The sequence below is a fragment of the Streptomyces sp. NPDC055189 genome (genome assembly GCF_053606765.1).
The window spans coordinates 1-54,892 of sequence record NZ_JBSGSG010000062.1 but is presented as its reverse complement, the minus strand read 5'-3'; the positions used below and the strand labels follow the sequence as shown (position 1 = coordinate 54,892).

The window sequence follows — 54,892 nt, the reverse complement described above, 5'->3', positions numbered from 1 at the left end:
CCGTCACTCCGGGCGAGGTGATGGCGACCGTCAAGGTCCGTCTCGACGGCGGTCAGTACGTCACCGCCGCGATCACTCTGGAGGCCGTCAAGGAGCTCGGTCTCGCCGAGGGCTCCGCGGTCAGGGCCCTTGTGAAGTCCACCGAGGTGTCCCTGGCGACGGGCGCGGTCGAGGGTCTGTCCATCCGTAACCAGATCCCCGGCACCATCACCGACGTCGCCACCGGCGGCGCCATGGCTGCCGTGAAGGTCTCCGTCCGTGGTGGTGAACTGACGGCGGCCATCACCAAGGATGCCGTCGCCGACCTGCGGCTGGCCTCCGGCTCCTCCGTGGTCGCCCTGATCAAGTCGACCGAGATCTCGCTGGCCGTCTGACCTTGGTGCGGCACCGGGCCGGGAAGCCGTACCTCGCGGACGCTCCGGCCCGGCCCGGTGCCGGATCGGGCCGCCGCTGCCCGACCCGATAGTCTGCCCGCTCGCCGAGGATCAACAGGGGAGCAACCATCCGCAGGGCTACGGGAATCAGGCACAGGGGAGTGGCGGCCTTCGCCGCGCTGGCCACCGCGCTCACGGCTGCGGGGTGCGGCACGAAGTCGGAGGACTCCGCAGGCAAGGACGAGGGGCCGAAGGGCTCCGCGGGCTCCCTGGCTTGGCAGTTCGAGCACATCGCGGACTTCAGCGGAGAGTTCGCCGATGTCGCCGTGCTTGCCGGGGACGACATCTGGGCGGTCGGCACCGAGAACAACGGCAAGTCCAACGCCCACCTGCTGCACTACGACGGCAAGCAGTGGAAGCGCGAGCCCCTCCCCGAAGCCCTCGGGTCCACCGCCTACCCGCCCAAGCTCGAAGAGATCGGCGAGGAAGAGCTGTGGCTGCGGCCGCAGGGTCCACAGGACCCCGCTGCCGTGAACCGCTGGGCCAAGTGGGACGGCACCCGCTGGTCCACGGTGCAAAACCCCCCGCCGGGCAACCCGGGCGACTTCGAGGCCGCGAGCGCGGACGATGTGTGGGCCAAGACCGCCGAGCGGACCGCCCAGCACTGGGACGGTACCCGCTGGACCGCTACCCGGCTGCCGTACGAAGCCGCCGACCTGGCCGTGGTGGGACCGGACGACGTCTGGGCGGTCGGCAGCCGCTCGACCGGGCCGGGCACCGAAATGGAGGGCGGCGAGAAGTACGGCCAGCCCGCCTCGATGCACTGGGACGGCACATCCTGGAAGGTGGTGGACACGCCGCAGGCCCGCTTCGAGGAGCCGCTGCCGCCCGAGCCGGACGCCGGCCTCGGCCAGGTCTTCGCGCTCGACGACGGTGAGGTGCGCGCCTACGGCACGAATTCCTTCAACCACGGCGAGGTGGAGCCCGAACCCGCGGACGAATTCATCCGGCTGCGCTGGGACGGCTCGAAATGGGCCCGGCAGAAGGAAGCGCCCGGCGGCTGCGCGCTGCGGACCCCGGTGGGCCAGGACGGCAAGGGGCTCTTCCTCGACGGCAACTGGTACCTGACCGACGCCGGCCGGTGCGTGAAGATCAAGCGTGAGCGCCTGCCCGTGTCGAGCGGCGCCCGCAAGGCGTCGAACCAGTCGCTGTGGCTGGAGGAGATCCACCGGGTGCCGGGCACCGACGACTGGCTGGGCGCCGGACACGTCCAGGTCAACCAGTCCGGTGACCCCTTCGGCGCCCCCGTCGTCGTACGCCTGAAGCGCGGCGGCTGACCCCTCGGGCGGCACTGCCGAGGGGGCCCGCCTGCGCCCCGCCTCGTCGCAGGGCTGCCCCCGCCTACACCCCGCCTCCGTACGTCCCGTACCGCGGAAGCCCCGCCGATTCGTAGACATGAATCGCAAGCCCGCCCGGCGTCGTCTCATGGCTCAGGAGCCGCAGCCCGGCGGGCGCGCCGCCGTCCGGGAGCAAGCGGCGTCCCTCGCCCACGACCACGGGGGCGATCGCGAGCCGCAGTTCGTCGATCAGGCCGGCGGCCAGCAGGGACTGGGCCAGCCTGCCGCTGCCGTGGATCTGCAGCTCGCGGCCGGGTTGCCGCTTCAGCTCGGCGACCCGGGCGGGGATGTCGCCGGACAGGATCGTGGTCGGGTCCCAGTCGGCCGTGGTCAGGGTGTGGGAGGCCACGTACTTCGGCAGGCCGTTCAGAATGCCGGCGAAGGGATGCTCGGTCATCTTCGGCCAGTCCCGCGCGAAGTTCAGATACGTACGACGGCCGAACAAGAACGCGTCCGCCTGACCGAGCCAGGTGCCGGCAAGGCGCTCGAACGCTTCGTCCAGATGCGGCACGAACCACCCGCCCCGCTCGAAACCGTCACTGGTGTCCTCGTCCGGCGCACCCGGGCCCTGGTAGACGCCGTCCAGGGACAGGAACTCCTGCAGTACCAACCTCATCGCGCACCTCTTTCCCGGCCGCGGGACGTGCTCGTCCCTCCTGCTCTTCAGACATGGTGGCGCACGAAGACTCATCGGTCCTGGCGCGGCCCATTCCGTGTCCGCTGCCGTGCTCCCTTCCGTGTCCGCGGCGCGGCGCCGGGTACCGGCCGCCCCTGTTTGCCCTGTGATGGCTGGATCGAGCGGCTTGCCATCACTACGCACCGTCCGTCCGCCGGCGTCGTTGAACGTGGGCGGGGTACTCCTTCCCTTGCCAGGTTCACGGTCCATACTGGTCGGGCCCCGACCACTCACAGAACGACTCCATGTCAAAGAAAAACACCTCAACGACCACCGTCCCCGACACCGCGTGGCTGGGGCGCGGGCGCCACATCGGGCCCGAGCCCGAGCAGGACGTGCGGCGCAACCTGATCGCCCTCAAGGCGGCCGGGGTGCTCGACGACTTCCTGGACCTCGACCCCGTCGAGGCGGCCCGCTCCACCGTCCTGCACCCGCGGGACGAGTCCGCCGACCCCGGCCCCTCGGCCCGCCGCCTCTTCGAGGCCCGCTGGCGCGTGGCCGACGACGTCACGGTGCGTGCACAGCTGACCCTGTACGACCCCGAAGCCCGTCGTAAGGAAGGCGAAGGCGTCACCTGGGTCATCGCCGCCGAAGCGGAACAGACGTGGGACGCGCACTGGCCCTCGCCCGCCCTGATGTTCTGGCCCGACAGCGACCGGGTTCCCTGGGACCACGACACGGCGGCGGACGTGCGGCTGCGCACGGTGAACTACCTGCCCAAGGACGACGACGAGCTGCGCCATCTGCTGCGGGACTGCACCCGGCAGAGCTGGTTCATCCATGTCGTGGTGCACGAGGCGATGACGCCGGACGCCAAGGGACAGCAGCCGGTCACGGCGTTCCTGCCGCCGGGGCTGCGGCACCGGGTGATCGAGCACCGGGGCACGCCGGAGCAGGCGCAGATCGCCGACTTCGCCATGAAGCGTGAGCTGAGCGTGCGGATGCCGCGCGGCGGGGCCGTCGTCCTGGCCACGGCGCCGCAGCCTTCGGGCTACGACGCGGAGCGGTTCACGGTGCGCAGTGTCTTCCTGGACGGCTCGGAACCGACCGAACTCCTCGACCGGATCAAGGAGTTCGCCGTACTGCCCCGGCCGCTGCCGGCCGAGGCCGAGCGGGCCCTGACGCAGCTGCGCCAGGGCTGGCACCTGCTCACCGCGGACGAGGAGCTGACCCACGCCCAGTCCATGGTCACCCGGTACGCCGAGGCGCTGGAGGCCATGACGAAATCCCGCGACCTGTATGAGCAGGCGGCCGACGCGGCGCAGGCCGCGCTGGCCGAGGTGACCGGCGGCGACGGCGTGCCACGCCCGTCGGCGGCCGGGGCGGCCAAGGCGGACGGCTCCCCGCTGAGCGCTCTGACGAAGGCGTTCGGCCGCTTCCGGGATCCGGGCAAGTAGGACGCGCGGCGGCGGGTATCTCCGCCGCCTGCGTCACGCTCGCGGCGCCCGCCGCGAGCGCACGGCGCTCGTGCCAGGGAGCGCCTTGCGCGGGCCCGTTAGGATCGCGGGCATGGCGAAGCAAGTGCCGTTCACCGGCGGCGAGAAGGAGAGTCTGCACGTCAGCCTCGACCGGCACCGCGACGCGGTCCTGTGGAAGCTCGAGGGTCTGGACGACGAACAGCTGCGGCGGCCGATGACCCCGTCGGGGACGAGCCTGCTGGGCCTGGTCAAGCATCTGGCCGTTGTCGAATACGGATGGTTCTGCGAGACCTTCGGACGCGAGATGGAGCCGTTCCCGTTCGACCCGGAGGACGAGGGCGCGGACCTGCGGGTGGAGGCGCACGAGACTACCGCCGACATCGTGGCCTACTACGGACGGGCCCGGGCCGCGGCCGACGAGGTGATCGGCAAGACCGGGATCGAGGACCTCGGCACGGCGCGGTTGGGTGCGAGCATGACGATGCGCTGGGTGCTCATTCACCTGATCGAGGAGACCGCACGGCACGCGGGCCACATGGACATCATGCGCGAGCTCATCGACGGTGCCGGCGGCGACCACCCGGTGGACTGATCCCGAAGCCCGGATGGAGTCGGCAGCGTTTCGGACAGAACTGCGCCTTGGTCTATACCAGCCACGTCTGCCCCCGTATCCTCAGCCGTGGCCAGTAGCACACCATCCCCCCACCCAGGTTGCGTGCTGGCGCGGGCTACCCCCAATCTCTGCCCCCAGCAGCCGGGTGACCTCCCCCTTCGCCGCCTCCAGGAGGATCACGGTGAACGTTCGCACCAGAAGCACGGCGATCATCGGCACCCTGTGCCTCGTCGCTTCCCTCGCCCTGACCACCGCGTCCGCCGACGAGCCCGCCGCCTCACGCAAGGCCCCCGAGGTCGCGCTCACGAAAGTGACGACGGCCGCGAACCCCACCGCCGGCGCCGCAGGCCCCGGCGGCACGGTCTGGATAGCCGAACGCGCAGGCACCGTAAGGGTGTTGAACAGCCAGGGGCTCGGTGAGCCCGTCCTCGACATCTCCAAGGAGACCACCACCGACGGTGAACGCGGCCTCCTGGGCATCGCGTTCGACAAGAAGTTCGCGCACTTCTACATCTCGTTCACGAACCTCGAAGGCACCAGCACCGTCGACGAGTTCGCCGTGAGCAAGGGCAAGATCCGGCCCGGGACCCGGCGCACCGTCATCACCCAGACGCAGCCGTACGCGAACCACAACGGCGGCGACATCAAGTTCGGCCCCGACGGTTACCTCTACATCGCGCTGGGCGACGGCGGCTCGGGCGGTGACCCGCACGGCAACGGGCAGAACCTCGACACGCTGCTCGGAAAGCTGCTGCGGATCGACCCGCGCGGCGCCAAGCCGTACGCGATCCCGGCGGACAACCCCTTCGTGGGCGACCCGAAGGCGAAGGACGAGATCTGGGCCTACGGGCTGCGCAACCCGTGGCGGTTCTCCTTCGACTCGGGCACCGGCGACCTGCTGATCGGTGACGTCGGCCAGAGCGCCTGGGAGGAGATCGACCGGGCCCCGGCAAGCAGCAAGGGCGGCGAGAACTACGGCTGGTCGCAGATGGAGGGCACCCATCCCTTCCGGGAGGGCACCGAGCCCGCCAACCACGTCCCGCCGGTCTACGAGTACGACCGCACCGGTCTTGGCTGCTCGGTGACCGGCGGCTACGTCTACCGCGGCAAGGCGATCCCGGACCTCAGGGGCCAGTACGTCTTCAGCGACTACTGCGACGGCACCATCCGTGCCCTGCAGATGAAGGACGGCAAGGTGACCGGCGCCGGCGACCTCGGGGTCAACGGCGGCGAGGTCATCTCGTTCGTGCAGGGCGGCAAGGGCGAGCTGTACGTGCTCGACATCGGCGGCAGCGTCTACCGCATCGACCCGGCGTGACGAGCACCGGTATCGGATGACGAAGCCCCACGGCCCGTGCCCGCCTCCTGTGCAGGGAGGCGGGCACGGTCTTTGTGTATGCGGATGTGCGCGGCTCAGTTGCGCGACTCGGTGACGAGCTCCGGCGCGGCTGCGGGTGCGGGCTCGGGGGCAGGGCCGCCCTCGCTGAGACCGAAGCGCCCGTGGAACCTGCGCAGGAAGCCGGGTGCGTACCAGGCCGAGCGGCCCAGCAGACGCATCGCGGCGGGTACGAGGACGCCGCGGACGGCGACGGCGTCGATGAGGATGGCCAGGCCGCTGCCCAGGCCGAACATCTGCATGAAGCTGAGCTCGGCGGTACCGAAGGCGAAGAAGCTCACCGCCAGCAGGCAGGCCGCCGCGGTGACGATGCGTCCCGTGTGGCCAAGGCCGTTGGTCACGGCGGACACGTTGTCCTCGCCCCGGTCGTGGAGTTCCTTGATACGGCTGGTGACGAACACCTCGTAGTCCATCGAGAGGCCGAAGGCGATGCAGAACATCAGCACGGTCATGGACACCTCCATGGGCTGCGCCGTGAAGCCGAGCAGGGACGAGAGGTGGCCGTCCTGGAAGATCCAGGTCATGACGCCGAGGGTCGCTCCCAGGCTGACCATGTTGAGGAGCAGCGCACGCAGCGGCTGCACGATACTGCCGGTGAACAGGAACAGCAGGAGGAAGGTGGTGACGGCGACCAGGGCCAGGGCGATCGGCAGCCGGTTGCCGATGGAGGCCTTGGAGTCGACCAACTCGGCGTCCACTCCGCCCACCAGGGGGTGGGTCCCGGCGGGCGGGGCGACCTCCCTGACCTCCTTGACCAGGCTCTGGGCCGCGTCCGACTTCGGCGACAAGGAGCTCACCACGCTGATCTGCTGTGCGTCGGGGCGCCCGAGTGCCTTGTTGCCGGGGTCGGCTTTCTTAGGCCGTCCGTCGGTGTAGGTTCCGGCGCTGGTCTCGACGCGGACGACGCCTTCGAGCCCGGACAGGTCGGCCGCGTACGTCGTCAGCGGGGCCTCGCTCAGGGGGCCGTCGATGACGACGTGCAGGGCCGCGTCGTCGTTGCCGTTGAATTTCTCCCGCAGGACCGAGGAGACCTGGCGGCTCTGGGCGTCCTCGGGAAGTACGCGCTCGTCCGGCGTGCCGAAGGTGATGCCCAGGAGCGGGCCGGCCGCAAGGAGCAGGACCGCGAGCACGGGCAGCGCGGTGAGCGCGGGGCGCCGCATGACGGTGCCGGCCAGACGTCCCCAGAAGGGGGCCCTGGCGGCGGTGCGCCCGTGCTGCTTGGCCCACGGCAGACGTCCGCTGTTGACCCGGTGCCCCAGGACGACGAACAGGGCCGGCATGACGAAGAGGGTGCTGACGGCCGCGATGGCGACGACGCCGACCCCGGCATAGCCGAACGAGCGCAGGAAGTACTGCGGGAACACCAGGAGGGCCGCGAGTGCGGCCGCCACCGTCGCGGCGGAGAACGCGACCGTGCGCCCCGCGGTGCTCACCGTCCGGCGCACGGCGTCCTCCACGCCGGCCCCGGAGGCGAGTTGCTCCCGGAAGCGGCTGACCATGAGCAGGGCGTAGTCGATGCCGAGGCCGAGCCCCAGCGCGGTGGTCAGGTTGACGGCGAAGACGGAGACATCGGTGATGCTGCCGAGGACGAAGAGCTCGGCGAAGGTGCCCGCGATGGCGATGATGCCGATCGCCAGCGGCAGCAGGGCGGCGACCAGGCTGCCGAAGACGAGCAGGAGCAGTACGAGGGTCAGCGGCACGGCGATGGCCTCGGCCAGGACGAGGTCCTTGCCCGACTGTGTGCCCATCTCGCTGGTCACCGCGGCTCCGCCGCCGGACCGGACGGTCAGTGCGCCCTCGTACGGTCCGGTGTAGGCGTCGATGACGCTCTTGGTGTTCTCGTCGCGTTCCAGGCCGTCGCCCCGGACGTGGGCGAGCACCATGGCTTCGCGGCCGTCCTTGGAGCGGAGGTCGGGGCTGGACGTGTCCCAGTACGAGATCACGTTCTCCAGGTGTTTCTCCTTCTTGAGGTCGGCCGCCAGCGCCTGGCCGCTGTGCCGGGCGGCCGGGGCGTCGATGCCGCCTCCGGGGGCGCGGACCAGCAGGACCAGGTTGGTCTCCCCGCCGAACTTCTCGTCGATGACCTTTCCGGCCCGGGTGGACGGGGAGGCCGGATCGTCGTAACCGCCGCCCAGCAACTTGCCGAACGCGCCCGCTCCCAGGGCGCCCATCAGGGCCACCGCCACGACGGCGACGACGAGTATCAGCCGGGCTCGGCGGATGGCCAGTTCGGCTATGCGTTCAAACACGCACGCTCTCCTTTGGTGTCCATGCGGTGAAAGCGGCGCGAAGCAGCCGGAGTTCAACACTGAGGGGCCGGTCGTGGCCTCTGCGGAGTCCCTGTCACTCCGTCAGAACAGGTGCGGTGTCGCACTCTTCGTCGCCGTGAACGACGCTAGTGAGGCGGCGCGAAATTTGGCAGTGTTAGATTTTCTTCACGCCCTGCAGCCGAAACGCTTGCCGCAGAAGAAGCCGAGGAACCCGCAATGACTCCGCCCACCCTCCGCGAGCGACGCCGGACCGCCGCCACGCAGGAGATTCTGGACGCCGCCGAGCGCCACATCACCGAACACGGACCCGTGGCCCTGTCCCTGCGAGCGGTCGCCCGCGACCTCCAGATGACCGTGCAGGCGCTCTACCACTACTTCCCGAGCCGGGACGCCCTGGTCACGGCGCTCGTCACCAAGGCGTACGACGACCTGGCCGACGCGGTGCAGACGGCCATGGGCGGCGCGGCGGACACCCCCGGCCTGCCGCGCCTGGTGGTCGCGGCCGAGGGCTACCGCGGGTGGGCCCTAGCCCATCCCGAGCGCTTCCAGCTCCTGTACGGAACGCCGCTGCGGGACTACGCGGCACCCGCCGAGGGCCCGACAACCCGGGCATCACGCCGGATGAGCGTGATCTTCGAGCGCGAGCTGTTCGGCGGGTTCACCACGGCTCAACTCGCCGCGGCCGACGGCCCCGTGCTCTCGTCCTCGCTCCACGCGTACCTGGAACAGCTGCCGCATTTCGGGCTCGGGCATCTGCCGCCGCCGGCGACCGCCCTCTTCCTGAGCGCATGGGGGCACCTGCACGGCCTCGTGACCTTGGAGGTGTTCGGGCACACCGCGTTTCTCGACGGCCACCAGGACGAGTTGTTCCGCAGGGCCATAGGGAACCTGCTGGAGGACATCCACCGCCGGATCCCCGCAGAGGTGACTTCCGGCTGAAGCGGGCGAGCCCCTGAGCTCCATGGTCACCATCTGGTTCCCCAGTCACCGCAAAGTGCGTTCTTCCACGTCAGCGGCGGCTCTCCTACGGTTTCCGAGTAACCCCCGACGAGCCCGTGCGGGCTCCCATGGCAAGGAGACGGACCACATGGCCATCACCCTGGTGAATCCCGACGGGTTGCCGAAGGTCGACGCCTATCGGCAGGTGTCCGTGGCGACGGGGTCCAAGCTGGTGTTCGTCGCCGGGCAGGTCGCCTGGGACGCCGAGGGGGTCACGGTCGGCGAAGGCGACCTCGCCGCCCAGGTCGAGCAGTGCTACCTCAACGTCGCCACCGCCCTGGCGGCAGCCGGCGGCTCCTTCGCCGACGTGGCGAAACTGACCGTGTACGTCGTCGACTGGACCCCCGACAAGATGGCTCTCTTCGGAGAGGGAGTCGCCCGGGCGGCCGCCGAGCTGGGGGACACTCCCGTGCCGCCGGGCACGCTGGTGGGGGTGGCGGCGCTGGACGTGCCCGAGCATCTGGTGGAGGTCGAGGCCACCGCGGTGATCGACTGATCCGCCCGAATGTAGTGGCCGCATGAAGAACGTGGCATCCTTCGACGCCGCAGATCTGGCGCGCTAGACCGCAACGTGGCCGAGGAGAAGAGCTGTTGACGACATTCCGACTGCATATGGGGCAGGCGGTCCTGCGTGCCCTGGCCGAGTTCCCCGTGGAGCTGGCTTCCGAGATCTACGCGGTCACCTTCCGCATCGACAGCGTCGACCAGGACCCGCGATTCCCGTACCTGGCGATCGGCTACAACACCGAGACCGAGGTGGCCCGGGCGCTCGCGCAGGGAGGAGGGACGGAGCCGTGGGAGTCCCGCTGGCATTACGCCTACTTCCCCGATTCGGGCCTGGGGGGCATCCGCGTCATCGGCCACGACCCCGGACACGATCCGGTCGGTGCCGAGCTGCACAGGCAAGAGACGATGACCCAAGGCCTCTGGTACGAGGCCGAGGACGAAGACGGTGAAGGGGACGCGGCCAGCGGCCTCTCCGAGCAGGAGCAGGACGAGCGCGGTGAACAACTCGCCGATCAGTTCAGCGAGCTCTGCGTCGACCTCGCCCGCCAACTCCATACGGATGGCCATCTCGTCAGCATCTTCGGGCGGCCCCTGCCCGTGATCCTCTACGACATGTTCGACCCCGACGCGATGTTCGCGCTGACCCGGGCCGCCAACCCGCCCGAACTGGTCACGGAGTTCCTCAGCGAGGATCCGGACGGGCAGCCGCTGGGCTGAGCGCGCTCACGTCATGCCGGTGGCACCGCACCTCACGGCACCGCACCTCACGGCACCGCACCTCACGGCGCAGTGTCCACGTCCAGGTCCACCTCAAGATCGTCCGCTTCCGTCCAGAAGCCCTCGTCCGCGTCCTGCAGGCGGGACGCGGCGTGCTTCATGTGGCGGCGTACGGCGCTGCGGGCCGCGCCCGCGTCGCCCGCCTCGATGGCTGCCAGGATCGCGTGGTGCTCCACCCGCACCGCCTCGATGAAGTCGTCGCGCCGTGCCTCGTTGGCCCGCGTGACGCGGATGCCGCTGCGCATGACTTCACCCAGGTAGCGCACGGTCGAGACCATCACCGCGTTCCCCGTCGACTCGGCGATCGACTGATGGAACGCCAGGTCCTCGTCCACGCCGTCACCGCCGGCCGCCACCGCCTCGTCGATCGCGGCCAGGGCCTGCCGCATCCGGGCGACGTCGTCCGGGGTGGCGCGGGTGGCCGCCAGCGAGGCCGCCTCGCCCTCCATGGCGCGGCGGACCTCGACGATCTGCAGCACCTTGAGCTTGGTGCCGGAGGCCTCGGCCTCCAAATCGAGCGGCCGGGTGCGCCGGGGCATGACGAACACGCCCCGGCCCTGGCGCGGTTCGACCAGGCCCGCGCTGCGCAGCCGGGAGACCGCCTCGCGGATCACGGTGCGGCTGACGCCCAGTTGCTTGACCAACTCGACCTCGGTCGGCAGCTTGTCGCCCGCCGCCAGACGTCCGGACTCGATCTCCTCCGAGAGGATCGCGGCGACCCGGTCCGCGAGCCGTATGGGGCCACTCACCTTGGAGAACATGCTCGTCAGTCTATCCGTCAGGGCTTGATCGCCCCGGTGGCGGGCAGGGGGGTGGCCGTGACGGCTTCGGGGTGGTCCTCCATGTATGCCCGGATGACCGACTCGAAGCTCTCGTCGGGTCGCAGGCCGAGCGCCGTGGCGCGGGCATTGTCGAAGGCGGCGGGCCAGGACCCGACGATGGCCTCGATGGCGGGGTCGGGAGCGAGCGTCACCAGGTCGGCGACGGCGTCGCCGGCCACCTTGCGCAGCGTGGCCAGCATCTCGGCGACCGTGATCGTCAGCGCCGGCAGATTGACCGGAAGCCCGCCATCGAGCCCGCCGGGGCCGCGCCGGGCCTCGGTGATGCGCAGGATGCCCTCGACGGTGCGCCGCGGCGAGGCCAGGGCGACCTGCAGGCCGGGGCTGACCGGGCAGGTGGCCGGCAGTCCCGCGAGGGGTTCGCGGACGATGCCGGACAGGAAGCTTGAGGCGGCGGCGTTGGGCTTGCCCGGCCGCACCGAGACGGTCATCAGGCGGGCCACGCGTCCGTCGACGAAGCCGCGGCGCGTGTACTCGGCGACCAGCTGCTCGCAGATGCGCTTCTGCGTGCCGTAGCTGGACTGCGGGGTGGGCAGCGTCGACTCGCTGACCACGGGCGGCAGCGGCAGCGCGGCGTCGGAGCCGTAGACCGCGACGCTGCTGGAGAAGACCACGCGGGGCGTGGGGCCGCCTGCGGCCGACTGGGCGCGGGCGGCTTCGAGCAGCGCGCGGGTGGTGTCCAGGTTGGCGCTCATGCCCAGGTCGAAGTCGGCCTCGCACTCGGAGGAGACGGCCGCTGCCAGGTGGATCAGGACGTCCACCGGCTGCGCGAAGATCTCGTCGAGGTGCTCGCCGAGGTCGCCCCGGACGACGTCGACCAGCGGGTCGGCCGCCACAGGCGCTCCGTCCGGCACGAACCGGTCGGCGAGGACCAGCCGGTCGATGGGTGCTCCGCACAGGGTCCGCCGCTTCAGCAGGGCGTCGGCGACCTTCCGGCCCAGGAAGCCGAAGCCTCCGGTGACGACGATCCTCATGCGCGTTCTCCTCGGTAGTTCTTGAGCCAGCCGAGCCCCTCGCTCGTACCGGCACGGGGGATGTACTCGCAGCCGATCCACCCCTCGAAGCCCAGCTCGTCGACGACGTCGAACAGGTGGCGGATGTCGAGTTCGCCCCGGTCGGGTTCGTGGCGGTCGGGCACACCGGCGATCTGCAGATGGGCGACGCGTCCGGTGGGCAGGTCGCGGCGCAGGGTCGTGGTGAGGTCGCCTTCCACGATCTGGCAGTGGTACAGGTCGAGTTGCACCTTGAGATTGGGGGCGCCGACCTCCTGGACGATGGCGTGCGCCTCGGCCTGCCGGTGCAGGAAGTAGCCCGGCATGTCGCGGCCGTTGATCGGCTCGATCAGGAGGTCGACGTTCGCGGCTGCGGCCCGCTCGGCGGCCCAGGCCAGGTTGGTCAGATAGGTGGCGCGGTGTCCGGCCTGCTCGGCGGGCGTCGCCCCCGGTGGCAGGAGGCCGGCCATCACGTGCACCTGGCCGCAGCCGAGCGCGGCGGCGTACTCCAGGGCCTGCTCGATTGCGGAGCGGTGCTCGGCCTCGCGGCCGGGCAGCGAGGCGATGCCCCGCTCGCCGGCTTCCCAGCCGCCGGGAGGAGCGTTGAACAGCACCTGCCGCAGGCCGTGGTCGTCCAGGCGGCGGCGCAGCTCACCGGCGTCGTAGGCGTAGGGGAAGAGGTACTCGACGGCGTCGAAGCCGTCCGCCGATGCCGCGGCGAAGCGGTCGGGGAAGTCGTGCTCGGTGTACATCATGGACAGGTTCGCGGCGAACCTCGGCATGGTTGCTCCCGGGGCGGTGACGGGTGGTGACGGGCGGGGACCCGGTCACCGGTTGACGACGTTCTTCTTGGTGGTCAATACGGCGCCCGCGCCGATGACCAGGCTCAGGGCCAGGACGTACATGGGGATGGCGGTCGATCCCGTCGCGTCCTTGAGCCCGCCGATCATGTACGGGCTGACGAAGCCGGCCAGGTTGCCCACCGAGTTGATCAGGGCGAGACCGGCCGCCGCGGCGGTGCCGCCCAGGAACGCGGTGGGCAGCGACCAGAACAGCGGGGCGCAGGTCAGCACGCCGGCCGCGGCGAAGGACAGGGCGATCAGGGACAGCACGGTCGATCCGCTCCAGCCGGCGGCCAGGGAGAAGCCGACGGCGCCCATGAGGCTGGGGACGACCAGGTGCCAGCGGCGCTCGCGGCGCTTGTCCGCGGAGCGTCCGAACAGGTTCATCGCGATCAGCGCGGCCAGGAACGGCACGGCGCTGAGCACGCCGATGGTGAGGTTGTCGTCGATGCCGGTGGACTTGACGAAGGTGGGCATCCAGAAGGTCAGTGCGTACTGGCCCATCACGAAGCAGAAGTAGATCAGGCACATCAGCCACACCTTGGGGTCGCGGAAACTGTCCCAGACCCGGCCGTGCTTCTGGTGAGCGGTGTCCTTGGCGATCGCCGCCTCGACGATGTCCTTCTCCTCCTCGGAGAGCCACTTGGCGCTGCGTACTCCATTGTCGAGGTAGAGCATCGTGGCGACACCGATGAGGAGTGCGGGAATCGCCTCGAGGAGGAACATCCACTGCCAGCCGTGCCATCCGCTGACCCCGTCGAAGCTGTCCATGATCCAGCCGGAGAGCGGGTTGCCGAAGATGCCGGCCACGGGGATCGCCGACATGAACATCGCGATGACGCGGGCCCGGCGGTGGGAGGGGAACCAGTAGGTGCAGTAGAGGATCACACCCGGGTAGAAGCCGGCCTCCGCGGCGCCGAGCAGGAAGCGCAGCACGTAGAACGTCGTCTCGTTGGTGACGAACGCGAAGGCGCCCGAGACCAGACCCCACGTGATCATGATGCGGGCGATCCAGGTGCGCGCGCCCACGCGCTGCAGCATCAGGTTCGAGGGGACTTCGAAGATGAAGTAGCCGATGAAGAACAGTCCGGCGCCGAGGCCGTACGCCGCCTCGCTCAGGCCCAGGTCGTCGGACATCTGCAGCTTCGCGAAGCCGACGTTGACGCGGTCCAGGTAGGAGAAGACGTAACAGAGGATCAGGAAGGGGACGATGCGGAGAACGACCTTGCGGAACACGGCGTTCTCACGGGCGAGGCCGGGGGTCTCGGCCGTCTCGGTGGACGTGGGCATGCGGAATCCTTACTGCGGCTCAGGGGATTCTCCGACGGGCGGCGTGCGGTCACCAAGAGGCGCCGAACACGGCCTTGAGTTCGTCGAGAGCGGGGGAGGGGAGCGGCTCGGGGCGACGGTCGGTCAGGAGCCAGAGGCGTGCCGTTTCCTCGAGTTCTTCGAGGACGGCGAGAGCGGATGCGGCGTCCGGGCCCCAGACCACCGGGCCCAGACGATCGAGCAGGACGGCCCTGATGGGGGTGCGGCCGGCGGCCCGGTCGGCGATGCGGGCGGTCACCAGGTCGGCCACGCGGGGATCGCCGGGCCGGTGGTAGGGGATGAGCGGGACGTGCCCGACCTTCATGACGTAGTACGGGGTGAGGGGCGGAAGTACGTCGTCCTGGCTCCACACGCCGGCCAGGGTGAGCGCGACCAGATGCGTGGAGTGGGTGTGGATGACGAACCGTGCCGTGGGGTCGGCGGCATAGATACGGCGGTGCAGGGTGAGGGTCTTGCTGGCGCGGTCGCCGGCGATCTGCTCGCCCCCGGCGTCGACCAGTGCCAGGCGCCCGGCGTCCAGGAAGCCCAGGGCGGCGTCGGTGGGCGTGATCAGGTGGGAGGTGCCGATCCGTGCGCTGATGTTGCCGGCGCTGGCGTGGACGTAGCCCCGGTCGAACAGGCTGGTGCCCACGCGGACTATCTCGGCGCGCGCCGCGTCCACCGTCGGGTCCGGAGTGGTCGTCATGCGCGCTCCCCGTCGAGGCGGTCGAAGGACGTGGTGAAGAAGCCGGGGCCGCCGAAGTTGCCGGACTTCAGGGTGAGGTGCAGCGTGTCCCCGTCGGGCAGCGCCGCCGCGCACCAGGGCACACCGGGGTCGATCTGCGGTCCGATGCGCAGGCCAGTGACGCCCAGCGCCCGGACGACCGCGCCGGAGGTCTCGCCGCCGGCGACGACGAGTTGGCGCACGCCCAGCTCCATGAGCCCCCGGGCGACGCGGGCCAGGGTCTGCTCGACCAGTTCACCGGCCTCGGCCGCGCCCAGGCGGCCCTGGACGTCCTTGACCGCGTCGGGCGTCTCGGTGGAGTAGACGAGCACCGGCCCCTCGGCCAGGTGCGCGGCGGCGAAGGCCAGAGCCTGCGCGGCCACGTCCTCGCCGGCCGCGATCCGCAGCGGATCCACGCTGAACGCGGGCCTGCCGCCGCGTACGAACTCCCGGACCTGACCGTTGGTGGCGCTGGAGACCGACCCGGAGATGACGGCCCGATGGCCGGTGGGCGCGGGCAGCCGGGCGGCGGCGGGCGATGGCTCGAAGCCCCAGTTCGCGGGCAGGCCGATCGCCAGGCCCGACCCGGCGGTCACCAGCGGCAGCCCCTTGACCGCCGCACCCAGCCGCAGGAGATCGTCGTTGGACACGGCGTCGACGATCGCGGCGCCCACACCCTCCTCGCGCAGTGCCTCGACGCGCTGCCCGATCTCCGCGGCCCCGGCGGCGACCACGGTGTGGTCGATGAGGCCCACCGGCCGCTTGGTCTGCGCGCCGAGCACGGACACCAGGTTGGAGTCGGTCATCGGCGTCAGCGGGTGATGGCGCATCCCGCTCTCGCTCAACAGGACGTCGCCGACGAAGAGATGGCCCTTGAAGACGGTGCGCCCGTTGTCGGGAAAGGCCGGGGTCGCGATGGTGAAGTCGGTGCCGAGCGCGTCCATCAGGGCCTCGGTGACCGGCCCGATGTTCCCCGCGCGCGTCGAATCGAAGGTCGAGCAGTACTTGAAGTAGATCTGTTCCGCGCCCGCGGACCGCAGCCACTCCAGGGCCCGCAGTGAGGCCGCGACGGCGTCGGAGGCCGGGGTGGTCCGCGACTTGAGCGCGATGACCACGGCGTCCGCGTCAAGCGGCTGCTCGGCGCCGCCCTGCGGTACGTCGATCAGCTGGATCACGCGCATGCCCGCGCGCACCAGGTTGTTGGCCAGGTCCGTGGCGCCGGTGAAGTCATCGGCGATGCAGCCGAGTCGGATTGCCATGTCAGAGTGCCCCCTGCTTGCTCTGTCCGGGCAGGTCGATGCCCGGGAAGATCTTGATCACCGCGCTGTCGTCCTCGCCGCCCAGACCGGAGGCCGAGGCCTGCAGGAACAACTGATGGGCGGTGGCCGCCAGGGGCAGGGGGAACTTCTCCGGCCGGGCCGCGTCGAGCACGAGACCCAGGTCCTTGACGAAGATGTCGACCGCGGACAGCGGCGTGTAGTCCCCGGCGAGGACGTGCGCCATGCGGTTCTCGAACATCCACGAATTGCCGGCGCTGTGCGTGATGACCTCATAGAGCGCCTCGGCGGGCACGCCCGCCTTGATGCCCAGCGCCATCGCCTCGGCCGCCGCGGCGATGTGCACGCCCGCGAGTAGCTGGTTGACGACCTTGACCTTGGAGCCGTTACCGGCCTCGTGGCCCAGGCGGTAGACCGTGCTGCTCATGGCCTCCAGGACCGGATCGGCGACCGCGTACGCGGTGGGGGCACCCGAGGTCATCATGGTGAGCTCGCCGCAGGCGGCCCGCGCGGCGCCACCGGAGATGGGCGCGTCAAGGTAGAGCACGCCGCGCTCGGCCAGGCGCCGTTCGAGCCCGGCGGACCAGGCGGGGTCGGCCGTGGAGCACATGACGTAGACGGCGCCCGGATGCAGGCGCCCGGCGGCGCCGTCGGTGCCGTCGGCGCCGAAGAGGACCGACTCGACCTGCGCCGCGTTGACCACGACACCCACCAGGACGTCAACGGAGGCCGCCAGCTCTCCGGCGGTCGCGAAGGCGGTGCCGCCGTCCGCGGCGAAGGCCGCGGCTACGTCCGGGCGCAGATCGTGGACACCCACGTCGAAGCCCGCGTCCCGCAGGCTGCGTGCCATGCCGAGGCCCATGGCCCCAAGACCCACCACGCCTACGCGCGGCTGCACCGGCCTGTCCCGGTCGTTCATGCCCATCCTCGTCTCGCTGTGCTGTGCCGTCCGGGGTGCCGGGACGGATCTGTGGCGACCCGGCTCCGGCCCCGACCGGTCTGAATCCGTGCGGCGATCGGGTCATATGATGACCTGAGGATGTGGGATAGCGCACTGTGATGCCGGTCACGCCCGATGGTGGTGATCGGGGTGAGGATGGCGGCCTGCCGACGCGTGGGAGGCCGGGTCGGGCGCTGCCGGGCGCTGTCGGGCGGCGAGTGCCGAAGTGCCCGTATCCGGGCGGCTGTTGACGCCTCGTCGCGTCGGGCGCGGCTGTCATGCGCCGGATACGGGTGACCCTCCGGCGGGCGTCACCGCTGCGAGGCCGGTGGGCACCCGCGACGCCCGCCGGGGAAGGCTCAGAACGGCGACTGCCCCATGCCGGCGAACCACCGGGCCGCCACGGAGGCGACCTCGTCCAGCGCCCCCGGCTCCTCGAACAAATGTGTGGCGTCGGGGATCACGCGCAGGCGGCTGAGGACACGCAGTCGATTGGCCGTTTCCCGATTGAGTCGCAGTATCTCCGTGTCGAGTCCTCCCACGAGGAGCAGGACCGGGGCGTGCACATGGCCGAGCACATGGTCGCCGGCGAGATCGGGGCGGCCGTCGGGGCAGACCACCGTGTCCACGAGGCCGGGCCTGGCGGCAGCGGCGCCGAGCGCGGCCGCCGCTCCCGTGCTCGCGCCCACCAGGCCGACCGGCAGGTCGGAGACCTGAGGGGCGAGCCAGTCGACGGATGCGGTCAGCCGGTGCGTCAGGAGCTCGACGTCGCGGTGCTGGCGCCCGGTGGCCCGGTCGGCGGCCGCTTCGTCGGCGGTGAGCAGGTCGATCAGGAGCGTCCCGAGTGCGGCTTCGTGCAGTGTGCCGGCCAGGGCCCGGCTGCGGGGGTTGTACAGGGAACTGCCGCTGCTGCGGGCGAGTACCGCGACGCCGAACACCGTGTCCGGCACGGTCAGTTCACCGATGAGTGCCCCCTCGCCGTTGGGCACGGTGACAGTCTCGGACAGCATGGGGACCTCCGAATTCCGGGTACGGGTATCGCGCCGGGTACCCCGCGCGGCTTTCACTACGCGACAGTGCCACTTGGCGCGCTCGACCCCCACCTGTATCTGGCCAACGCGCACGGGCTCGGGATGCGCGCCGGGGAAATGGCCGCGGAAATCGCCGGGGGGATGTCAGCCCGTTGCCTCGCGCCGTTGCGCCGTGCGGCAGGCGTGATGGCGCAGGATCGATTCCCGGGCCGGTGTATTCGGGGTCATGAAGAGTGGCACTCCCGGGCACCCGGATTTCACGGATGCCGCAGGCGCCGAGCGAACGCGACAGATCGGGAGAGAAGATGGCCGACCGAAGCAGCCGGGAGCCCGCCACACAGTTGGCGGAACGCCACGGTGTGGCGGACATCGGTGCGTCGCGGGGCGCGCCGGAACGCGAGCCCGGGCCGGGCGGCACCCGTCGCGGGCACCGGCCGGCCTCACCTGGCGACGACTCGCTGGCGTCGGTGTGACGGGCAAGAGCGGCCAGGGCGGACGCAAGCGGACCACGCGCGCCCTCGTCCGCGCACTGCTGGAGACCCACGGGCACACCTATGCCGAGGAGGCCGGGATCCGGCTGCGGGACACCCCGCAGCCGCTCTACCAACTCCTCGTGCTCTCCGACCTGTTGAGCGCACGCATCCGCAGCGCCATCGCCGTGGCCGCGGCGCGCGAGCTCTTCGACGCCGGGCTGCGCAATCCGCGCCACATGGCCAGGGCCTCGTGGCAGACGAGGGTCGACGCGCTCGGCCGCGGCGGCTACCGGCGCTACGACGAGCGCACCAGTACCCAGCTCGGGGAGGGCGCCGAGCTCATCCAACGGGACTACGGGGGCGACCTGCGGCGCCTGCGCGACGAAGCCGACGGCAACGAGGCGGCGCTGCGCCGGAGCCTGCGCAAGGTGCCGGGGCTCGGGCCCGTGGGCGCCGACATCTTCCTGCGCGAGGTGCAGCGGGTATGGCCACAGGTCGAGCCCTGCTTTGGTGACAAGGCCATGCAGGGAGCACGCAGGCTCGGCCTGCCGGAGGACCCGAAGAAGCTGGCGCGGCTCGCCGGCGACGCGGATCCCGCGGCCCTGGCGGCGGCGCTCATCCGGGTCGCCCTGGACAAGCGAGCGGCGGAGGAGCTCCTTGCGACGTAAGGGCCTCTGCCCGCGCACCAGAAGCCGCAGACCGGGCCTGCGGACAGTACGGCCATGACGCTGAAAATCCGCCACACACCACGAATGGAGTCCCCGTGACGCGCGCCGCCCTGTTCGACGTCGACGGAACGCTCGTCGACACCAACTACCTTCACGTCACCGCATGGTGGGAGGCATTGCGGCAGGCCGGCCACCGGGTGCCCATGCGCGCCGTGCACCACGCGATCGGCCTGGGCGGCACGGACCTGATCAAGCATGTCCTGGGCGATGAACGCGATCCGGACCAGGACGCCACCATCAGCGCCGCGCACAAGACGCTCTATGCCACCCACTTCGACCGGCTCGAAGCCTTCGAGGACGCCGGACAACTGCTGCGTTCCCTGGCGGGGGAGGGGTGGACCATCGTCCTTGCCACGTCCGCGGGCGGCGGCGAACTGGACGCTCTGAGAGCCGCCGTCGGCGCGGACGAGGTCATCACCGCGACGGCCAGCGCCGACGACGTGGAGGAGGGCAAGCCCGCGGCGGAGCCCGTCGCCCACGCCCTCGAACTGGCCGGTGCGAGCGCGCAGGGCAGTGTGTTCGTCGGTGACTCGGTTTGGGACATGCAGGCCGCACGCCGCGCGGGCGTCACGCCGCTGGCCGTGCTCAGCGGCGGCATCCCCCGCGAAGACCTCGCCCGGGCCGGGGCGGCGGAGATCTACGACGATACCGCCCACCTGCTGTCCTCACTCAAGAGCAGCGCGTTCGCCCGCTAGCCGTCCGTGCTCGTCCGCCCGGTGTTTTCGGCCTTCGGCCCGGGCGGCAGCGTGGGTTGCTTCTGATCCGCGGGCCCGCGGATCAGAGCGCGGCCGAGGCGTCGCCGATTGCCTGGTCCATGATCGACAGGCCCAGTGAAAGCTCCTCCTCGGTGGCGGTCAGCGGGGGTGCCATGCGCAGGACGCCGCCCATGCCGGGGAGCTGGACGATGTTCATGTGCAGGCCCAGTTCGAGGCAGCGGCGGGTGACCTGCGCCCCCAGTTCGTTCGAGTGCTGCTTCGTCTCGCGGTCGGCGACGAGTTCGAGGCCGGCCAGCAGGCCCCGGCCCCGGATGTCGCCGACCACATCGTGCCGCGTGGCGAGGTCCGTGAGGCCTTGGTGGAGGAACGCGCCGAGCGAGCGAGCACGCTCGTCGAGCTTGTCGCCGATCAGGACGTCCAGGACGGTGTTGCCTACCGCCGCCACCAGCGGGTCGGCGACGTGCGTGGTGAAGAACAGATAGCCGCGCTCGTACGCCTCCTGCTCGATCTCGGCGCTGGTCACCACGGCCGCCAGGGGCAGTCCCGCACCCAGGGTCTTGGACAGCGTGAGGATGTCGGGGACGACGCCGTCGCGCTCGAACGCGTACCAGGTCCCGGTGCGGCACAGGCCGGTCTGGGCCTCGTCGAGGATGAGGAGCATGCCGCGTTCGTGGCACTTGGCCTGCAGGGCCGCGAAATATCCGGCCGGGGGTTCGATGATGCCGCCCGAGCTGAGGATCGGCTCCACCAGGCACGCGGCCAGGCTGCCGGTCGACTGGGCGTCGATCAGGTCGAACGCGCAGTCCAGCTGGCGGCGCCAGTCCAGCGAGCCGTCGTCCGCGGTGAAGTCGGGCCGGTAGGAGTTCGGCACGGGGATGGCGAAGTTGCCGGGCGCACCCGGACCGTAGCCCTTGCGTCCCGCGCTGTAGGTGGCCGACGCGGCGGCCTGCGTCATGCCGTGCCAGGACCGGGCGAACGAGACGATCTCGTGCCCGCCGGTGACGAGCTTGGCCATCCGGATGGCGGCCTCGTTGGACTCGGCGCCCGTCGTCAGGAGCAGGGCCTTCTCCAGCGGCGCGGGCAGCGTCTCGGCCAGGCGCCGCGCGAGGTCGACCACCGGGCGGCTGAGCATGCCGCTGAAGAGGTGGTCGAGGGAGGCGACCTGCCGCTGGACGGTCGCGACGATCTCCGGGTGGGAGTGGCCCAGGATCGCGCTCATCTGGCCGGAGGTGAAGTCCAGGATCTTCCGGCCGTCCGCGGTGAACACGAAGCTACCGGCGGCACGCTCGATGATCTCCGGGGTGAACTCGGGTCCGTAGCGTACGAGATGCCTCTCGGCGTCGGACCAGAAGGCTTCGGCGGACGGTGAAGCGGCAGTGGATGCGGCAAGGGAAGCGCCAGTGGACGCGGCGGTGGAAGCGGTCATGCCGCCGACCGTAGGGGGCCGTCGAGCGACACGTCCATCTCACGATTCCGGCTTTCCTGTTCGGAAATTCCGCACAACAATGGGGGTGTGATGAACCCCTGGAGGCTGCGCCTGCTCAGCCAGCTGGACACGCTCGGCACGGTGCGGGCGGTGGCCCAGGCCGCCAACCTGAGCCCGTCGAGCGTCTCCCAGCAGCTGGCGGTGCTGGAGACCGAAACGCACACCCAACTGCTCGAGCGGACGGGCCGCAGAGTGCGGCTGACCCCGGCCGGGCTGATTCTCGCGCGCCGGGCACGGGCGATCCTCGACCACATGAACAGCGTGGAGACGGAGCTGCGCGGCTTCGGCGAGGAACCGGCCGGACTGGTGCGTCTGGGTGCGTTTCAGAGCGCGATCCACACCATGGCCGTCCCGGCGGTGAGCCGTCTGGCACGCGAGCATCCGCACCTCGACGTCGAACTGCTCGAACTGGAACCGCACGCGAGCATGCCCGCGCTGCGGGGCGGCGACGCGGACATCATCATCACGACCACGGACTTCGACGAGCTGCCGCTGGGGCCCGACCTCGACCTCGTGCCGCTGGCCATGGACCCGGTCCTGCTGGTGGTCCCGCCCGATCACCCCGCGGTCGGCCGTGGCGTGGTGGACCTGGCTGCCTACGCCGACGAGCCGTGGGCCTTCGACGTTCCGCAGTCGTACATGGCCAACCTCGCGTTGCGACTGTGCCGTCAGTCGGGCTTCGAGCCGCGAGTGGTATGCCGGTTCAGCAATTACATGATGAGTCTGCAGCACGTGGAGGCCGGCCTTTCGATCGCGCTGCTGCCCGGCCTCGCGGTCGACCGCCGCTACCGCGTCGCCACCAGGGAACTGGCCACTCCGGTGACCCGCACCATCACGGCGGCCATCCGCCGCGGCTCCCCGCCCCGCGCGGCCATCCGCGCCGTACTGGAGGCACTGCGGCACCACCCGGAACTTCCGTTGCCCCCTCAGGACGGTGAGTGAGGATCGGGCACGCACCCAGTCGCGCGGCGGCTGTCCGCAGGGCAGGCCGGATTGTCAGTGGCGGCTGAGAGTGTGGGTGCATGGACAGGGACGAGGAGTTGTTGCGCGGCAGGGTCTACGGCCAGGACCATGACGACCCCCGCCGGGGCCCGCAGCCGGGACGGGACTACGCCGAACTGGTCGGCGGGCCGCTGGACGGTCTGCTGCTCGACATCACCGGCTGGACGAAGGGCGAGATAGACACCGGCGTCGCGCTGCCCACGGAGTTGGGGCACTTCGGCGCCGGGGGCCGGGCGCTGTACGACCCGCGCCCCGGCGAGCGGCGGCGCTGGGACTGGGCCGGTGACACGCCCTGATGGCCGACGGGCTGAAGCCCTCGCGCCGCATGGCACCAACGGGGGCGACTCGACGGCCCCGCGCGCACGGGTGTGGCGCCCGGCCCGCTGGCAATGGCGATGGCGAGCCTGGCCTACGACTTCGGCTTCCCCGTCGCCCTGTCGCACCCGTATCTGCCCACGCGTCTGCCGCCCACGTCTCTCCTCGACCGCGAACGGATCGAGGAGATGCCCGCCTGAGCTCCCGCCCGCCCGGGGGCAGTCGGGCCGGCCGGCGTCTTGGCTAACCTGCACGGGTGACCACCGACCTGACCCTGCTGCCGCGTGTCGCCTATCGCGGGCAGGAGGTCACCGCGCCCCGGCTGCGCGGCCTTCTCGCGCTGCTCGCGGGCGAGGTGCGCACGGGCTGCAGCAGCGAGCGTCTGGTGGCGGGGCTGTGGCCGGACGCGTTGCCGGAGCGTCCGGCCAAGGCGTTGCAGGTTCTCGTCTCCAGGGCGCGGGCGCAGCTGGGCGCCGACGTCATCGCGAGCACCCCCACCGGCTACCGTCTCGCTCTGGCCGAGGAACAGATCGACAGCTCCGCCCTGCTGCTGCACGCCGCCGCGAGCGTGGGACGGGCCAGGGCCGGGGACCACACGGGAGCACTGGCCGCGGCCGAGGCCGGGCTCGCACTGTGGGAGGGCACCCGTAACGAGGGCGGCGACAGCGAGGACCTCGTAGCCGCGCTGCGCACCGAACGCGCTCCCGTGCGCGGCGCGCTCATACGCGCGCAGGCGCTCGCGCTCGCCCGCTTGGGACGGCACGCGGAGGCGGCAGGCCCGCTGGCGGTGGCCGCCGCGGAGCACCCGCGCGACGAGGAGGTACTGGCCGGGCTGTTGCGCGGCGAGGCGGCCACAGCGGGCCCCTCCGCCGCGCTGACCCGCTACGACGCCTACCGCCGCGAGCTGCGCCAGGCGCTCGGCACGGAGCCGGGCGCCGGACTCAAGGCCCTCCAGCAGGAGTTGCTGCGCGGCGAGGCACCCGTGCTCAGGCACGGCGTGCCGCACGAGCCGAACCCGCTGCTCGGCCGGGAAGAGGACATCGCCGCGGTGGAACGGCTGTTGCGCGCCTCGCGCGCCGTCACCGTCATCGGCCCGGGCGGTCTCGGCAAGACGCGTCTCGCGCACGCCGTCAGCCGCCGGGCCCAGCAGCGCGTGGTGCATTTCGTGCCGCTGGCCGCCGTCACCGCGGACCGGGACGTGGCCACGGAGGTGGCCTCCGCGCTCGGCGCGGGCGAGGGGCGACATGCCGTCGTGAGCGGACAGGGGCCGGCCGACCCGGTGGCCGCCATCCTGGGCGCGCTCGGCTCCGGACCCGCCCTGCTGGTCCTCGACAACTGCGAGCAGGTCATCCGGGGCACCGCCGGCCTCGTACAGGACCTGGTCGCCGCCTCGAAGGAGCTGCGGGTGCTCGCCACCGGCCGGGCCCCTCTCGACCTCACGTCGGAGGCCGTGTACGCGCTGCCGGAGCTGGGTCTTGCCACCTCGGTCGAGCTGTTCACGCAGCGGGCCCGGGCCGCAAGGAGCGGCGTGGAGCTGGCGCCGGATGCGGTGGAGGGGCTGTGCCGCCATCTCGACGGACTGCCGCTCGCCGTGGAGCTGGCCGCGGCCCGGGTGCGCGTCCTTTCGGTACCGGAGATCGCCCGCCGCCTCGCCGACCGGTTCGCGCTGCTGCGCGGCGGGGCACGGGACGCGCCGGAGCGCCACCGCACGCTGCACGCGGTCGTGGAGTGGAGCTGGAACCTCCTCGCGCAGGACGCCAGGGCGGCGCTGCGCATGCTGTCCGTCTTTCCCGGCGGCTTCTCCGGCGAAGCCGCCGAGCAGGTCCTCGGCGGGGAAGCACTGTTCCTCCTGGAGCAGTTGGCCGGCCAGTCGCTGCTCACCGTCGCCGATACCCCCGCCGGTGTGCGCTTCGGGATGCTGGAGACCGTACGGGAGTTCAGCGCGGCCCGCCGTGCGGAGGCCGGAGAGGAGGACGAGGCCATCGCCCAGTTCCTGTGCTGGGCACGGGACTTCGGGGTCTCCCACCACGACGTGCTCATGGGACCGAAGCCGCTGGTCGCCCGCGAGCGGATCAGGGCCGAGCAGGACAACCTCGTGGCGGCCCTGCGGCACGCCCTGGCCCGCACGGACGGCCCAGCCACCGCCGCCCTGACCGCCGTCCTCGCCGCGCTGTGGTCCACCGACTCCAACTACCCCCGCCTCGCGGCCCTCGCCACCGACACCGGACCGCTCCTTTCGCACTACCGCCCCGCCCCCGCATACGTCGAAGTCGCCCGCGCTGCAGCTGTGCTGTGTGCGGCGGGCCAATTCATGAACCTGGGCCCGCACGCCGTACGCCAACTCGTCACCCTGCGCCGGCTGCCACCGGCCCCGCCCGACACGCTGCCGCGCGCGATCGCCGTCGTACTCAGCGCCCTGCCCGCGATGCGGCCTCCGGGCTACGCCATGCTGCACACGCTGTGCGAGAGCGCGGAGCCGCTGGTCGCGGGCATCGCCGAATGCGTGGCCACCTACGTCTGGGAGTACGAGCACGACATCGACCGCGCGCTCGTCTCGGCCCGCAGGATGATCACCGCACTGGCCCCGACCGGCAATCCGTCCCTGCAGCTCATGGGCCATTCCCGGCTGAGCGAACTGAGCCTGCGCACGGGCCGGGGCCAGGACGCCTACGACAACCTCAGGGCGGCTCTGCAGACGCTGCCGCGCCTCGGCGACGAGCACGACTACATCGGTATCCGTTCGGCCCTCGTGCTGGCCTGTCTGCAGCGCGGCGACCCCGACGAGGCCGAGTCCTGGCTGCGGGAGGCCGAGGGAGACAACACCCCGCGGGACGACGCCTTCTACAGCCCCGATCTCGGCGCTCGCGCCGAGATCGCGCTCGCCCGCGGGCAGACGGAGACCGGCCTTCGCCTGTGGCGCGTTGCCCTGGAGCAGATGCCCGAGACCGGCTCGCTGCACCGCGGCGATCCCTGGCTCGACCCGTGGGCTCTCCAGGTCCAGTCGGCGGCCGTGACGGCGCACGCACACGCCGGCCGCCTCGAACTCGTCGCGGACCCGGTCGACCGGCTCCGCCGGCGGCTACGGACCCTGCTCGCCGACCCGCCTCGCTCACCCGTGGAGCTCCCGGTGTTCGGAACGGTGCTGCACGCACTCGGCATGGCGGCACTCGCCTCCGGCGACGCCACCGGCGTACGGATGATCGCGCTGGCCGAACGGCTGCGGGTGCTGCGCGAGTTCCAGCCGACGATGTCGGCGGACCGCGCCCGCCAGGCGGCGGAGCACGCCGACCGGCCGGCGTACGCCGCCGCGGTGTCGCAGTACGCCGCCCTGAAGCGGGACGAGTTGTGGAAGGGCCACATCGTCGGCCGGGGATGCTGGCCCTCGAACGCGCGGTGGGTGTCCGATCGTTGACCCGAGTCGTCGCCGGGGCGGTCGGAGGTGGCGGCGGCGCCCGTGCCCGGGAGTCCGAGCACGATTGCTGACCGGGGTTCGCGGTTACGTGCCCTCGGGCGGGAAGGGTGTGGCCTGGTGGTAGTACATCTGCCAAGCCGCGTTCGGCCCCTGCTTGCGCCACAGGGAACTGCGCCGGGCCCGGCTTTCGCCCAACGTGGTCTCGTAGGTGAGATGTACAAGGCCGGGTGCCAGCAGGACACCGGCGATGGCCGAGATCTCATAGCGCGGACCACCTTCTTGCGCACCGTCCATCTCCGGCAGCGCGGCGAGTATCTCCTCACGGGTCCACCGCCGACCCGAAGCGCCGACCTCCACGAACTCCGGATCCAGCAGCTGCCCGGCGAGCGAGCGCGAGGTACGCACCCCGGGGTCCGTCAGCCGCAGTTCGCCTGCGATCGCTTCGCGTACCGCGTCTGTCTCTTGGCTCATGCAGGCATCTTCGCCCGGGTGGCCGGCCCCTTCGCAACCGAGTTGCCACCCGCGCGGCACGGTCTGGCGATCATCTATTTCGGGTCGCGGTTGAACAACGACGTCGACCAGCGGTAGCCGAGCGCGGCCAGGCCCAGACACCAGGCGATGGTGAGCCATCCGCTGTTGCCGATCTCGGTGCCGAGGAGGAGGCCGCGCAAGGTCTCGATGGCCGGAGTGAAGGGCTGGTACTCGGCGATCGGCCGGAACCAGCCCGGCATCGCGTCGACCGGCACGAACGCGCTGGAGATGAGCGGCAGGATCATCAGCGGCAGGGCGTTGTTGCTCGCCGCCTCGGGATTCGGGCTGGAGATGCCCATCCCGACTGCGATCCAGGTGAATGCAAGGGCGACCAGCGCGAGCAGTCCGAATGCCGCAAGCCATTCCAGGACCGTGGCGCCGGTGGAGCGGAAACCGATGGCCACGGCGACGGCGCCGACGACGAGCACACTGAGGATCGCCTGCAGCACGCTTCCGATGACATGCCCGATCAGCACGGAGCCGCGGTGGATGGCCATCGTACGGAAGCGGGCGATGATGCCCTCGGTCATGTCCATGGACACGGATACCGCGGTCCCGGCCGGGGTGGCGCCGATGGTCATCAGCAGAATGCCGGGGACGAGGTAGGCGATGTAGTCGGAGCGATCGGCCGCGCCGCCTCCGATACCCGCGCTCATCACGTCGCCGAAGACGTAGACGAACAACAGCAGCAAGACGATCGGCGTCAGCAGGATGTTGAGCGTGAGGGAGGGGTAGCGGCGCGCGTGCAGGAGGTTGCGGCGCAGCATGGTGGAGGAGTCGCGTACGGCGAGGGGGGAGCGAGCTCATCGGACGGTCTCCTTGGGCTGGTCGGCGGACTGCTCGGCGGGACGGTCGGTGCCGCCGGTCAGGGCGAAGAACACGTCGTCGAGGTCGGGGGTGTGCAGGGTCAGTTCGTCGGCCTCGATGCCCGCGGAGTCCAGCCAGTCGAGGATGGCGCGCAGTTCGCGCTGGCTGCCGTTGCTGGGGATCTTCAGGGAGAGGGATTCGTCGTCGCTGGTGACCTCGCGCAGGGCCATGGTGGCCGACTGATAGGCGGCCGGGTCGGCGAAGCGCAGCCGCACGTGCCCGCCCGGGATGAGTCGCTTGAGCTCCTCGGCCGTGCCTTCGGCGGCGATCTTGCCGTCGTTCAGTACGGCGATGCGGTCGGCGAGTTCGTCGGCCTCTTCGAGGTACTGGGTGGTGAGGAAGACGGTGACGCCGCCGGTGACGAGTTCGCGGATGATGTCCCACATGTTGTGGCGGGAGCGGGGGTCGAGGCCCGTGGTGGGCTCGTCGAGGAAGATGATGCGCGGGCTGCCGACCAGGGTCATGGCAAGGTCCAGGCGGCGCTTCATGCCGCCGGAGTAGGTGACGGCGGGCTTCTTCGCGGCCTCGGTGAGGTCGAAACGCTCCAGCAAATCGGCTGCCACGCGGCGGCCTGTACGGCGGGGGAGGTGGTGCAGGTCGGCCATGAGGAGCATGTTCTCCTCGCCGGTGATCAGACCGTCGACGGCGGAGAACTGTCCGGTCACACCGATGGCGGCGCGTACGGATTGCGGGTCGGTGCCCGGGTCGTAGCCGCCGACGCGCAGGTCACCGGCGTCGGCGGCGATGAGGGTGGAGAGGATCTTTACGGCGGTGGTCTTGCCGGCGCCGTTCGGGCCGAGCAGAGCGAAGATCGAACCGGCCGGGATGTGCAGATCGATGCCGTCGAGGACTGCCCTGTCCCCGAAGGTCTTGCGCAGCCCTGTGGCCGTGATGGCGAGCGAGGGGGCGGTGGTTGTCGTCATGCCGCACAGGTTGCGGCAGCGCGCATTCAGCGGGGTTTCACGGTGGTTTCAGCACCCTGGAACCGGGCGGGGTGCGGGGGGTACGGGGGATGTGTGGGGAGGTTCGCGGCCGTTTGCCGACTGCGGACCTCATCAGGTGCCGAGCGGGAGTACCAGACGGCCCCGCTCAGATCACGCGGAAGAGGTCGGCGGCGGCGTGCACGTCGGTGAGGTCCTCGATGGAGCGCAGGTTGTCGCACAGGGCCTCCAGGACCGAGCCGGTGTCGGCGGCGCGCGGGGCGCCGATGGCCACGCCGAAGACCCGGAAGCCGGGCAGGCGCTTGTTGTCGTTCCAGCCGCGCTTCCATTCCTCGGTGACGTCGCATTCGTCGTCGGTGAGCATCACGATGTCGCCGCGCGTGCGGGCTGCGTCGTTGAACTCCTCCTTCAGCAGCTCGCCGGCCGCCGTCAGCGGCCGCTGGTAGCTGGTGCCGCCGCCGAGGAAGGTCTCGGCGAAGTCGAGGGTCCGGGTGATGCCGGCGGGCTCGTCGGCGGGGAAGCGGAAGACCTGGAGCTTGTCGGCGGCCGAGAAGAGGATGCCGACGAAGTCACGCTTGGCCTGGCGGGCCTGGTCGAGCAGCGCAAGGGCGCACGCCTTGGCCCACGCCTCGCGGGTGATCCCGCCGGGCCCTGCCACGTACATGGAATGCGAGGTGTCCACGCAGGCGATGATGGCGCCCTTGCCGGTGCTCTGCTCTCCCTGGATGTCGTAGAGCATCAGTTCCCCGGCGGCGTACCGCGCGGCGAACACCGCACGCAGCTCGGGCAGTCCGAGGTTGGCCAGCTCGGAGGGGATGACGCGGGAGAGGTCATTGCCCAGTGTGACCCCGACCAGCTCGCCGGTGGCGTTTTCCACCTTGCGGGCGCGCTCACCGACTGCCATCTGCCGGAAGCGGCCAATCAGTTCGGCCCACTGGGCGAGGCGGCCGGTGCGCAGCCGCTCGGCGAGCCGGGCCCGCTGGTCGAAGGGCATCCGCTCCAGTTCGCCGGGCCCCACGCCCCACGCCTTCATGAGCGCGGCCTCCTCGCGCACGGCCTCGGCAGCCTCGGCCGCCGCCTTCCGTGCGCCGGTACGGATGGTGGGGGCGGCGGCGGAAAGCGCCTGCGCCGCTGCCCGGGCGGCCTGCCGCGCCGCCGCCTCGCCGGATTCGGCGGCGGTGATCGCGCGGTGTACGGCGTCGGTGGCCGCGGCCGGGACAGTGCCGTCCTCACCGGCTGCGTCGGCGGCCTGCCGGAGCGCCTCGCCCACGGCGGCCGCCGCGCCTTCGGCGCCCTGCCGGACCTGCTCTGCCTGCTCGGCCCGGTCCCGGACGTCGCGCAAGCGCTCCAGCATCTCGCGCAGCGCGGTGGCCTGGGCGAGCACGGCCATGGCGGCGGCATAGGGGTCCCCGGCGGTCTCCCGGCGCAGCTCGGCGAACGCCGGTGACTCCACGAGCGCGGTGATGACCCGGTGGTTGAGCAGATGGGAGGGGGCCATGTCCGCGTGTTCGCGCAGCTGCGGGCTGACTTTGTAAGCGGCCAGGAACACGTCGGTCAGAAGCTCGCTGGCGCGGGGGTGGTGTGTGCTCAACTCCTCGGCCAGTTCGCGCAGTCCGGCCGATTGCGCGTAGGTGTCGCGCCAGGCGATGTGCTCGAACTGGTCGGCGACCACTGCCGCGGTGTGCCGCTCGGAATCGGCAGCGGACAGGCCCAGCCACTTCCCGCCCCGGCCCGCCAGCTCCTCGAGCCTGCTCGGTGATGTCTCGCCCATGGTCCTGATCCCTCGATGTTCAGAGCTGGGTCTGCACCATGCTCGCGTCCAGACCGAGAGCCTCGGTGAGCACGCGGGCGCGGACGGCACGCTGGCGTCCGGTGACACGGTCGATGGCAGCGGTGGAGCGGCCGGCCCCCGCCGCCTCCTCGCGCAGCTTCTCCAGCCGCTTGCCCGCCATGGCGAGCTTGTTGTGGGCCTGCTTGATGACCCAGTCGCTCAGCGCCTCACGGGACTGCCCCGCCATCGCGTCGAGCTGGGCCTCCAACTCCTCGATGGTGTCGGCCAGATCGAGCGCCTCCTTGGCGTCCGGATTGACCAGCTGCAGCACCTCGCGCTCCACGGTCGGACGTTCGGCGGGGGAGTCCCACAGCACATGGGTCAGCACCGACAGGTCGGTCTCCGCGACCGCCGGGCGGCCGTCGAGGTACGCGGAGGCCTGGAGCAGGCCCACCGCCTGTCGCCAGCGGCGGTCGGAGGCGACCAGTTCCTTGCGGCGCAGGGCGGCCCGCAGCGTGCACACCGCATCCACGATCACGTCGGGAACCTCCACGGCCGGGACGGCTTCGCCCACGGCGTGCTGCAGCGCGGCCAGTTCGACGGTGGTCCGGGCCGCCGGCGCCGGGCGCCCGACGGCCGAGCGGACCAGCGCGGCGAAGTTCGAGGGGTCTTCCAGGTAGCCGACCTCGATACGTACGAGGAGCCGGTCGTAGATCGCGGCCGCGTCCTCCTCGCTGGGCAGTTCATTGCTCGCCGTGATGGCCCCGATCAGCGGGCAGCGAATCGGCTCACCGCCGCTCTCGGGGTGGTAGATCCGCTCGTTGAGGTAGCCCAGGGTCTCGTTCAGCGCGGCCGTGGAGCACTTGAAGATCTCGTCGATGAACGCGACATGCGCGGTCGTGGCACGGCCGTCATAGACCTGGCGGTACTCACCGCGGGCCAGCGCGGCGACATCGATGGGGCCGAACATCTTGGTCGGCGCGGTGAACTTCGACAGGAGGATCTCCCAGTACGACGCCCCCTCGACCCTGCCCGTGAGCTCCCGGGCCATCTCGGACTTCGCGGTCCCTGGCGGGCCGAGCACCAACGAGTGCTGTCCGGCCAGCAGCGTCACCACCAACGTGCGCACCACGTCGGCCCGCTCATAGAAACGGTCCGCCAACTCGCCGCTGATCGCCCGCAGCCGCTCGGCCGTTTCCTGCGCGTCCTGTGTGGCCTGTGCGCCCATCGTCATCTTCAACTCCTCGAAACAGCCTTCGCCCGAGCAAGATAACTTGAAGACCGGGACGCCCGTCCGGGGTCTTGCTCGGAGCCGGCGAACGACGCCGTCATCCTGCGGGCCGGCGCGACCCCGTAGGCGCGTGGCTCACGAACCGGTGTGTGTCGAAATCGCGGGCCATCGAGTACGGGTGGTACGGATCGATAAGGATGCGGCAGACGAACTCCGCGGCCCGGCAGTCGAAGGCGGCATCCTCACCGTCGAAGGAGCGGACCACGACAGGCCACCGGTCCGGGTCGGCCCCGTCGGCCTTCCAGCAGTACAGATCCTCGTGCTCCGTGCCCGCCCAGACGAGCAGACCTTCCTCCATGAGACCCGCCCACGGTTCCTGGTATAGGTCCAGGTATCCGTCGAAGGCGCCCTCGCCGAACGTCTCGACCACGCGCTTGTAGTCACTGGGCAGCGCGGTACTCAGGCGCGCTGCCACCTCCGCCCAGTCCGCGTCCGGCCGCTGGGCGGGCTGCGTCCAGCCGGTGATCTGCCGCAGCCGCTCCACCCAGTCGACGTCCTCGTCCGGAGCGATCGCCAAGGAGGCCGGCAACCTCCTGCGAGCGACCGCCGGCACCGGACGCACGGCCCCCTCGGCGTCTCGCGCCGTACCCGCGCCGATCCACTGATCCCGGAACGCCCACGCCCGAATCGTCACGGCCCGGTCGGCGAAAGGGGCGAGGAGGGACGCGCCGCCGGACTCGTCGACCGTCGGATCGGTGAAGCCTTTGAGGACGAGGGTGCGTCCGGTGCCGTACCTGGCGGCGAGCAGGTCGGTCACGTCCTGCGGGTCTGCATCGCCGGGCAGGTACATGTAGACGTTCGCCGGGCCGAGTTGGGCCAGCAGATCGTCGACGGTCTCCTGCGTGAACTTCATGACGGACAGCAAAGCTCACTGCACTGACAAGGGATGCGCTCACAGATGCATCTGACGCCGATCTGTGAGGCTGTGAGGCTTTTGCGCCCGGGTTCAACGGTTGGGGCCGCCGCGACAGCTTTCGTGTCCACGCCGCGGAGATACCGGCACATCCGAGGGAACGTATGCCGCGGTCGCCGCCTCTGGTGGGTGTCGATTCCTAACGCAGGAGGCCCCATGTCCGACCGTACGGCCCAGCGAGCCGCCGCAGTGCTCGCCTCGGTGCTCACCGTGGACGCGCTGTTGCACCTCTACTGGGCGACCGGTTCCACCTGGCCGGCTGATGACGAGGCGAGGCTGTCGTACGCGGTCCTGGGCACCGATGCGCCCTTCACCCCGCCCGTCGTCCTGCCGCTCGCCGTGCTCCTGCTGACGGCTGCCGGCCTCGTCGTCGCGCAGTCCCGGCGCCCGCACCGCCTGCTCCGGCTCGGCACGCTCGCCGTAGCGGGCGGGCTGTGCCTGCGCACGCTGGCAGGCCTCTACTGGATCTTCGCGCAGGACACCGGATCCGCCTTCTACTTGCTCAACCTGGCGCTCTACACCCCGCTGTGCGCGCTGCTGTGCGCAGCCGCTCTGAGAGTTGCCCGCCACAAGGTTCCCGGCCTCCACCAGGGCACCGCCCGCACTGGGGACGCCGTGCATTGCGAAGATGCCGTACGTGTCCGATGAGGAAACGGCGCGCCGAGTGCGCGCGGCGCAGCGCGGCGACACGCTGGCCATGGCCGAGCTGATGGACGAACTCGCCCCCTATGTAGGCCGCATCTGCGGTCCCATCGCCCTGGACCAGGGCCCGGACGCCGCGCAGGAGGCGCTGGTGGCGGTGTTCCGTTCCCTGCGCAGCCTCAAGGAGCCGGCGGCCCTGCACGGCTGGGTCCGTGCCATCGCGGTGCGCGAGGCGGTCCGCCTGGCCCGGCGCTCCGCCCGCGCGATGCCCGCCGACCTGAGCGCGCTGCCCGCACGGGGAGACCCCCAACTCGCCGCCGACATCAGGGATGTATTGGAGCGGCTGTCTCCCGAGCACCGGGCGGTACTCGTCCTGCGTGACGTGGAGGGCCTGGACGAGCGGACCGCGGCCCAGCTGCTCGACATCCGCGTCGGCACCGTCAAGTCCCGGCTGCACCGGGCGCGCGACACCTTCCGGAAGGCGTGGACCTCATGAGCGGACCTGACACGACCGGCGGCTGGCCCGCCGCTGACCTGGACCCGGTGCGGCGACTGCACGTGCTTGCCGCCGCCATCCCCGGCGCATATGTCACGGAGGGCTTCGTGGCCGCACCGTGCGACCGCGTAAGGGACGTGCTGGACGATCTGGAGGGCGAGTTCGGTCGCGTCGCCCCCGACATGCGAGGGCTCAGGGTCGTACGGCGGCAGGGCACACAGGTGGAGGCGCTGGCCCGCAGCAAGTACGGGATGCGGGCCCGGTTGTACGGGCAACAGCGGCCCGGCTGGTGCTGGCTGCAGAGCCGATTCCTGCTGCTCGGCGCAGCCGCGACGCCGGACGGCGACGGCACCAGGGTGGCGTTCACCGGCGGGGTGCGGGTGCCCGGGCGTGCCGCATTGGTACCGCTGGGCGTACGACGGGAGGGGGAGCGAAGCCTGCGGCGCTTGAAAGAGGTGTTGTGACGCCGCTTGCGCAAATGGCGTTTTCTGCGGAGTAGCGCTCGATGGGGGTAGAAAGATGGCATGCGTCGATGAGAGGAGACGGTGTGGCGTCGGACGACAAGGACGCGGAGGGTTTGCTCGACGGGCTGTCGGTGGACGAGGCCCGGCCGGAGCGTCCGGTGCTGCTCGACGGGCAGGGCGAGCCGCTGCGGACCTGGCGGGAGAATTACCCCTATGCCGAGAAGCTGCGGCGCAAGGCCTATGAGCGCCGGAAGCGGATCCTGCAGATCGAGCTCCTGAAGCTGCAGAAATCGGTGCGCGATCAGGGCCAGCGCGTCGTGGTCGTGTGCGAGGGGCGGGACGCCGCAGGCAAGGGCGGCACCATCAAACGCTTCACCGAGCGGCTCAACCCCCGAGGGGCCCGCATCGTGGCGCTGGACAAGCCGACCGAGCGGGAAGCGGGCCAGTGGTACTTCCAGCGCTACGTCGCCCAGCTGCCGTCCGCGGGGGAGATCGTCTTCTTCGACCGCTCCTGGTACAACCGTGCCGGTGTCGAGCCCGTCATGGGCTTCTGTACCCCGCGGCAGCGCGAAGAGTTCCTCGAGCAGGCGCCGCTGTTCGAGAAGATGATCACCGATGACGGCATCGTGCTGGTCAAGTTCTGGTTCTCGGTGTCCCGCGCGGAGCAGCGCACGCGCTTCGCGATCCGCCAGGTGGATCCCGTACGCCAGTGGAAGCTCTCGCCCACGGACCTTGCCTCGCTCGATCTGTGGGACGCGTACACCCACGCCAAGGTGGAGATGTTCCGCGCCACGGACACCGTCCACGCCCCGTGGTCGGTGATCAAGTTCAACGACAAGCGCCGCGGGCGCCTCGAAGCCATGCGGCATCTGCTGCTGCGTGTCGACTACGAGGCCATGGACAAGGACGCGGTGGGCCAGGCGGACCCACTCATCATCGGCCCGGCCGACACGCTCCTCGAAGCGGACGAGGATCCGACGGACCTGTCACCCAGCAGGCTCGCAGGGAATGACCGGGGCCCTGGTCAGCACCCGTGACCGCGGTGGGCCGCGACGTCACTCGGCGGTGAACCTGCCGCTCTCGCGCCCGCCCCGCCCGGACCGCACGGAGCGGGGGACACATCGATCAGTCACCGGGCTATCGGACCGACATCGTCAACGACTTCGGCCAAGGCCCGAATCTGGTCGGTCTCGCCGCTCGTGAGCCAGCTCAGTGCCCAGTGGCCGAGCGGGGCGTCGTGGATGGGGACGTAGGCGATGTCAGGGCGTCTGTAGTAGCGCAGGGCGTGCGCGTGCACGGGACACACCGCTTCTCCGCTGGCAACGATGGCGAGCAGTTGCGTGCCGTCGAAGGCAGCCGGGCCTTCGGGGATCGGCCGACCGCTGGGGGTGCAGGCGGGGATCAGCGCCTCTCGCCAGTATGCGGGCGCGGCGCCGGTCAGGACGGTTTCGTCGGCGAGGTCCTCGTAGGAGACGGCGTCTCGCCTCGCAAGAGGGTGGGCGGAGGATACGCACAGCACGACGGGTTCGGTGTAGGCAACCGGGCCCACCGTGAGGTCAGGTTCGCTGATGGGCAGCCAGGCGAGCAGGACGTCGATCGTGCCCCGGCGCAGTGCGGCGAAGGGGTCGTTGTAGCCCACGGCGCGGATCTGCACCAGGCAGGCGGGATGACGTGCCGAGAACTCGGCGAGGATGGGTCGCAGGTCCTCGCTGTTGCTGGACGTCATGCCCAGACGCAGCACCGTGGTCTCATTCTGCGCGGACAGCGCGGCTCGCTCCAGGCTCCGTTGAAGACCGCGGTGGACCGGGAGCAGGTCGTCGTACAACTGCCGGCCGAGCGAAGTAAGGCTGACGTGACGGCTGGTGCGCTCGAAGAGTGCGCCGCCGATCTGCCGTTCCTGTTTCTTGATGGCCTGGCTGACGCGCGCCGCAGTCACATGCAGCCGCTCGGCGGTCCGGCCAAAGTGCAGTTCCTCTGCGAGTACCAAGAAGATCTCGATGTCCCTGATCTCCACGCGGCCCCCATCAGTCTCGTTAACCGCCAGGTTAACGCGCCTTGCGGGAAAGATCGTTGCCGGGGAACTCCGCCGACGGCAGGCTGGGGTGAGGGCCGGGGCTGGGCCCGAAGCCCCTGACTTCCCGACCTGCACCGGGCACCCGCATGTGGACGCGGGTGCGCACCGGCGAACGCATACTGACCACCCGCGCCCGATGAGGAATCCTCCTGTGCCCGTGCCTGCCGACCCGACCGTCCTCCACCCGATGCCCGGACAGCCGCGAGTGGTGCTGCTCAAGCCGCTGGTGAAGTCCCCGCTGATCGAGGTGGGCGAGTACTCCTACTACGACGACCCGGACGACGCGACCGCGTTCGAGACGCGCAATGTGCTCTACCACTACGGGCCGGAGAAGCTGATCATCGGCAAGTTCTGCGCGCTGGGGACGGGCGTGCGGTTCATCATGAACGGTGCCAACCACCGTATGGACGGCCCCTCGACCTTCCCCTTCCCCACGATGGGCGGCTCGTGGTCCGACCACTTCGACCTGCTCACCGACCTTCCCGGCCGGGGGGACACCGTCGTCGGCAACGACGTCTGGTTCGGCCACAGCGCGACGGTCATGCCCGGCGTACGGATCGGGCACGGCGCGATCATCGGCGCCGGTGCCGTGGTCACCGGCGACGTGCCCGACTACGCAATCGTCGGCGGCAACCCGGCCCGCCTCATCCGCACCCGCTACAACGACCAGGACATCGCAGGCCTGTTGGCGGTCGCCTGGTGGGACTGGCCCGCCGAGCACCTCACCGAACATGTCCGCACGGTCATGTCGGGCAGCGTCGACGCGCTGCGGGACGCAGCGCCCGCACTCCCGCACCAGTGATCCACCCCGGGGCCCACACCCCCGGCATCCTCCTCGCGAAAGAGCCGCAAGCATGCCTGCCGCAACCGACCCCACGCCGTTCGCCGACTGGCTCCACAGCCACGCCATCGCGCTCAGCCACCTCGACCCGGCAGCGCCCCTGGACGACCTGGAGCCGCTGCGCGACCTCCTCGACGGTGTCCGCGTGGTCGCCCTCGGCGAACACTCCCACTTCATCGCCGAGTTCGCCCAGATGCGCCAGCGCATCCTGCAGTTCCTGGTGGAGCGCTGCGGGTTCACCGTCCTGGCCTTCGAGTACGGCTTCAGCGAAGGCTTCCCCCTCGACGCCTGGGCCCACGGCCGGGGAACGGACGACGACCTCGCCGCCCACCTCAAGGGAACGGTCCCCATCGGACTCCAGGAGCCACTGCGCTTCCTGCGCCGACACAACCGCACCGCCACATCACCGGTCCGCTTCGCGGGAGTCGACATCCCTGCGGCCGGCGGATCGCTGCTCCCCGCCCTGGTCCCGCTGGCCGACTACCTACGTGAGATCGACCCCGAAACGCTGCCGACCCTCCAGGCCGCGATGACGATCGCCGAATCCTTCGCCGGTGACTCCGCAGCCGTGGCCGCACCCGCGTGGGCCCGCCTGCCCACCGCCGAGCAGGACACCCTCAGCGCACTTCTGGCACGCCTGCTCATCCGATTCCGTTCCCTGGAACCGCTGTACCTCTCCCGCGGGGACCGGCACGGCTACGACGTCGCCCTGCGACGCCTGGAAGGCGCCTGGCACGGCGACTACACCTTCCGCGCCATGGCCGCTCTCTTCACCGGAGAGGGCCTGACCGCCGACACCTCGGCCCGCGACCTCTACATGGCCGAATCCCTCCTGTGGCACCTGAACCGGCTCGAACCCACGGACCGTGTCGTACTGGCGGCCCACAACGCCCACATCCAGAAGACACCGATCGCCTTCGACGGCCGTCTCACCGGGCTCCCCATGGGACAGCACCTGCACAACGCCCTCGGCGACGCCTACTTCGCCCTCGGACTGACCAGCCCTACGGGACACACGGCCGAGATGAACCGCGACGAGCAGGCCCCTTTCGGATTCACCGTCGACGACACCCCGCTGGCGCCGCCCGAGCCCGGAAGCATCGAAGCGGACTTCGCCGCCACCGGTCCGGAACTCGGCATCGCCGACCTCCGTGGGGCCCGCACCCGGAACCTCAGCGGCCCCGACCGCATCCGGCTGCAGAGCGTGTACGTGCACACCCCTGTCCTCGACGCGTTCGACGGCATCCTCAGCACTCCGGCCTCCACCGTCGCCGACCTCGTCCAGAGCACGGGCCACGACGGGCGTGAGTGACCCGGCCCGGCGCAAGTACGAACGCCGGGCCGGGACATGACGGCCAGCTGTGGGATCCCTAGCGTGCCGCGAGGGTCGCAAGGACTTGCGCGGCCGGCTTCGGGTGGACCAGCCAGCGCAGATGGCTTCCTTCGAGGGTTTCGACGTCGAAGGGGTTGTCGGGGGTGAGCGTGTCGGCCTCGCGGATCATGCGGTCCTGCATGGCGAGGGGGATGCTGGTGTCGTCGGCAAGACGTACGTAGGTCTTGGGGATGCGGCCCCATGTCGCGGCCTGTGCGCGGTCGGCGGACGTGCCGGCATCGAGATTCTCGTCCGGCTGGAAGATGTTGAGGAAGTTCCGGAACTCGTCGTCGGTGAGATCGGCGGCGAAGGCCTGCTTCATCCCGGCGAGCGGCTCCGGCGCGGCGGTGCGGAAGTTGACCCGCAGCAGGCCGAGTTCGGCCGGGTTCCCGACGAGCGCCGCAGCGAAGGAACCCGGGTCCACGCTCGCCATCTCCGGCTCCGCGTAATAGTCGCCCAAGCTCAGGTCGACGGGACACCAGGCAGAAACGTAAGCGATCCGGTCGATCAGGTCGGGGCGGGCGTTGCCGGCCGCCGTGATGGTGGCGCCGCCCCTGCTGTGGCCGACGAGAATGGTCGGGCCGTTCTGCTTCGCCCGCTCGAGGACGTCGATCACGCGGGCGGCATTGTCGGCCAGAGTGACCCCCTTGATGCCGCCCGGCTCGGCGGCGAGCGCCTCGAGATCCTGAGGAGCCTGATAGGCCGCGGCGTAGGTTGCCTCGAAGCCGTGTCCCGGAAGGTCGATCGCGATGGAGCGGTGTCCGAGCAGGCCGAGTTCGGCCTGCAGCGGCGCGAACGAGAACGAGTTCGCGAAGGCACCATGAACAAATACGAATGTCGGCTGATTTGGCATGCCCGTAGCCTCCAACGGAACGATCTTCGGGACAAGCGCAAATGGGATACTTGTGTGCCACAGTCCCGGCGCGCCCGCGCATGCTCGTTGGGACCCCGGGCGGCCTCCGGCGTGCTTAGCATGGGCGTCATGACCGTAGATCTGTTCGCGGGCATTCCCGTCCGCGACTACAACACGGCGGTGGCCTGGTACGGGCGACTCCTCGGCACGCCGCCGTCCTTCCTGCCCAACGACACCGAGGCGGTGTGGGAGCTCGACGAACACCGCTACGTCTTCATCGAGGTGCGCCCCCAGCAGGCCGGGCACGCCTTTCACACCGTCTTCGTCAGCGACTTCGACTCCCGCCTCTCGCAGATCGCCGAGCGGGGCCTGAAACCGGAAACCCGCGAGACCTACGCCAACGGCGTCCGCAAGGCCACTTTCCGCGACCCGGACGGCAACGAAATCGGGTTCGGCGGCGGAGCGGTGGACTGACCGGGAGGCCGCAGTTCGAGCAGCGCCGAGCGGAACGCGACCTCAGTCCTGCGAACTCCCCGCCGACGCCTTGGCGCAGAGGTACGGACGCGCCAGGAGCAGGCCGATGGTGGTCAGGATGATGCCGAAGTACACCGGCGCGAGGTGGATGAGATCGGTGTAGTGGATGGAGCCGTGCACCACGACAGCAGGCAGGAAACCGGCCGCCGCCGCGGCGGCCAGGGTCCAGAACACCCAGGCCTCGCCCCGCCGCCAACCCCACGCGCTGAGCAGCACGATGGCCACCGCGGCGGACATCAGGGCGCCGCCGAAGCCCGCGCGGTCGTGGGCGATGAACGATACGAGCCGGGGATTTATGGCTTGAAGGGACTGCGCGTCGGTGGCGAGGAAGGTCAGGTCGGTCGGGACGAAGACATCGGTCAGGCCGACCACGGAGATCACCGCGCCGCCGGCGAACAGTCCCGCTCCCGTGAGGATCATCAGCAGCTGGCCGACCAGCGCCCGTCGGCGCTCCGGCTCCGGGCCTTCGGGCGCCAGACGCCACCGCGGCCGGTGCGGGGTGCGGCGCACCCCCATCAGGAACATCGGGAACAGCACGAGAGCGGCCGCCGTGTGCAGGGGCTCCACGAAGCCGATGACCAGGAAGTAGAACAGGGTGGGAAAGCCGATCGCCCCCGAAAGCAGGAACACCTCGCGGGCCCAGGGCCAGCCGCGTCTGATCCCGCCCACGGCCAGGCCGGTGTACAGGGCGCCGATCGACACCATCGTGCCGGCCATGGTGATCCGGTCGTGCTGGAGGAAATGCACCAGGTGGTGGTTGGCGGCGTGCAGGTCGTGCAGCGTCATGCCCAGGTAGTCGTGGTCGTACCAGAGCAGAACAGGACCGAGCGTGATCGCCGCGGCGCCGAGTCCGGCGACCGTCATGCCGAGCCCGACGAGCAGCGCCCACCACCAGGCGGGCCAGCGGAGGGGAAACAGGCCGACGTCCCGCAGTGCCGGAGCGGGTTTGGTGGGTGTGGCGGCCTCGGCGACTCGCGCGAACCAGCCGGGTCCGGCGGCCACCAGGACCTCCGGGCGGGCGAGTACGACGGTGCCCGGCTCCCCGAGTGCGGTCGCCGCGGAGGTGACCGACGGGTCGGACACCCGGACGACGTGCGGATCGTCGCTGCCGGTGAACCCGTCGACATGAGGCTTGAGCGCGTCCTCGGCCTCCGGGTCGCAGGCGCGGACGACCACCGGAATCGAGCGCCCGGCAGCGGCCTCGCGCACGGTCTGCGCGTCGGCGGCCGAGACCGGCGCCACCTCGACGACCCCTGCGCCCAGCGGGGCCAGGGCACGGATCGTGTCGCGAGCGAGCGAAGGCGGGACGGTTATGCCGAGGCGGACGCACACGGGCACCCCGGCGATCTCACCGGCGAGCAGCTCAGGCGGATGCCGGTGGCCGAATCCCCGGGCGATCAGACGCGCGCCGGCGGGACGGGAGCCGACCGAGGCCAGCAACCGCAGGGCAGTGTGCTGCGAACGGCGCAGACCGAGTACGGCAGCGGCCGCGCCGCGCAGCGGGTGGTACGTCCAGTCCGGCATCAGCGTCTCTCGTTCCCCGTCGCGGTCACCCGGTCACCCGGCGCGGTCCAGCCGAGCACCGGGGTCATCGAACGCAGCGTCGCCCGCATCGGCATCAGCCGGGCGGCCGCGTCGCGCAGCAGAGCGGCGGGCGGCCACGACAGCTGGCCGACCGCGCCGAGCCGGGCGGAGCGGCGCGTGATCATCCGGGTCCGCGGGCGGCGCAGCAGGTCGTAGGAGCGGAGCGCGGCCGGCACGTCCGTGGTGGCGTCGAGGCAGTGGGCCAGGGTGACCGCGTCCTCCAACGCCTGGCACGCGCCCTGGCCCAGGTTCGGGGTCATGGCATGGGCCGCGTCGCCGAGCAGCGCGACCCGGCCGTGCGCGAAGGAGGGCAGCGGCGGCAGCTCGTACAGGTCGTGCCGGAGCACTGTGTCCCCGGGTACGGAGGCCAGCAGGGCGGGGACGGGGTCCGGCCAGTCGCCGAACCGGCGCAGCAGTTCGGCGTACTCGGGGGAGCCGTCGGCCGATGGCCGGGCGGCCGTCCCCGCCGGCAGGGAGGCGGTCGCGAAGCAGTACATGCGTCCGCCCGGCAGTGCCGTGTAACCGAACCGCTCCCCGCGCCCCCAGGTCGCCGCGCCCTCGGAGGGCGGTTCGGCGAGCGGTTCGGTGATCATGCGCCAGCCGGTGTACCCGGCATACCGGGGGCCGGCCGCGTCGGGCCACAGCGCACGGCGGACCGCACTGCGCAGCCCGTCGGCGCCGACCACGAGATCGGGCCGGGACTCGCCTCCGGCGTACTCGACGACCGGGCCGTCGCTGTCGTCGCCGTCGTGGCGGACCGAGGACACCGCACTGCCCGAGCGCAGACTGTCGGCGGGCAGCGCCTCGGTGAGCACCCGCAACAGGTCCGCGCGGTGCAGGACCACCAGCGGGTGGCCGAAGCGGCGGGTGAGTTCCGCATTGTCCGTACGGGACAGCCAGCGGCCCCGCCGGTCGCGTACGCCGCCGGTGGCCTCGACGGCGCCGAGCTCCCTGACCGCGTCGGCCAGACCGAGTGCCTCCAGTGCCCGCAGCGCGTTCGGCCACAGGGAGATGCCGGCGCCGATCTCGGTGAACTCCGGTGCGCGTTCGAGCACTTCGACGTGCCACCCCCGGCGGTGCAGGGCGATGGCAGCCGCGAGACCGCCGATCCCGCCGCCGACGATGGTCGCGGCGCGCTGCGGCATGGTTCCTCGCTCTGCTTCGGGGGCGCCACCCCCGGTCAAGTGGCTGTCGATCCGGTGCCCGACGGCATGCGACGTGCGCAGGTCCGGCTGAGCAGCGCCTTATAGCAACATGTCGACAGAGACCTGTCAATGTCGGCAGAACCGGCCCGGACCGGCCCTCGTTCTGGGGTCCGCCCGCGGATCTCTACAGCGAGACCTTCCGTTCTTCGGCCGTGAGGCCGCGGAGTGTCCAGAGTCCGTACAGAGCCAGCAGCGGTTTACCGATCAGCCACTCGCCAGGGCGGTAGTCGTCCGCTCGCACGAGCCTCTCGGCGAGGTCAGGGCGCTGTCGCCGCAAGTACGCACGGGCCTTGAGCGCGTGAGCCGGTTGGGAGGCAATCTTGATGCGGTCGGCATCCTCGAGCAGAGGGATCACGTTCGTCACGTTCTCCCATGTCGTCGCGCTGTGCTCTTCGAGAAGGACCGTGCCGTCGAACTCGAGCACCGACTTCGCGTGGTCAGCCATCAGCTGGGCCTCAGTGGTGCAGTTGGCGGTAGCGCCACCGCTGAAGATCACGCGGGTGTTGGGCACGCTGCCGGCACCAACGGAGCGGATTCCAGCACGGACGCGCCAGCGGTTGATGAAGTTCGCCGTTGTTTGTGGGTTCCGGTAGCCCAGCACGACCACTGCTTCCGACGCGCCCCCGCTGCTCCCCACGAGCGCTCGGGACCAGCGCCAGTTCAACCACTCGCCCCAGGCCAGGGCGGCAGCCCCGGCTATTGCCGCTCCTGTCCTTCGTCGCATGCGGCGACCCTAGGGCACCCGCTGCCGCGCAGCGAAGATGCCGGCCGCGTCGCAGGACTTCTCAAGCGGAGGCGAGCCCGCTGGCGTCGGCGTTGACCTGTGTGGCCACCGAGAAGGATGTCTCGCAGTCGGGGCAGGTCGCGTGGCCGAAGAGGTGGGTCAACGCTCGGGCCACCGACTGTTGTTCGTCGCCGCAGGCGAGGTCATGCAGACGTCGGCCGATACCCTCCAGGTCGGCTGGGTCCGCCGGGCGCAAGGGCCTGGTCTCGACAGCGGTGTTGTCCTCGGACAGTGCGTAGTCCCCGGTGCACGAGAAGAAGCCAGGCTCTCCGAGCACGAGGAACAGGCCCGCTGCGCACTGCGGGCAGGTGACCTCGTACTCCTCGTTCATCAGCCCCCGGGCGAGGTTTTCCCTCCAGCCCGCCACACCCTCGAAACTCAGCACGGCTTCCAGGAGGTAGGCGTACTCGGCGGGGTCCTCGGTCGTCCGGAGATGCGCGTTGGCCAGTGATGCCAGCGCCGCGATGTCGGCCGCGTGCTCGGCACGTACATCACCGGCCCCGTGCGGCTGGTCGACGCCTGCCATGACCGCGCCGGCCAGAGCCAGCGCGTTGACGGCCTCCTCGCGGTCTTGCCCGCCGGCCACACCGGCCAGCCAGGGAAGTGCCGCGAAGCTGGCCGGGTAGACGCTGCCCTGATGGCACAGCGCCGACCACAAGGCGTTCCAGCTCTCGGGGGTGGGAGCCGATGCCAGCCGCTCCAGCTGCCCGGGGATATCTCCCGCGGGGCCGTAAGCGTGGCTGAGTCGCGACCAGTCCGTCATGCGGAAATCCAATCAGATCGAGGGCGGTGAGCAGCGGCCCGTATGCGGCCGCGGTCGAGGGTGAGGATGTGGTCGGCTGCGGTGAGGCCCGCGGGGTTGTGGGTGATCAGGAGGGTCGTGCGGCCGTGGGTGGCGCGCAGGATGTCTGTGAGGACGACTGTCGCGGTGTCGGGGTCGAGTCCCTCGGTGGGTTCGTCCAGGACGAGGACGGGCGGATCGGCGAGCAGGGCCCGGGCCAGGAGAAGGCGTTGGCGCTGGCCGCCGGACATGGCGGAGCCGTTCTCGCCGAGGAAGGTGTGCCAGCGTTCGGGCAGGGACTCGATCCAGTCGAGGAGTTGAGCCCGGCGGGCTGCCTCGCGCAGGTCGGCGTCGGTGGCGTCGGGGCGGGCCAGCAGGAGGTTGGCGCGGAAGGTGGTGTGGAAGACGTGGGCGTCCTGCGTCATGCCGGTGATCGCGCGGCGGGCGTCGTCGCCCGCGTAGTCGCGCAGTTCGTGTCCGCCCATCCGGATGCTGCCGGCCTCGTAGGGGATGAACCGCATGAGCGCGGCTATGAGTGTCGACTTGCCGGAGCCGCTGGCGCCCAGGAGCACAGTCCGGCGCCCGGGCGGCAGGTGCAGGCTCAGCCCGTCCAGAGCCGGGGGACCGTCGGGGTGGTGGCGTACGCGCAGGTCGGTGATGTCCACGCCGAGTGGTGCGTGCGGGGCGAGTGCGGCCGGTGTGCGTGGCTCGGTGACGGGCGGCGGTGTGTCGAGGAGGTCGGCCAGGCGGCCCGCGCTGACCCGTACGTCGGCGAGATGGCGGGCGGCGGCAGGAAGCGGAGTCAGCGCCTCGAAGGAGACCAGGGCGAGGACCGCGAGGACGGTGAGGCACACGCCGGGCAGGTCCCCCGACGCGTGGGCGCTGAGCCCGAGCCAGGTGACGCCGACCGTTGCCGCGGCCTGGAGGAGCAGAACCGTGGTGGAGGCGAGCGAGGTGGTCCAGGCCGCCCTGCGCTCCAGCGCGGCAATCCGTGCCGAGGCGCGGCGGGTCTCTTCGTGGGCGCGTCCCCGTGCCCCGCACGCGGCGAGATCCGCCGCGCCCCGGGTCAAGTCCAAGGTGAGGGAGGCGAGTTCGGTACGCGCGGCCTTTTCCGCGAGGCTCGTACGGCGGGACAGCGTGAGGACCAGGGCCGGTACGAGGAGTGCCGCCACGATCAGGAGCAGCCCGAGCAGGAGACCTGCCTGCGGCAGCAGCATTGCGGCCATGATGGTGGCGCCGGCGGCGACCGCGCAGGCCGCCGCGGCCGGAATCAGCACTCGCAGCAGGAGGTTCTGCGCGGCGTCGACGTCGTCGACGAGCCGGGCGAGCAGATCGCCGCTGCGAAAGGCGGGCGTGCCCGCGGGAGCGAGGGGCACGAGCGCCTCGTACACGCGGGTGCGGAAGCCCGTGACGGCTCGCAGTACGCCGTCATGGCCGAGCAGCCGGTCGGCGTAGCGCAGTGCTCCGCGTCCCAGTGCCAGAGCGCGCACGGCGACGATCGCCAGGCTCACCGAGGCGAGCGGGGGCTGCTCGGCGGCGCGGGTGATCAGCCAGGCGGCGGTGGCCATCAGCGCGGCGGCGGCGAGTTCACTGCCGGCCGAGGCGAGCACGGCGGGCAGCAGTCGGCGCCAGTACGGCAGGAGGTGGCGCAGGATACGGAGGGTGGGGCGCGGCCCGCGTGCCGCCGGGGTGCTTGTGGTGGCGTCGGCGTGGAGGGTCATGGGGCCACCGGTCTTTCTGGGCGGGCTGGTTGGGGCAGGGGGCGGTGGTCTGCTCGCGGAAGAGGGGCAGAGGTGGCATGGGGGCAGCGGCTCGGGCGCGGGGCACGGGAACACGCGGGGGCGGGGACGCCGACCTCGCCGGGGTCGGCAGTGGCACAGCCGCAGTTGTGGCCTGCGCATCCGGCCGCGAAGGCACCTGACCTGTCCTGAACGGCTGCCCTCCGTATGGTCACGGGACCACCAGTCCTTCAGCGGGGGCAAGCGCCGTCGGCGTCGGCGAAGCCGTGGCGATGCTGCCCGCTTCGAGGGTGATGATCCGGTCGGCGTGCGGCAGCAGGCTGGTGCGGTGGGCGACCACGATCGAGGTCTTGCCGCGCATGAGGCGGACCGTGGCGCGGGTGACCGCTGCCTCGCTGTGCGGGTCGAGGTGGGCGGTCGGTTCGTCCAGGAGCAGTACGGGGGCGTCCTTGAGGAAGGCGCGGGCCAGGGCGATCCGCTGGCGCTGGCCCGCGGAGAGTCCGGCGCCGTGCTCGCCGAGCAGCGTCTCGTACGCCCGCGGCAGTTCCTCGATGAAGGAGTCGGCGAAGGCGGCGCGGGCCGCCCGGCGGACCTCCGCGTCGCTCGCGTCGGGGCGTGCGAGGCGGATGTTGTCCGCGACGGTGGCGGCGAACAGGTGCGGGCGCTGGGGCACCCATGCCACCCGGGTGCGCCATTGGTCAGGGTCGAGGCGGGCCAGATCGCTGCCGTCCACCGTGACCCGGCCCGATGCGGGGGCCGTGAAGCCGAGGAACAGTGCAAGGAGCGTGGACTTGCCCGCGCCGCTCGGGCCGACCAGGGCGACGTGTTCGCCGGGGCGCAGGGAGAGGGAGACGTTTCGGAGGGCGGGCGCGGCACGGTCCGGGTAGTGGACCGTGACGCTGTCCAGACGCAGGTGTGCCGCGCGGGCGTCGGACTTCGGGGTGGGGCAGGCAGCGCGCTCCGCAGTCGCGGCCCGGCCGTCCCCCGCGGCCCGGCCGTCCCCCTCGGCGGTGTCGGCGGGCTCGTCGAGAATGGCGAACACCCGATCCGCCACGGCGATGCCCTCGGCGCTGTCGTGAAAGGCCGCACCAGCCGCACGCAGCGGGAGGTAGGCCTCGGGGGCCAGGAACAGCACGACCAGCGCCGTACGAAGGTCCAACTCGCCGCCCAGCAGCCGCAGCCCGACCGGAACGGCCACCAGCGCGACGGAGAGAGTGGCGACGGTTTCCAGGACGAAGGAGGAGAGGAACGCCACCCGCAGCGTGCGCATCGTGGCCCGCCGGTGGGTGTCGGCCATCTCGCCCACCACCCTGGCCTGGTGCCGCTCGCGGCCGAAGGCGCGCAGGGTCGGCAGTCCCGCCACCACGTCCAGGAAGTGCCCGCCCAGGCGGGACAGCAACTGCCATTGCCGGGCGGTGCGCCGGGCGGTGTGGGCGCCGACCAGCGCACCGAACACCGGGATCAGCGGCAGCGTCACGACGACGATCACTGCCGAGGTCCAGTCGGTCCACGCCAGCCAGGCGACCACCGTCAGGGGGACCACCGCGGTGGCCGCCATGGTGGGCAGGTAGCCGACGACGTACGCGTCCAGGGCGTCGAGCCCGCGGGTGAGCAGCGTGACCGTCTCGCCGTGGCGCCGGGCCGTGAGCCGCAGAGGGTCGGTGTCCCGCAGCCGGCCGGTGATCCTCTCGCGCAGCGTGTGTTTGGTGTCCGCCGCCGTGCGCTGCGCGAGCACTTCGCGGGCCCAGGCCAGCAGCGCCCGCAGCGTCATGACGGCGGCCAGCGCTCCCAGGGGTGTGCTGCGGAACGGGCGTCCGGCAAAGCCGTCCGCCAGGACCGTCGCGAGCAGGACCGCCTGAGCGACGACGAGTCCGGCGGCAAGAAGCGCAAGCACCGCGGAGTACGTCATGTGGCGGCGCAGCAAAGGCAGTTCACGCAGCAGGCGCCGTTCGACGGGCTTCATACAGGCATACCTCTCGTTCCTCTCGTCCGTCTCGTCGCGGTGCGTGGCTCAGAAGTAGCTGGGGTGGCGTCGGCCCGTCCGGCCGCGGAAGGCCCACCAACTCCAGGACTGGTACGCGAGGATCACCGGGATCACCAGGACCCCGAACGCGCTCAGGATCTTCAACGTGGCGCCGTCCGTGACGGCGTGGCCGACGGTCAGTCCCGTTCCCGCCGAGCTGATCAGGAGGTAGGGGTAGTGACCGGCCCCCACGAGCAGTACGGGCAGCGCCGTCGCGCAGCAAGTAGCCGCGAACGCACCGACGTTGTGTCCCCGGGACAAGCACCACCAGGCGCCGGTGAGCGCTGCCGCGAACAGGGCGGCGATGACCGCCGAGGTCGCGCGGTTCGTCATCGAGGCGCCCGCACCGAAGAGCGTGAGGAGCAGCGCGAGGGCACCTGCGGCAGCCGCCCCGCGCAGCAGGAGATCACCCAAGCGCCTTGCCCTGACGGCTAGTTCGTGCCCCGAGCGCAGGGCCACGAACGCCGTGCCGTGTGCCGCGAAGAGCAGCGCGGTGGTGACGGCGCAGGCCAGGGTGAACGGCGAGAGCACGTCGCCGGGCCCGATGTGGAAGCTGCCGTCGGCCCGGCGGGGCACCCCGTGGAGCAGCAGGCCCACGACGAGCCCCCAGCACACGGCGGGCAACGCGCCGCCGCACACGATCAGGACGTCCCACCGGCGCCGTCCGCGTGCGGTGCGGGCGCGGCGGCGCAGCTGGATCGCGGCATTGCCCGGGACCAGGCCGACGAGGATCGCCACGATCAGCGGGTACAGGCCCGACAGGAGGGCGCCTTCCAGATGCGGGAAGGCACCGAACAGGACGCCGGCGAAGGCGACCAGCCAGACCTCGTTGCCCAGGAAGAACGGTGCGATCGCGTCGAGGGCGGCGTTCCGGCCGCCACCCTCAGCATCTTCGCCCGTGTCCTTTCCCTCCCGGCCGTCTCGGCTACCGAGAAAGGGATGGATCATCTGTACGCCGTAGTCGTAGCCGCCGAGCACGAAGTACCCCGCGAGCAGCAGGCCGAGGAGGGCCAGCCAGGCGGTCTCCAGACTCATCTCGCTCAACTCAACTTTCCGTAATCGAAGGGAAGTAGCACTGGCTATAAGGCAGGCACGGGCTGTTTCTCGCCGGAGCCGCCGCCCGGACCCCCGGGCAGGTCGTCGGGGAGTGGTTCGGTGGTGCCGAGCTGCGTGGCGTCCGGTCCCCGCAGGGCGAAGCGGGTGATCAGGGTCCAGTTCGTCACCGCGAGGGCGAGGAAGACGGCGATGAACACGGTGCAGGACACGGCAAGCGCGGCCGTGCTGACGTGGGACAGGGCGTTCTCGACGGTCAACTCGCCGTAGACGAGCCAGGGCTGGCGCCCGACCTCGCGGACGACCCAGCCGCCCGCGGAGGCGATGAAGGGGAAGGGGACCGTGGCGACAAGGACCCACAACAGGGGGCGCCAGCGCATCAGCCGGTTCTTCCACAGCAGGATGACGGCGATGAAGGTGATGGTGGAGACGGTGTTGCCGATGATCGTCATCACGTCCATCGAGATGCGCATCGTGTCCTGCCAGGGCACGTAGTTGCCGGGCCCGTGTTCCTTCACGAGCTGTGCCTGGATCTCGGCGACGCCGCTGTTCTCCAGGACCGCGTCCTTCATGGGCTGGGTCCGTTCGATCACGGGGCGCTGCATCTCGCCGACGATGACGACGAAGAAGGAGGTGACCATGGCCGCCCACAGGCCCAGGCGCAGGGAGCCGCGGAACAGCTCGGTCTCCCTCGTACGCCGCAAGAAGTGACAGGCGCTGACCCCGGCGATGAACACGCCGCCCGTCGTCAGTGCCGCCAGGGCGATGTGGAAGAGCGCGACCAGCGCGCTGGAGTTGGTCAGCAGTGCGCCGAAGTCGGTCAAGTAGGCGGCGCCGTCGCGCACTTCATAGCCGACAGGGTGCTGCATGAAGCCGTTGGCAATCATGATCCAGTACCCGGAGGCGTACGCGGTCAGGGCGACCAGCCAGATGAGCGTGACGTGCACGCCCCTGCGCATACGGCCCCAGCCGAAGATCCACATACCGAGGAAGGTGGACTCGGCGAAGAAGGCGATGAGGGTTTCCAGGGCCAGCGGGGCGCCGAAGACGTTGCCCGCGAACTTGCTCAGGCCGCTCCAGCTGAGCCCGAACTGGAACTCCATGACCAGGCCGGTGACGATGCCGACCGCGTAATTGATGACGTAGAGCTGGCCCCAGAAGCGGGTCATGCGCTCCCGGACGGCCTTCTTGGCGGGATCACGGGTGAACGCGGCGCGGGTATGCATGATCGCCACGAGGGGGACGAGCCCCATGGTGAGGATCACGAACAGCCAGTGGATGCCGGTCGTGGCCGCGAACTGGAGTCGGGCCAGATCCGCAGCGCTCATGACGCAACCTTCCCGGAGCAGTAGGGGGTGGCCGGGCAACCGGCGGAGGCGCGGTGCCTCGATGAAGACCGTAGGGAGAATCGCTTATGCATTCCAAGACCGGTTTTGCCATGTGAAGATGGCCCGGAAGGCATAAGTGAAGGTGGATCATGGATCTTCTGCAGTTGCGCTACTTCCAGGCCGTCGCCCGCTACGAGCACATCAGCCGCGCCGCTCAGGAACTGCGCGTCGCCCAGCCCTCGCTGAGCCGCACCATCGCGCGCCTGGAGTCCGAGCTCGGCTCACCGCTCTTCGACCGGCAGGGCCGCCGCATCCGGCTCAACCCGTACGGGGCGATGTTCCTGCGGCACGTGGAGCGGGCCCTGAGCGAGCTCGACGACGGCCGCAGGGCGGTGCGCGAGGCCCGTGACACCGGGCTCGGCCGCGTCAGTGTGGCCTCCGAGACGCTCCTGACGATCACTCATCTCCTGGGCAGTTTCCGCGCCGACCACCCTCGTGCCGATGTACGGCTCTTCCAGTCGACGGCGCAGGAGATGGACCGCCGACTGCGCACCAGGGAGGTCGACTTCTGCGTGGCCTCGCAGCCGCTGACCGGCACGAACCTCGAATCGGTGGAGCTCGCGCGTGAGGAGGTGCTGCTCGCGGTGCCGCCCGGGCACTGGCTCGACGGGCGGGAGAGCGTGACGATCCCCGAGATCGCCGACGAGCCCTTCGTGTCCACGCGCCCCGGCCACTGGCAGCGCACCCTTCTGGACCGGCTGTTCGCGGCCGAGGGGCTCACGCCGCTGCTGTCCTGCGAGGGCGATGAGCCGGGCGCGAGCCAGGACATGATCAGCGCGGGCCTCGGCATCGGCCTCATCCCGGCGATCTCCCGCCGGGCGGGCACGGAATCAACCGTCCCGGTCGCCTGGGTTCATGTGGACGCGCCCGACTGCGAACGCCTGCTGACCCTGGTGTGGAACCGCGAGGGCTATCTGTCCGAAGCCGCTCTGAAATTCCGGGAGTTCATCACCGGTACGCCCTTCATGGACCACCGGGTGCCCGGTACGGGCCGCGCGCACGCGCTCCGACGGGCCTAGCGTGCCGGGGCGCGGCGGGTGATGAAGGGCTTGTGCCGACGCGCCTGCCCCCGGCGGCTTCGGGAGCCGGGCAGCAGGCGCGCCGTGTGCGTGCGTGGTCAGCCGATGGGCCGGGGCAGCGGTACCACCCGGTAGGCGAGGTCGATCGTGTTGCCGGTGGCGGGGTCGCCCAGTTCCACGCGCCAGCCGTCGGCGAACTGGTCCACGCCGTCGGCCATGGGGATGGTGCCCGAGATCAGGACGGTGCCGGGTGTCAGGCCGTCGCGTTCGCGCAGTACGTGTGTCCAGTAGCCGGGCGTGAGGAGCTCGGCGAGCGTGCCGTGCTGGATCTCGGTCTCCCGGCCGTCGTCGTAGGTGACCCAGGCGCGCAGGGTCAGTTCGTCGATGCGCCCTTCGACGTCGGACAGGAGCCAGGCCCGGCGGGCCAGGACATCGGGGGCCGCGTTCTTGCTCCAGGCCACGCCGTGGACCTCGAGGTCGCGGTCGGTGTGGTCGCACGCGGCCGTCAGGAGCAGCTCGCCGCCGTCCGCGACGACCAGGGCCCATTCCGCCTCACCCGATGTGCGCGCGTGCGGCGCGGCGACCCGGTCGGTCTGCTGGGCCAGGTAGGGAGAGACGGGGTAGAGCGCCGGGGTCACCGACGGTGCGGGCACCCCGAGCAGGGCGAGCTCGGCGACATGCGCGGCGACGTCGGCCTGCTCGCGCCCGGCGTATCCGGCGTTGAGCAGCTGCACGACGTCGACATCGCGGGTGGAGCCGTCGGGGAGTTCGAAGGTCAGCACGGCCATGGGGCACTCCAAAAGGGGGCGGATCTCGACACGGTTAACTTCCGGCGCGGGGGTTGCGCATACGACCTGTATACAAGAAGTATGCCGGAAGGTCGATGTCCAGGTCGATGTCCCCTCGACGCAAGGATCGGGAAGCATGCAGCACACCCCCAAGGGCCCGCCGGCGGTCTCGCCGGACCGCTCCGGCATCCGCCGGGCCTTCTTCGCCAGCCTCACCGGGACCGCTCTGGAGTGGTACGACTTCGCGGTCTACTCCGCCGCCGCGGCACTGGTCTTCGGCGACCTCTTCTTCCCCTCGGAGGACCCCCTCACCGGCACCCTCCTGGCGTTCTCCACCTACGCCGTCGGCTACGTCTCGCGCCCCCTGGGCGGCATCGTCTTCGGCCGGCTCGGCGACGTGATCGGCCGCAAGAAGGTCCTCATCGCCACGCTGGTCCTCATCGGCGCGGCCACCTTCCTCATCGGGGTCCTTCCCACCTACGCCACCGCGGGCGTCACCGCCCCCATCGCCCTCGTCCTGCTGAGGTTCGCGCAGGGCGTGGGGGTCGGCGGTGAATGGGGCGGCGCGGTACTGCTGTCGAGCGAGTTCGGCGACCCGCGCCGCCGCGGCTTCTACGCTTCCGCCGCGCAGATCGGACCGCCCGCGGGAAACCTCCTGGCCAACGGCGTCCTCGCGGCCCTGGGCGTGCTCCTGACCGAGGAGCAGTTCCTGTCCTGGGGCTGGCGCGTGGCCTTCCTCCTTTCCGGTGCGCTGGTCGCCTTCGGCCTGTGGATCCGGGCGAAGCTGGAGGAGACCCCGGTCTTCAAGGCCATGGAGGCCGAGGAATCGCAGCCTCAGGCCCCGATCCGCGAGGTCTTCACCACCCAGCCCCGCGCCCTGTGCGCGGCGATCCTCAGCCGGGTCGCCCCCGACGTGCTGTATGCGATGTTCACCGTGTTCGTCCTCACCTACGCCACCGACGAACTGGGCATGACCCGCGGCTCCGCCCTGACGGCCGTCCTGCTCGGATCCTTCCTGCAGATCTTCCTCATCCCGCTGGCCGGGGCCCTGTCCGACCGGGTCAACCGCCGTATGCTCTACGGCTGTTCCGCCCTCGCCGCAGGGGTCTGGCCGTTCGTGTTCTTCCTCGTGGTCGACGGCGGCAGCTGGATCCTGCTCGTGTGCGGCGTCGTCGTGGCCCTGGCCATCCACTCCTTCATGTACGGCCCGCAGGCAGCCTTCGTCGCCGAGCAGTTCTCACCCCGCCTGCGCTACACCGGCTCCTCCCTCGCCTACACCCTCGCGGGCCTCATCGGCGGCGCGATCGCCCCGCTGCTGTTCACCGCCCTGCTCAGCGCCTACGCCAGCTGGATCCCGCTGGCTCTCTACCTCGCCGCCGCGGCAGCCGTGACCCTCATCGGGCTCTTCCTGGGCAGGGACTCCGCCCACGCCGATGCGGAGGACGCGGCTCTGGGCGGTGCCGTCGCGGAGGCCGAGTCCGCCGCCCGAGTTCCGTGAGCGGCCGCGCCGCCCGTTACGTTCGTCCCACCCGGCCCATCCGACACCACACCGAAAGGCGGTCCGTTGTGCGCATCGCACTGAGCCAGCTCACCACCGGCCCCGAACCCGGCAAGAACCTCGCCCTCATCGAGGAATGGACGTCCCGCGCGGCGGACGCCGGGGCGGACGTCGTCGTGTTCCCCGAGGCGTCGATGGCCTGCTTCGGCACCCCCCTGGCGTCGCTCGCCGAACCCCTGGACGGTCCTTGGGCCACCAGGGTCCGCGCCATCGCCGAGGCAGCGGGCATCACCGTCGTCGCGGGCATGTTCACCCCCGCTCCCGGCGGCCGGGTGGCCAACACCCTGCTGGCCACGGGGCGCGGCACCGAAGCGACGTACGACAAGATCCACCTCTACGACGCGTTCGGCTACGCCGAGTCCGACACGGTCGCCGCCGGATCGAGGGTCGTCACCATCGAGGTGGAGGGCGTACGCCTGGGCCTGGCCACGTGCTACGACGTGCGCTTCCCGGAGCTGTTCCGGGCCCACGCCGACGCCGGGGCCACCGCGACCCTGCTGGCCGCCTCCTGGGGCGCGGGCCCCGGCAAGGTCGATCAGTGGGAGCTGCTGGTGCGCGCCCGCGCCCTGGACGCCACGCTGTGGGTGGCGGCCGTGGGCCAGGCCGACCCGGCGGCCGGGGGAGTCGCGACGCAGGGCACGGCGCCCACCGGAGTGGGACACAGCATGCTCGTCGGCCCCGACGGGACCGTACGGAACCGTCTGGGCGCCGAGCCGGAGCTGTTGATGACGGAGATCGACGCCGATGAGGTCGCGGAGGTCCGCGCGAAGATCCCGGTCCTTGCCAATCGCAGGCTGGGGAACTGAGCCGGGCGGACCAAAGCCGAAACTGCCTCTCCCCGCCGGGCCGGAGGGCCATGGCCCTCCGG

At 71.0% G+C, this 54,892-nt stretch carries 52 protein-coding genes (1 of these 52 cut by a window edge); 24 read left to right on the top strand and 28 right to left on the bottom strand.

Annotation, left to right across the window (positions count from 1 at the left end; genetic code table 11):
- Positions 1 to 374, top strand: partial view of a TOBE domain-containing protein gene (locus ACWFR3_RS32755; protein ID WP_453738301.1) — the 3' portion only. Its footprint begins 43 nt before the window's first position; the window shows 374 of its 417 coding nt (coding positions 44–417); its start codon lies beyond the left edge, outside the window; it ends in the stop codon at positions 372 to 374.
- Positions 375 to 535: 161 nt separating this feature from the next.
- A complete protein-coding gene (locus ACWFR3_RS32750) occupies positions 536 to 1,711 on the top strand; it encodes a hypothetical protein (RefSeq protein WP_453738300.1) in 1,176 nt (391 codons plus the stop codon).
- A 64-nt stretch (positions 1,712 to 1,775) separates the two neighbouring features.
- On the opposite strand, the gene ACWFR3_RS32745 is transcribed toward ACWFR3_RS32750, so the two are convergent.
- Positions 1,776 to 2,387, bottom strand: a complete 612-nt coding sequence (locus tag ACWFR3_RS32745) for a dihydrofolate reductase family protein (protein ID WP_453738299.1) — start codon at positions 2,385 to 2,387, stop codon at positions 1,776 to 1,778.
- 305 nt (positions 2,388 to 2,692) lie between these two features.
- Here ACWFR3_RS32745 and ACWFR3_RS32740 point away from each other — a divergent pair, with 305 nt between their 5' ends.
- The 3 genes from ACWFR3_RS32740 to ACWFR3_RS32730 all read left to right on the top strand — a co-directional run bounded on the left by ACWFR3_RS32740 (position 2,693) and on the right by ACWFR3_RS32730 (position 5,796).
- Positions 2,693 to 3,844 carry a hypothetical protein gene (locus ACWFR3_RS32740; protein ID WP_453738298.1) on the top strand — a complete coding sequence of 384 codons (1,152 nt, stop codon included), beginning with the start codon at positions 2,693 to 2,695 and terminating at the stop codon, positions 3,842 to 3,844.
- 112 nt (positions 3,845 to 3,956) lie between these two features.
- Positions 3,957 to 4,457 (top strand): DinB family protein, encoded by a 501-nt coding sequence (locus ACWFR3_RS32735; RefSeq protein ID WP_453738297.1) that lies wholly within the window; start codon positions 3,957 to 3,959, stop codon positions 4,455 to 4,457.
- 202 nt (positions 4,458 to 4,659) lie between these two features.
- A complete protein-coding gene (locus ACWFR3_RS32730; RefSeq protein WP_453738296.1) occupies positions 4,660 to 5,796 on the top strand; it encodes a PQQ-dependent sugar dehydrogenase in 1,137 nt (378 codons plus the stop codon).
- Between the two features lie 95 nt (positions 5,797 to 5,891).
- Here ACWFR3_RS32730 and ACWFR3_RS32725 read toward each other — a convergent pair whose 3' ends face one another.
- Positions 5,892 to 8,123, bottom strand: a complete 2,232-nt coding sequence (locus ACWFR3_RS32725; RefSeq protein WP_453738295.1) for an MMPL family transporter — start codon at positions 8,121 to 8,123, stop codon at positions 5,892 to 5,894.
- Positions 8,124 to 8,360: 237 nt separating this feature from the next.
- Between ACWFR3_RS32725 and ACWFR3_RS32720 the strand changes: the two genes are divergently transcribed.
- From ACWFR3_RS32720 to ACWFR3_RS32710, 3 genes are all read left to right on the top strand, one after another.
- Positions 8,361 to 9,083, top strand: coding sequence for a TetR/AcrR family transcriptional regulator (locus ACWFR3_RS32720; RefSeq protein ID WP_453738294.1), 723 nt, complete (start codon positions 8,361 to 8,363; stop codon positions 9,081 to 9,083).
- A gap of 148 nt (positions 9,084 to 9,231) precedes the next feature.
- Positions 9,232 to 9,639 (top strand): RidA family protein, encoded by a 408-nt coding sequence (locus ACWFR3_RS32715; protein WP_453738293.1) that lies wholly within the window; start codon positions 9,232 to 9,234, stop codon positions 9,637 to 9,639.
- 95 nt (positions 9,640 to 9,734) lie between these two features.
- Positions 9,735 to 10,367 carry a hypothetical protein gene (locus tag ACWFR3_RS32710; RefSeq protein ID WP_453738292.1) on the top strand — a complete coding sequence of 211 codons (633 nt, stop codon included), beginning with the start codon at positions 9,735 to 9,737 and terminating at the stop codon, positions 10,365 to 10,367.
- 62 nt (positions 10,368 to 10,429) lie between these two features.
- Here the strand turns inward: ACWFR3_RS32710 and ACWFR3_RS32705 are convergent, their stop codons facing one another.
- The 8 genes from ACWFR3_RS32705 to ACWFR3_RS32670 all read right to left on the bottom strand — a co-directional run bounded on the left by ACWFR3_RS32705 (position 10,430) and on the right by ACWFR3_RS32670 (position 18,359).
- The gene (locus ACWFR3_RS32705; protein WP_453738291.1) at positions 10,430 to 11,188 is read right to left on the bottom strand and encodes a FadR/GntR family transcriptional regulator; all 759 of its coding nucleotides are present in this window, start codon (positions 11,186 to 11,188) and stop codon (positions 10,430 to 10,432) included.
- Between the two features lie 17 nt (positions 11,189 to 11,205).
- Positions 11,206 to 12,240 (bottom strand): D-erythronate dehydrogenase, encoded by a 1,035-nt coding sequence (gene denD, locus ACWFR3_RS32700; RefSeq protein WP_453738290.1) that lies wholly within the window; start codon positions 12,238 to 12,240, stop codon positions 11,206 to 11,208.
- A complete protein-coding gene (gene otnI / locus ACWFR3_RS32695) occupies positions 12,237 to 13,040 on the bottom strand; it encodes a 2-oxo-tetronate isomerase (protein WP_453738289.1) in 804 nt (267 codons plus the stop codon). Before otnI ends, denD begins: the two co-directional genes overlap by 4 nt.
- 45 nt (positions 13,041 to 13,085) lie before the next feature.
- On the bottom strand, positions 13,086 to 14,390 hold the full coding sequence (locus ACWFR3_RS32690) for an MFS transporter (protein ID WP_453738288.1): 1,305 nt from the start codon (positions 14,388 to 14,390) through the stop codon (positions 13,086 to 13,088).
- Positions 14,391 to 14,439: 49 nt separating this feature from the next.
- Positions 14,440 to 15,114, bottom strand: coding sequence for a class II aldolase/adducin family protein (locus ACWFR3_RS32685; protein ID WP_453738287.1), 675 nt, complete (start codon positions 15,112 to 15,114; stop codon positions 14,440 to 14,442).
- Positions 15,111 to 16,391, bottom strand: coding sequence for a 3-oxo-tetronate kinase (gene otnK, locus ACWFR3_RS32680; protein ID WP_453738286.1), 1,281 nt, complete (start codon positions 16,389 to 16,391; stop codon positions 15,111 to 15,113). The genes ACWFR3_RS32685 and otnK overlap by 4 nt, the downstream gene beginning before the upstream one ends.
- Position 16,392: 1 nt before the next feature.
- Positions 16,393 to 17,328 (bottom strand): L-threonate dehydrogenase, encoded by a 936-nt coding sequence (ltnD, locus tag ACWFR3_RS32675; RefSeq protein WP_453738285.1) that lies wholly within the window; start codon positions 17,326 to 17,328, stop codon positions 16,393 to 16,395.
- A 380-nt stretch (positions 17,329 to 17,708) separates the two neighbouring features.
- Positions 17,709 to 18,359: a dienelactone hydrolase family protein gene (locus ACWFR3_RS32670; RefSeq protein ID WP_453738284.1), complete on the bottom strand. Its 651-nt coding sequence runs from the start codon at positions 18,357 to 18,359 to the stop codon at positions 17,709 to 17,711.
- Positions 18,360 to 18,849: 490 nt separating this feature from the next.
- Here ACWFR3_RS32670 and ACWFR3_RS32665 point away from each other — a divergent pair, with 490 nt between their 5' ends.
- Together ACWFR3_RS32665 and ACWFR3_RS32660 are read left to right on the top strand one after the other, a co-directional pair.
- A complete protein-coding gene (locus ACWFR3_RS32665) occupies positions 18,850 to 19,521 on the top strand; it encodes an endonuclease (protein ID WP_453738283.1) in 672 nt (223 codons plus the stop codon).
- 95 nt (positions 19,522 to 19,616) lie between these two features.
- Entirely contained in the window at positions 19,617 to 20,276 is a 660-nt protein-coding gene (locus ACWFR3_RS32660) for an HAD family hydrolase (RefSeq protein WP_453738282.1), read from the top strand.
- An 82-nt stretch (positions 20,277 to 20,358) separates the two neighbouring features.
- Here ACWFR3_RS32660 and ACWFR3_RS32655 read toward each other — a convergent pair whose 3' ends face one another.
- Positions 20,359 to 21,723, bottom strand: a complete 1,365-nt coding sequence (locus ACWFR3_RS32655) for an aspartate aminotransferase family protein (RefSeq protein ID WP_453738281.1) — start codon at positions 21,721 to 21,723, stop codon at positions 20,359 to 20,361.
- A gap of 90 nt (positions 21,724 to 21,813) precedes the next feature.
- Here ACWFR3_RS32655 and ACWFR3_RS32650 point away from each other — a divergent pair, with 90 nt between their 5' ends.
- From ACWFR3_RS32650 to ACWFR3_RS32635, 4 genes are all read left to right on the top strand, one after another.
- Complete coding sequence (locus tag ACWFR3_RS32650; RefSeq protein WP_453738280.1) at positions 21,814 to 22,725, top strand: LysR family transcriptional regulator; 912 nt, start codon at positions 21,814 to 21,816, stop codon at positions 22,723 to 22,725.
- Between the two features lie 80 nt (positions 22,726 to 22,805).
- On the top strand, positions 22,806 to 23,081 hold the full coding sequence (locus ACWFR3_RS32645; RefSeq protein WP_453738279.1) for a hypothetical protein: 276 nt from the start codon (positions 22,806 to 22,808) through the stop codon (positions 23,079 to 23,081).
- 93 nt (positions 23,082 to 23,174) lie between these two features.
- Positions 23,175 to 23,300: a hypothetical protein gene (locus ACWFR3_RS32640; RefSeq protein WP_453738278.1), complete on the top strand. Its 126-nt coding sequence runs from the start codon at positions 23,175 to 23,177 to the stop codon at positions 23,298 to 23,300.
- A 56-nt stretch (positions 23,301 to 23,356) separates the two neighbouring features.
- Complete coding sequence (locus ACWFR3_RS32635) at positions 23,357 to 26,512, top strand: ATP-binding protein (protein WP_453738277.1); 3,156 nt, start codon at positions 23,357 to 23,359, stop codon at positions 26,510 to 26,512.
- Positions 26,513 to 26,596: 84 nt separating this feature from the next.
- Here ACWFR3_RS32635 and ACWFR3_RS32630 read toward each other — a convergent pair whose 3' ends face one another.
- From ACWFR3_RS32630 to ACWFR3_RS32605, 6 genes are all read right to left on the bottom strand, one after another.
- Complete coding sequence (locus ACWFR3_RS32630; protein WP_453738276.1) at positions 26,597 to 26,983, bottom strand: nuclear transport factor 2 family protein; 387 nt, start codon at positions 26,981 to 26,983, stop codon at positions 26,597 to 26,599.
- A 74-nt stretch (positions 26,984 to 27,057) separates the two neighbouring features.
- The gene (locus ACWFR3_RS32625; RefSeq protein ID WP_453738275.1) at positions 27,058 to 27,810 is read right to left on the bottom strand and encodes an ABC transporter permease; all 753 of its coding nucleotides are present in this window, start codon (positions 27,808 to 27,810) and stop codon (positions 27,058 to 27,060) included.
- A 36-nt stretch (positions 27,811 to 27,846) separates the two neighbouring features.
- A complete protein-coding gene (locus tag ACWFR3_RS32620; protein WP_453738274.1) occupies positions 27,847 to 28,833 on the bottom strand; it encodes an ATP-binding cassette domain-containing protein in 987 nt (328 codons plus the stop codon).
- Between the two features lie 166 nt (positions 28,834 to 28,999).
- A complete protein-coding gene (locus ACWFR3_RS32615) occupies positions 29,000 to 30,622 on the bottom strand; it encodes a VWA domain-containing protein (protein ID WP_453738273.1) in 1,623 nt (540 codons plus the stop codon).
- 19 nt (positions 30,623 to 30,641) lie between these two features.
- Complete coding sequence (locus ACWFR3_RS32610) at positions 30,642 to 31,850, bottom strand: AAA family ATPase (protein WP_453738309.1); 1,209 nt, start codon at positions 31,848 to 31,850, stop codon at positions 30,642 to 30,644.
- 100 nt (positions 31,851 to 31,950) lie between these two features.
- A complete protein-coding gene (locus tag ACWFR3_RS32605) occupies positions 31,951 to 32,766 on the bottom strand; it encodes an SMI1/KNR4 family protein (protein ID WP_453738272.1) in 816 nt (271 codons plus the stop codon).
- Between the two features lie 216 nt (positions 32,767 to 32,982).
- Between ACWFR3_RS32605 and ACWFR3_RS32600 the strand changes: the two genes are divergently transcribed.
- The 4 genes from ACWFR3_RS32600 (at position 32,983) to ppk2 (ending at position 35,465) form a co-directional block, all read left to right on the top strand.
- Entirely contained in the window at positions 32,983 to 33,474 is a 492-nt protein-coding gene (locus ACWFR3_RS32600) for a DUF3995 domain-containing protein (RefSeq protein WP_453738271.1), read from the top strand.
- Positions 33,464 to 33,964: an RNA polymerase sigma factor gene (locus tag ACWFR3_RS32595; RefSeq protein WP_453738270.1), complete on the top strand. Its 501-nt coding sequence runs from the start codon at positions 33,464 to 33,466 to the stop codon at positions 33,962 to 33,964. Before ACWFR3_RS32600 ends, ACWFR3_RS32595 begins: the two co-directional genes overlap by 11 nt.
- A complete protein-coding gene (locus tag ACWFR3_RS32590; protein ID WP_453738269.1) occupies positions 33,961 to 34,428 on the top strand; it encodes a hypothetical protein in 468 nt (155 codons plus the stop codon). Before ACWFR3_RS32595 ends, ACWFR3_RS32590 begins: the two co-directional genes overlap by 4 nt.
- A gap of 68 nt (positions 34,429 to 34,496) precedes the next feature.
- A complete protein-coding gene (gene ppk2, locus ACWFR3_RS32585) occupies positions 34,497 to 35,465 on the top strand; it encodes a polyphosphate kinase 2 (protein ID WP_453738268.1) in 969 nt (322 codons plus the stop codon).
- 92 nt (positions 35,466 to 35,557) lie between these two features.
- Here ppk2 and ACWFR3_RS32580 read toward each other — a convergent pair whose 3' ends face one another.
- The gene (locus ACWFR3_RS32580) at positions 35,558 to 36,442 is read right to left on the bottom strand and encodes a LysR substrate-binding domain-containing protein (RefSeq protein WP_453738267.1); all 885 of its coding nucleotides are present in this window, start codon (positions 36,440 to 36,442) and stop codon (positions 35,558 to 35,560) included.
- A 196-nt stretch (positions 36,443 to 36,638) separates the two neighbouring features.
- On the opposite strand from ACWFR3_RS32580, the gene ACWFR3_RS32575 reads away from it, so the two are divergent.
- Both ACWFR3_RS32575 and ACWFR3_RS32570 read left to right on the top strand, forming a co-directional pair.
- A complete protein-coding gene (locus ACWFR3_RS32575; RefSeq protein ID WP_453738266.1) occupies positions 36,639 to 37,304 on the top strand; it encodes a CatB-related O-acetyltransferase in 666 nt (221 codons plus the stop codon).
- A gap of 52 nt (positions 37,305 to 37,356) precedes the next feature.
- Positions 37,357 to 38,655, top strand: a complete 1,299-nt coding sequence (locus ACWFR3_RS32570) for an erythromycin esterase family protein (RefSeq protein ID WP_453738265.1) — start codon at positions 37,357 to 37,359, stop codon at positions 38,653 to 38,655.
- Between the two features lie 58 nt (positions 38,656 to 38,713).
- Here the strand turns inward: ACWFR3_RS32570 and ACWFR3_RS32565 are convergent, their stop codons facing one another.
- A complete protein-coding gene (locus tag ACWFR3_RS32565) occupies positions 38,714 to 39,568 on the bottom strand; it encodes an alpha/beta fold hydrolase (RefSeq protein WP_453738264.1) in 855 nt (284 codons plus the stop codon).
- 129 nt (positions 39,569 to 39,697) lie between these two features.
- Here ACWFR3_RS32565 and ACWFR3_RS32560 point away from each other — a divergent pair, with 129 nt between their 5' ends.
- Positions 39,698 to 40,042, top strand: coding sequence for a VOC family protein (locus ACWFR3_RS32560; protein WP_453738263.1), 345 nt, complete (start codon positions 39,698 to 39,700; stop codon positions 40,040 to 40,042).
- Between the two features lie 42 nt (positions 40,043 to 40,084).
- On the opposite strand, the gene ACWFR3_RS32555 is transcribed toward ACWFR3_RS32560, so the two are convergent.
- The 8 genes from ACWFR3_RS32555 to ACWFR3_RS32520 form a co-directional block, all read right to left on the bottom strand.
- Complete coding sequence (locus ACWFR3_RS32555) at positions 40,085 to 41,626, bottom strand: hypothetical protein (protein ID WP_453738262.1); 1,542 nt, start codon at positions 41,624 to 41,626, stop codon at positions 40,085 to 40,087.
- A complete protein-coding gene (locus tag ACWFR3_RS32550) occupies positions 41,626 to 42,831 on the bottom strand; it encodes an FAD-dependent monooxygenase (RefSeq protein ID WP_453738261.1) in 1,206 nt (401 codons plus the stop codon). Before ACWFR3_RS32550 ends, ACWFR3_RS32555 begins: the two co-directional genes overlap by 1 nt.
- 184 nt (positions 42,832 to 43,015) lie before the next feature.
- Complete coding sequence (locus ACWFR3_RS32545) at positions 43,016 to 43,615, bottom strand: YdcF family protein (RefSeq protein WP_453738260.1); 600 nt, start codon at positions 43,613 to 43,615, stop codon at positions 43,016 to 43,018.
- Between the two features lie 61 nt (positions 43,616 to 43,676).
- Positions 43,677 to 44,438, bottom strand: a complete 762-nt coding sequence (locus ACWFR3_RS32540) for a hypothetical protein (RefSeq protein ID WP_453738259.1) — start codon at positions 44,436 to 44,438, stop codon at positions 43,677 to 43,679.
- A complete protein-coding gene (gene cydC / locus ACWFR3_RS32535; RefSeq protein ID WP_453738258.1) occupies positions 44,435 to 46,177 on the bottom strand; it encodes a thiol reductant ABC exporter subunit CydC in 1,743 nt (580 codons plus the stop codon). Before cydC ends, ACWFR3_RS32540 begins: the two co-directional genes overlap by 4 nt.
- 229 nt (positions 46,178 to 46,406) lie before the next feature.
- Entirely contained in the window at positions 46,407 to 48,158 is a 1,752-nt protein-coding gene (cydD, locus tag ACWFR3_RS32530; protein WP_453738257.1) for a thiol reductant ABC exporter subunit CydD, read from the bottom strand.
- A 48-nt stretch (positions 48,159 to 48,206) separates the two neighbouring features.
- A complete protein-coding gene (locus tag ACWFR3_RS32525; RefSeq protein WP_453738308.1) occupies positions 48,207 to 49,253 on the bottom strand; it encodes a cytochrome d ubiquinol oxidase subunit II in 1,047 nt (348 codons plus the stop codon).
- A gap of 44 nt (positions 49,254 to 49,297) precedes the next feature.
- Positions 49,298 to 50,599 carry a cytochrome ubiquinol oxidase subunit I gene (locus tag ACWFR3_RS32520; RefSeq protein ID WP_453738256.1) on the bottom strand — a complete coding sequence of 434 codons (1,302 nt, stop codon included), beginning with the start codon at positions 50,597 to 50,599 and terminating at the stop codon, positions 49,298 to 49,300.
- 149 nt (positions 50,600 to 50,748) lie between these two features.
- On the opposite strand from ACWFR3_RS32520, the gene ACWFR3_RS32515 reads away from it, so the two are divergent.
- Entirely contained in the window at positions 50,749 to 51,678 is a 930-nt protein-coding gene (locus ACWFR3_RS32515) for a LysR family transcriptional regulator (protein WP_453738255.1), read from the top strand.
- A gap of 98 nt (positions 51,679 to 51,776) precedes the next feature.
- Here ACWFR3_RS32515 and ACWFR3_RS32510 read toward each other — a convergent pair whose 3' ends face one another.
- Positions 51,777 to 52,466: a DUF2848 domain-containing protein gene (locus ACWFR3_RS32510; protein WP_453738254.1), complete on the bottom strand. Its 690-nt coding sequence runs from the start codon at positions 52,464 to 52,466 to the stop codon at positions 51,777 to 51,779.
- 136 nt (positions 52,467 to 52,602) lie between these two features.
- Here ACWFR3_RS32510 and ACWFR3_RS32505 point away from each other — a divergent pair, with 136 nt between their 5' ends.
- Both ACWFR3_RS32505 and ACWFR3_RS32500 read left to right on the top strand, forming a co-directional pair.
- Complete coding sequence (locus ACWFR3_RS32505) at positions 52,603 to 53,964, top strand: MFS transporter (RefSeq protein WP_453738253.1); 1,362 nt, start codon at positions 52,603 to 52,605, stop codon at positions 53,962 to 53,964.
- Positions 53,965 to 54,032: 68 nt separating this feature from the next.
- Positions 54,033 to 54,830 (top strand): carbon-nitrogen hydrolase family protein, encoded by a 798-nt coding sequence (locus tag ACWFR3_RS32500; RefSeq protein WP_453738252.1) that lies wholly within the window; start codon positions 54,033 to 54,035, stop codon positions 54,828 to 54,830.
- Positions 54,831 to 54,892 lie beyond the last annotated feature (62 nt).

Excerpts from the sequence above, each read along its gene's own strand:
- ACWFR3_RS32540 (WP_453738259.1), bottom strand. The coding sequence starts at position 44,438 with ATGACGGACTGGTCGCGACTCAGCCACGCTTACGGCCCCGCGGGAGAT.
- ACWFR3_RS32740 (WP_453738298.1), top strand. The coding sequence starts at position 2,693 with ATGTCAAAGAAAAACACCTCAACGACCACCGTCCCCGACACCGCGTGG.
- cydC (WP_453738258.1), bottom strand. The coding sequence starts at position 46,177 with ATGACCCTCCACGCCGACGCCACCACAAGCACCCCGGCGGCACGCGGG.
- ACWFR3_RS32550 (WP_453738261.1), bottom strand. The coding sequence starts at position 42,831 with ATGCCGCAGCGCGCCGCGACCATCGTCGGCGGCGGGATCGGCGGTCTC.
- ACWFR3_RS32515 (WP_453738255.1), top strand. The coding sequence starts at position 50,749 with ATGGATCTTCTGCAGTTGCGCTACTTCCAGGCCGTCGCCCGCTACGAG.
- ACWFR3_RS32525 (WP_453738308.1), bottom strand. The coding sequence starts at position 49,253 with ATGAGTCTGGAGACCGCCTGGCTGGCCCTCCTCGGCCTGCTGCTCGCG.
- ACWFR3_RS32545 (WP_453738260.1), bottom strand. The coding sequence starts at position 43,615 with ATGCGACGAAGGACAGGAGCGGCAATAGCCGGGGCTGCCGCCCTGGCC.
- ACWFR3_RS32570 (WP_453738265.1), top strand. The coding sequence starts at position 37,357 with ATGCCTGCCGCAACCGACCCCACGCCGTTCGCCGACTGGCTCCACAGC.
- otnI (WP_453738289.1), bottom strand. The coding sequence starts at position 13,040 with ATGCCGAGGTTCGCCGCGAACCTGTCCATGATGTACACCGAGCACGAC.
- ACWFR3_RS32510 (WP_453738254.1), bottom strand. The coding sequence starts at position 52,466 with ATGGCCGTGCTGACCTTCGAACTCCCCGACGGCTCCACCCGCGATGTC.
- ACWFR3_RS32620 (WP_453738274.1), bottom strand. The coding sequence starts at position 28,833 with ATGACGACAACCACCGCCCCCTCGCTCGCCATCACGGCCACAGGGCTG.
- ACWFR3_RS32735 (WP_453738297.1), top strand. The coding sequence starts at position 3,957 with ATGGCGAAGCAAGTGCCGTTCACCGGCGGCGAGAAGGAGAGTCTGCAC.
- ACWFR3_RS32625 (WP_453738275.1), bottom strand. The coding sequence starts at position 27,810 with ATGCTGCGCCGCAACCTCCTGCACGCGCGCCGCTACCCCTCCCTCACG.
- ppk2 (WP_453738268.1), top strand. The coding sequence starts at position 34,497 with ATGAGAGGAGACGGTGTGGCGTCGGACGACAAGGACGCGGAGGGTTTG.
- ACWFR3_RS32520 (WP_453738256.1), bottom strand. The coding sequence starts at position 50,599 with ATGAGCGCTGCGGATCTGGCCCGACTCCAGTTCGCGGCCACGACCGGC.
- ACWFR3_RS32745 (WP_453738299.1), bottom strand. The coding sequence starts at position 2,387 with ATGAGGTTGGTACTGCAGGAGTTCCTGTCCCTGGACGGCGTCTACCAG.
- ACWFR3_RS32600 (WP_453738271.1), top strand. The coding sequence starts at position 32,983 with ATGTCCGACCGTACGGCCCAGCGAGCCGCCGCAGTGCTCGCCTCGGTG.
- ACWFR3_RS32630 (WP_453738276.1), bottom strand. The coding sequence starts at position 26,983 with ATGAGCCAAGAGACAGACGCGGTACGCGAAGCGATCGCAGGCGAACTG.
- ACWFR3_RS32685 (WP_453738287.1), bottom strand. The coding sequence starts at position 15,114 with ATGACGACCACTCCGGACCCGACGGTGGACGCGGCGCGCGCCGAGATA.
- ACWFR3_RS32650 (WP_453738280.1), top strand. The coding sequence starts at position 21,814 with ATGAACCCCTGGAGGCTGCGCCTGCTCAGCCAGCTGGACACGCTCGGC.
- ACWFR3_RS32505 (WP_453738253.1), top strand. The coding sequence starts at position 52,603 with ATGCAGCACACCCCCAAGGGCCCGCCGGCGGTCTCGCCGGACCGCTCC.
- ACWFR3_RS32605 (WP_453738272.1), bottom strand. The coding sequence starts at position 32,766 with ATGAAGTTCACGCAGGAGACCGTCGACGATCTGCTGGCCCAACTCGGC.
- ltnD (WP_453738285.1), bottom strand. The coding sequence starts at position 17,328 with ATGAACGACCGGGACAGGCCGGTGCAGCCGCGCGTAGGCGTGGTGGGT.
- ACWFR3_RS32640 (WP_453738278.1), top strand. The coding sequence starts at position 23,175 with ATGGCGATGGCGAGCCTGGCCTACGACTTCGGCTTCCCCGTCGCCCTG.
- denD (WP_453738290.1), bottom strand. The coding sequence starts at position 12,240 with ATGAGGATCGTCGTCACCGGAGGCTTCGGCTTCCTGGGCCGGAAGGTC.
- ACWFR3_RS32655 (WP_453738281.1), bottom strand. The coding sequence starts at position 21,723 with ATGACCGCTTCCACCGCCGCGTCCACTGGCGCTTCCCTTGCCGCATCC.
- ACWFR3_RS32615 (WP_453738273.1), bottom strand. The coding sequence starts at position 30,622 with ATGGGCGAGACATCACCGAGCAGGCTCGAGGAGCTGGCGGGCCGGGGC.
- ACWFR3_RS32590 (WP_453738269.1), top strand. The coding sequence starts at position 33,961 with ATGAGCGGACCTGACACGACCGGCGGCTGGCCCGCCGCTGACCTGGAC.
- cydD (WP_453738257.1), bottom strand. The coding sequence starts at position 48,158 with ATGAAGCCCGTCGAACGGCGCCTGCTGCGTGAACTGCCTTTGCTGCGC.
- ACWFR3_RS32645 (WP_453738279.1), top strand. The coding sequence starts at position 22,806 with ATGGACAGGGACGAGGAGTTGTTGCGCGGCAGGGTCTACGGCCAGGAC.
- ACWFR3_RS32560 (WP_453738263.1), top strand. The coding sequence starts at position 39,698 with ATGACCGTAGATCTGTTCGCGGGCATTCCCGTCCGCGACTACAACACG.
- ACWFR3_RS32670 (WP_453738284.1), bottom strand. The coding sequence starts at position 18,359 with ATGCTGTCCGAGACTGTCACCGTGCCCAACGGCGAGGGGGCACTCATC.
- ACWFR3_RS32610 (WP_453738309.1), bottom strand. The coding sequence starts at position 31,850 with ATGGGCGCACAGGCCACACAGGACGCGCAGGAAACGGCCGAGCGGCTG.
- ACWFR3_RS32705 (WP_453738291.1), bottom strand. The coding sequence starts at position 11,188 with ATGTTCTCCAAGGTGAGTGGCCCCATACGGCTCGCGGACCGGGTCGCC.
- ACWFR3_RS32715 (WP_453738293.1), top strand. The coding sequence starts at position 9,232 with ATGGCCATCACCCTGGTGAATCCCGACGGGTTGCCGAAGGTCGACGCC.
- ACWFR3_RS32575 (WP_453738266.1), top strand. The coding sequence starts at position 36,639 with ATGAGGAATCCTCCTGTGCCCGTGCCTGCCGACCCGACCGTCCTCCAC.
- ACWFR3_RS32565 (WP_453738264.1), bottom strand. The coding sequence starts at position 39,568 with ATGCCAAATCAGCCGACATTCGTATTTGTTCATGGTGCCTTCGCGAAC.
- ACWFR3_RS32555 (WP_453738262.1), bottom strand. The coding sequence starts at position 41,626 with ATGCCGGACTGGACGTACCACCCGCTGCGCGGCGCGGCCGCTGCCGTA.
- ACWFR3_RS32690 (WP_453738288.1), bottom strand. The coding sequence starts at position 14,390 with ATGCCCACGTCCACCGAGACGGCCGAGACCCCCGGCCTCGCCCGTGAG.
- ACWFR3_RS32720 (WP_453738294.1), top strand. The coding sequence starts at position 8,361 with ATGACTCCGCCCACCCTCCGCGAGCGACGCCGGACCGCCGCCACGCAG.
- otnK (WP_453738286.1), bottom strand. The coding sequence starts at position 16,391 with ATGGCAATCCGACTCGGCTGCATCGCCGATGACTTCACCGGCGCCACG.